The sequence below is a fragment of the Pseudomonas sp. FG6 genome, assembly GCF_057809015.1.
Genome location: NZ_JBMDJD010000040.1, coordinates 1 through 43,963 on the forward strand (window position 1 = coordinate 1; position 43,963 = coordinate 43,963).

Sequence of the window (43,963 nt, forward strand, 5' to 3'; positions counted from 1 at the left end):
CTTCGTGCTCGACGAACAACTTGCCACGGCTGACGGTGTTCAAGCCGTTGATGCAACGCAGCAGGCTGGATTTGCCGGAGCCGGAAAGGCCCATCAGTACGCAGATCTCGCCTTTCTCGATGGACAGGCTGGCTTTTTCCACACCGACGATCAGGCCGGTCTTCTGCAGGATTTCCGGGCGCGAAAAGCCCTTGTCCAACAGTTCCAACGCGGCTTTGGGGCGGTTGGAGAAAATAACATCGACGTCTTCGAAACGAATGATGCTCATGCGTCACCCCCTACTTTTGCGTCGGGTTGTTTGCAGATCCGGTCGAGCATGATCGCCAGCAAGACGATCGCCAGGCCAGCTTCGAAGCCCAGGGCGATATCGGCGGTGTTCAGTGCGTTGACCACGGGTTTGCCCAGGCCGTCGGCACCCACCAGGGCGGCGATGACCACCATCGACAGCGACAGCATGATGCATTGGGTAATACCGGCCGCGATGCTGGGCATCGCATGGGGCAGTTCGATGCGCGACAACAACTGGCTACGGGAGCAGCCGAAGGCTTTGCCGGCGTCCATCAGTTCGTCGGGGACGTCGCGGATGCCCAGGTAAGTCAGGCGGATGGGTGCGGCAATCGCGAACACCACCGTGGAGATCAGGCCTGGGACAACACCCAGACCGAAGAGGGTCAGGGTAGGAATGAGGTACACGAAGGTCGGAATGGTTTGCATCAGGTCGAGTACCGGACGCATCACGGTGTAGAACACCGGCTTGTGCGCGGCGATGATGCCCAGCGGCACGCCGATGACGACACAGACCAGGGTGGCGAACATCACCTGGGCCAGGGTTTCCATGGTTTCCTGCCAGTAACCCAGGTTCAGGATCAACAGGAACGAGGCAATGACGAACAGCGTCAGGCCCACTTTGCGCTGGATGAAATGTGCGAGTGCTGCAATCAGGCCGATCAAGGCCAGGGGGTTGAACCAGACCAGCGCAAACGTCACGCCGTGAATCATTGTTTCGAGAGACAGGGCGATCAAGTCGAAGAGGCTGGCGCCGTGTTGCGTCAACCATTCCACGAAAGCCGCCATGTACTGGCCTAAGGGTATTTTCTGATCAATGAGCATGGTAGTGAACGTCCGCATGCAAGGAATAAACAGCCCGGGCGAGCGAACTCGCCCGGCATAAGCAAGTTACTGGGCGAGCTTGGCTTTCACGGCCTCCAGGCCTGGTTTACCGTCAATGGTGGTCACGCCAGCGAGCCAGGTATCGAGCACCTGTGGGTTCTTTTTCAGCCAGGCCTTGGCGGCGGCCTCGGGCTTCATCTTGTCGTCGAGCACGTTGCCCATCAGCGAGCTTTCCATGTCGACGGTGAATTCAAGGTTCTTCAGCAGTTGGCCAACGTTGCTGCATTCCTGGCTGTAGCCTTTGCGGGTGTTGGTCGCCACGGTGGCCGCGCCAAAATCCGCGCCGAAGAAGTCGTCGCCGCCGGTCAGGTACTGGATCTTGAAACGGGTGTTCATCGGGTGCGGCGCCCAGCCGAGGAACACCACGTCGGTGCCACGCTTGGAGGCGCGGTCAACCTGGGAAAGCATCCCCGCTTCACTCGATTCGACGACCTTGAAGCCGGCGTCTTTCAGGCCGAAGGCGTTCTTCTCGATCATGCTCTGGATCAGGCGGTTGCCGTCGTTGCCAGGCTCGATCCCGTAGATCTTGCCATCGAGTTCTTTCTTGAATTTGGCGATGTCGGCGAAGTCATGCAGGCCTTTGTCATACAGGGCCTGGGGGACGGCGAGGGTGTACTTGGCGCCCGTAAGGTTGGTGCGCACGGTTTCCACGGTGCCGGCATCGCGGTAGGCCTTGATGTCGTTCTCCATGGTCGGCATCCAGTTGCCGAGGAATACGTCCATGTTCTTGCCGTCGGCCAGGGACTTGTAGGTCACCGGCACGGAAATCATGGTGGTCTTGGTCTTGTAGCCCAACGCATCGAGTACCACGCTGGTGGTGGCCGTGGTCACGGTGATGTCGGTCCAGCCGACGTCGGAAAAGTTAACGGTGCTGCACTGTGCGGGGTCTGCGGCGTTGGCCAGCATCGGAAGACTCAGCATGGCGGCCAACAACAACGGCTTGGTACCTTTCATGGGTGCACTCCTGGTGTTTTATCGGCGGTGTCCGCTTGGGACAACCGCACGCTTATGGGATGTTGCGGTTGGTGGCGCGTGGGCAATCTCTTGACAACGCGGCCTTGCAAACGAGCCGTAACTGATCATGTACCAGTGCAAATCCGACGCCTACAGGGATAGTCGTATCCAGTACAGGGAGGGTCGCATCCAGTGTCGGTGACGTCGTTTACAGATTTTTTCAGCCCTTTGCAGGCCTCTGAAACGCGAAAAAGCGGCGCAAAACCGGGCTAAAGGGCGGGCGGCGTTACTGGGCATGATTGCGTCGGTGTCAGACGTCGAACCCCTAGGCAAAAGCCGGATGATGCGGCCATCCCGGCGTTGAGCGTAGCAGCTCCGTCACCGGCCGCTCCTGCGTCCGGAAGTGCCTGTTCTGGAGATTTTCGACAATGGCAATCAGCGTGTTCGACCTGTTCAAGATCGGTATCGGCCCGTCCAGTTCCCATACCGTTGGCCCCATGCGCGCGGCAGCATTGTTTGTCCAGTCGCTTCGGGAAAAGGCCCTGTTGCAGGAGGTGCGTCGGGTCGAGGTGCAGTTGTTCGGTTCGCTGTCGGCCACTGGCATCGGTCACGGCAGCGACACGGCGGTGATCATGGGCCTGATGAACGAGTGGCCGGATGCAATCGATCCGTCGCAGATCGCCCCGCGCATTGCGCAGTTGCGTGAAACCGACACGCTGCTGTTGGACGGTCACCTGCCGGTGCCTTTCGTCTGGTCGCGGGACATGCGACTGCTCGACGAGAACCTGCCGTTCCACCCCAACGCGATGACATTAATAGTCGAAGGCGACAACGGTGAGTTGCATCGCGACACCTACTATTCAGTCGGCGGTGGTTTCGTCGTCGACCAGGCCCAGGCGTCCAGCGGCGTGGTGGATCTGGACGACACCGTGCTGCCTTACGATTTTTCCAGCGCCGAAGAACTGCTTCAGTTGTGCCGCACCCACAACCTGCGGGTTGCCGAATTGATGATGGCCAACGAGAAGGTCTGGCGCTCGGAAGAGGAAATCCGCAGCGGCCTGATGAAACTCTGGCGAGCCATGCAAGATTGCGTCGAGCACGGCCTCAAGCACGAGGGCATTCTGCCCGGCGGCTTGAATGTGCGCCGGCGTGCGGCGAAGTTGCATCGCAGCCTGCAAGAGTTGAACAAGCCGAACGTCATCGGTTCGACCTTGAGCGCCATGGAGTGGGTCAACCTGTATGCGCTGGCGGTCAACGAAGAGAACGCGGCCGGCGGGCGCATGGTGACCGCGCCGACCAATGGCGCGGCGGGGATTATTCCGGCGGTGCTGCATTACTTCATGAGGTTCAGCGAGGCGGTGACCGACGCCAACGTGGTGGATTATTTCCTCGGTGCGGCAGCGGTGGGCATCCTGTGCAAGAAGAACGCTTCGATCTCCGGTGCCGAAGTCGGTTGCCAGGGGGAAGTCGGTTCGGCCTGCGCCATGGCGGCGGCGGGATTGGCGGAGGTGCTCGGTGCCACGCCGGAGCAACTGTGCAACGCGGCGGAAATCGGCCTGGAGCACAACCTCGGCCTGACCTGCGATCCTGTCGGCGGCCTGGTGCAAGTGCCGTGCATCGAGCGCAACGCGATTGCCGCCGTGAAAGCGATCAACGCCGCACAAATGGCGCTGCGCGGTGACGGCCAGCATTTCATCTCCCTGGACCGGGTGATCCGCACCATGCGCGATACCGGTGCCGACATGCATGACAAATATAAAGAGACATCGCGCGGCGGCCTGGCGGTCAGTGCGGTGGAGTGCTGATCGAACCCTGGGATTCTCTGGGAGCAAACGCTTGCCCGCGAAACCGGCGCCAAACACTGTGGGAGCAAAGCTTGCTCGCGATTGGGCAGGTACATTCAGCATCGCAGTGACAGGCCTGCCGCTATCGCGAGCAAGCTTTGCTCCCACATTGGCTTCCAAAGATTTACCTTTTTTCGCCCGATCGAAACCGCTCGGTAAATGAACACCGAGCGGAAAACACGCCACCTTTTAGCGCGTCGCAAACAGACAAGTTGGCTGTGGCGGGGCGCGCTTGCGTCTGCGCTTGATCGTCCATCCTTCGCCACAGTGGTGATACCCGTAGCGCAAGCGCCGCAACCCAGTTCCCACAAGTGCTACCGAACTGCTCACAGTCCGCTGTGACAGGTGCCGGCCGGCGTTGAATCGCGCTTATAACCCCACTCGACGCACGCCTTATATAGACGGGCCGGGATGTCGTTTTCAGGATTTATCGAACGCGTATTCAACTTTAGGCATGGCATTTGCTGTATCGCTGTATAGCCCGACGCTTGTAAAAAAGCCCAGGGCAACAATCAATAAAAAGAGCCTGAGCCTGAGGCCATTACCCGCTTTGTGTGAGGAGATACCGCGATGACGACGTCCAACTCCGGGGCCCAACCCCAGAACCGTGCGCCTCAATCCATCGGCTTTTTGCTGCTGGACAATTTCACGCTGATTTCCCTGGCGTCCGCGGTAGAACCGCTGCGCATGGCCAACCAGCTGTCCGGCCGCGAGCTGTATCGTTGGACCACCCTGACCGTCGACGGTGGGCAGGTCTGGGCCAGTGACGGATTGCAGATCACCCCCGACGCCGCCATGCACAAAGCGCCATCCCTGGACACCGTCATCGTTTGTGGCGGCATCGGCATCCAGCGCACGGTCACCCGCGAGCACGTGTCATGGCTGCAAGGCCAGGCCCGCCAGTCGCGTCGTCTCGGCGCTGTGTGCACCGGCAGTTGGGCCCTGGCCTGCGCCGGCCTGTTGGACGGTTTCGATTGCAGCGTGCACTGGGAATGCCTGGCCGCGATGCAGGAAGCTTTCCCACGGGTCTCGATGAGCACGCGCCTGTTCACCCTCGACCGTAATCGTTTCACCAGCTCCGGCGGCACCGCGCCGCTGGACATGATGCTGCACCTGATCAGCCGCGATCATGGCCGTGAACTGTCGGCGGCGATTTCCGAGATGTTTGTCTACGAGCGTATCCGCAACGAGCAGGATCACCAGCGCGTGCCGCTCAAGCACATGCTCGGCACCAACCAGCCGAAGTTGCAGGAAATCGTCGCACTGATGGAAGCCAATCTCGAAGAGCCGATCGACCTGGACGAACTGGCGGTGTATGTCGCCGTGTCCCGGCGTCAGCTGGAGCGGCTGTTCCAGAAATACCTGCACTGCTCGCCGTCGCGCTACTACCTCAAGCTGCGGTTGATTCGCGCGCGGCAGTTGCTCAAGCAGACGCCGATGTCGATCATCGAAGTGGCGTCGGTGTGTGGCTTCGTCTCCACGCCGCACTTCTCCAAGTGCTACCGCGAGTACTTTGGCATCCCGCCGCGCGATGAGCGCGTAGGTTCCAATACCACGCAACAGGTGGCGATGATGCCACTGCCGCAGGCGATCGTGATGTCGCCGTTGTCCGGCCCGTTGTCGGCATTGAGCCAGGCGCGCAATGAGTCGACGTTTGCCAGTGTAAGGCTCTAGACCGAGGCGCCTTCGTCGCGAGCAAGCTTTGCTCCCACAGGGGATCTTCTGGGTGAAGTACGCAACGTACATCCCCGGAGATCCGTGGGAGCAAAGCTTGCTCGCGATGGGTTTTTCAGGCGCTGTGGTTTTGCTGATATTCAGCCAACGCGGGCAACAGCTGCTTGTCGATCGCCTGGCGCACGGCCGGCAGGATGGTCGCGCTGCTGGTGTACATCTCCTTGACCATCCTGCGCAGTTCATTGGCGCGAGCCCTGTCCAGACCCCGTACCGCGCATTCGCAGGCCTGCTCGGCCGTGGCGCCGCTGGGTATCTGCAGCCCGAGGGCCTTGAGCTGGCCCAACAGGTCTTCCTGGTCGATCAAATCGGCGTGCATCATGACGCTTTTCCTTGTTCCGGGATTGGGGTCGTGAACCGATTCTGGTAGCCACCCGAAGCGGCGGCAAGGGCAAATTGTCTCAATGGCCCGGATACCTATGAACAGGTCGTTTTCGGTTAACTCGAACGAACGCGCAGGGGGCACACTGGCCTCAAGCTGAATCACGATGGTTTGGTCACCCTCGCGCTGCAGCTCCTCCAGTAACGCCAACTGCCCCGATCCTGTCACGGCTGGATCGGGGATTTTTTTGCCTGTGAGAATTAGCGGGAAATTTGCTTATCGGGCGGTAGGCAGGGCGATGACCCGACCGATGTAGGTCGGCGGCGGCAGGTCGGATTGTTCATCGAGCAAAACGTCGAACCGGCCCAGGGTCTGTTCCGTGAAGGGCGCCGAACGGGGACCGGCCAGGTCGACGTGCAGCAGCATTTGTTCATTGCCAGCCAGTTCTTTATCGCCGCCCACCAGATGCAGGCTGTGGTAGAGGTGCAGGCGTTTGGCGTCGTGACCGATGATCTGTGTGTGCACCTCGACGTCGGCGTCGAGCTTCACTTCGTGCAGGTAATTGAGGTGCAGTTCCAGGGTGAACAGCGAATGGCCGCTGGCCTCGCGGCCCTGGCTGTCCAGGCCGAGCCGGTCCATCAGCGCGTCGGTGGCGTAGCTGAAGATCAGTAAGTAGAAGGCATCGCGCAGGTGGCCGTTGTAATCGACCCATTCGGGTTGGATGCGGGTTTGGTAGGTGGTGAGGGTGGGCATCGTGGAACTCCACAGGGGGGCGGTGGTTATTCGGCAAAGGCCATCCCATGCCTGGCCTTGGTGGTTTTCACTGCCTCCAGCACCGCCAGCAGGCAATCGTCGCGGTAGCGCTCCAGGGCCGAGATGCTGTGGTTGCCCAGTTGCGCACTCGTGCCGTCCACCACATCGTCGATCAGTCTTTCGGTCAGTTCCGGCGCCGGCAAGTAGGTCCACGGCAACTGCAAGGCCGGGCCGAACTGGGCCATGAAGTGACGCATTCCGGCGTCGCCGCCGGCCAGGGTGTACGTCAGGAACGTGCCCATGAACGACCAGCGCAAGCCGGCACCAAAACGGATCGCATCATCGATTTCCCCGGTGGTAGCGACTCCGTCGTTGACCAGATGCAGCGCCTCGCGCCACAGCGCTTCGAGCAGGCGATCGGCGATGAAGCCGGGCACTTCCTTGCGCACGTGCAGCGCACGCATGCCGAGGGATTCATACACCTGCATGGCGGCCTGCACGGCTTCGGGCGCGGTGTTTTTGCCGCCGACCACTTCCACCAGCGGCAACAAGTAGACCGGGTTGAACGGATGCCCGACCACGCAGCGTTCCGGGTGAGTGGCGCTTTCGTAGAATTCGCTCGGTAGCAGCCCCGAGGTACTGGAACCGATCAACGCGTTCGGCTTGGCGGCGGCGCTGATCTGGCTGTGCAGTTGGAGTTTCAGCTCCAGGCGCTCGGGAGCGCTTTCCTGGATGAAATCGGCGTCGCACACGCACTCCTCGACGGTCGCGACAAAGCGTAGCCGGTCCTGCGAGGCGCCCGGCGCCAGGCCTTGTTTTTCCAAGGCCGGCCAGGCATTCGCGACGCGCTTGCGCAGGGCCGCCTCGGCGCCCGGTGCCGGATCCCAGGCGACGACGTCCAGGCCATGGGCCAGTGCGCGACTGACCCAGCCGCTGCCGATCACACCGCTGCCCAGGGCGGCGAAGGTCTTGATGTCGGTGATAAAGCTCATGGTGGTTTCCTGAAAAAATAGTTCGGTGATCGCCTCCTGTGGGAGCAGGGTCTGTGGGAGCAAGGCTTGCCCGCGATGGCGGCAGTGGATTCAACAGAGATGTCGACTGACATACCGTTATCGCGGGCAAGCCTTGCTCCCACAGGCCCTGCTCCCACAGGCCCTGCTCTTCAAGCAATGTTCCTAAGTCGCTCAGCCGCGCTGGGTCAGCCCCATCTTCTTGCGACCTTCAGCCGGCGTGAGCACCCGTGCGCCGAGGCGGCTGAGGATCTCGCCCGCGCGCTCCACCAGTTGGCCGTTGGTCGCGAGTACGCCTTTGTCCAGCCACAGGTTGTCTTCCAACCCAACCCGCACGTTGCCCCCCAGCAATACGGCCTGGGCCGCCATCGGCATTTGCATGCGGCCGATGCCGAAGCCGGCCCATACCGCGTCCGCCGGCAGGTTGTCGACCATGGCTTTCATGGTGGTGGTGTCGGCCGGTGCGCCCCATGGGATGCCCAGGCAGAGCTGGAACAGCGGGTTGTCCAGCAGGCCTTCCTTGATCAATTGCTTGGCAAACCACAGGTGGCCGGTGTCGAAGATCTCCAGCTCGGCCTTGACCCCCAGCTCGGTGATGCGCTTGGCGCCGGCCCGCAGTTGTGCAGGCGTTGAGACATAAATGGTGTCGCCGTCGCCGAAGTTGAGGGTGCCGCAATCCAGGGTGCAGATTTCCGGCAACAACTCCTCGACGTGGGCCAGGCGGGTCAGGGGGCCGACCAGGTCGGTGTTGGGACCGAACTCCATTGGCCGTTCGCCTGCCCCGATCTCCAGGTCACCGCCCATGCCGGCGGTGAGGTTGACGATGATGTCCACGTCCGCCTCACGGATGCGCTCCATCACTTCGCGGTACAGCGCCACGTCGCGGCTGAACTTGCCGGTCTGCGGGTCGCGGACGTGGCAGTGGACCACCGTGGCGCCAGCCTTAGCGGCCTCGACGGCGGCCGCGGCGATCTGTTTCGGGGTGACCGGCACGTGGGGGCTCTTGGCGGTCGTGTCGCCAGCACCGGTGAGTGCGCAGGTGATGATGACGTCGTGGTTCATGGTGCGGTTTCCTTCAGGCGAGGTGAGTCACTGCGCAGCGCGTTGTGCTGCGCAGGGGGATAGCGTCGGGTCAGTTGCTGGTCAGTTTCAGGTTGTTGGCGGCCGGCTTGCCATCGAAGGTGGTCACGCCTTCGAGCCAGCGCTGCTTGTCCTGTGGATGGTCCTTGAGCCATTGCCGGGCCGATTCGAGCGGGTCCTTGTGATCGAGCAGCGGCTGCATCATCCGGCTCTCGTCTTCGGCGCTGAAGGTCAGGTTGCTCAGCAGGCGGCTGACGTTCGGGCATTGCGCAGCGTAGTCCGGCGCGGTGACCGTCCAGACGGTAGCCATGCCTTCGTTCGGACCGAGGGCGTCCTCGCTGCCGGTGAGGTAGGTCATCTGCACGTTGACGTTCATCGGGTGCGGTGCCCAACCGAAGAACACCACGGCTTCCTTGCGCCGCACGGCCCGGTCCACGGCGGCGAGCATGCCGGCCTCGCTGGACTCCACCAACTGGAATTTGCTTAGGCCAAACTGGTTCTTGGCGATCATCGCCTTGATCTGGGTGTTGGCGCCGGAGCCGGGTTCGATGCCGTAGATCTTGCCGCCCAGCTCTTTTTCGAACTTGGCGATGTCGGCGAATGTCTTCAGGCCCTTGTCGGCCAGATACGTCGGCACCGCCAGGGTGGCGCGGGCGTCCTGGAGGCTGGGTTGTTCCAGCACCTTGACTTGCCTGGCCTCGACGAACGGGGTGATGGTCTGGGTCATCAGCGGGTTCCAGTAGCCCAGGAACAGGTCGAGGCGTTGGTCACGGATGCCGGCGAAGATGATTTGCTGGGAGGCGCTGGTCTGTTTGGTCTGGTAGCCGAGGCCATCAAGCATCACTTGGGTCAGGGCGCTGGTGGCGATCACGTCAGTCCAGTTGACCACGCCCAGGCGCACGTCTTTGCACGCGGCGGGCTCGGCGGCCATGGCAGCCTGGCTCAGGAATTGGGTGGCGCTGAGTGCAAGAACGCAGTAACTGATCAATCGTTTCATGGCGTGGGTCCTCGGCAGCTTATTGTTATGGGTTCCGGTGTCTGCGCGCCGGTGATGCCAAGTTACGCAGCCCGGCCCCTGGCAAAACGCACTGCGGCGACGTGCTCTTGCACTGCAGCGACTCTTGTACGGTTGTTGCAACTGGCGTATCAAGGTCCGCACGCTGCCCGCCAACCGAGTGTGCTCCATGTCCCAGGATTACTACTTCTTGTTGATGCCGGGTTTTTCGGCCATCGGTTTCATTTCGGCCATCGAGCCCTTGCGGGTCGCCAACCGTTTTCGCGGCGAGCTGTACCGCTGGCATGTGTTGAGCCGCGATGGCGGGGCGGTGCTGGCGAGCAATGGCATGTCGGTCAACGCCGATGCGGCGCTGGAGCCTCTGAAGAAAGGCGCGACCCTCTGGGTGGTGGCCGGGTTCGAGCCGTTGAAGTTCGTGACACCAGCCCTGGAGCGCTGGCTGCATCGCCTGGACAGTGACGGCGTGATCCTGGGCGGGATCGACACCGGCAGCGTGATCCTGGCCGAGGCCGGGTTGCTGGAGGGGCACCGCGTAACCCTGCACTGGGAAGCGATCGAGGCGTTCAAGGAATCTTATCCACAACTGAGCGTGACCCAGGAGTTGTTCGAAATCGACCGTCGACGCATCACCTGCGCCGGCGGTACCGCGTCCATCGACCTGATGCTCGACCTGATCGGCCAGGCCCACGGCGCGGACCTGGCGATCCAGGTCAGTGAACAGTTCGTGCTCGGCCGCATTCGCCCGCGCAAGGATCACCAGCGCATGGAGATCGCCAGCCGCTACGGCATTCGCAACAAGAAGCTGGTGCACGTCATCGGCGAGATGGAAACCCACAGCGAACCGCCGCTGAGCACCCTTGAACTGGCCGAGTCCATCGGCGTCACCCGCCGCCAGCTCGAACGCCTGTTCCGCCTGCACCTGAACGACACCCCGAGCAATTTCTACCTGCGCCTGCGCCTGGAAAAGGCCCGGCAACTGCTGCGCCAGACCGACCTGAGCGTGTTGGAAGTGAGCATCGCCTGCGGTTTCGAATCACCGTCGTACTTCACCCGTAGCTATCGGGCGCGGTTTGCGCGCTGTCCCCGGGAAGATCGGCGACGGCAGGGGGATGGGCGGGAGCTGGTTTGACAGGTTTTCATAGTTAATTCAGCCCGCCACAACTGCCCGAAGGCACGACATTGAGTCAGGCGCTGGAGCTGTTGCGCGGTGCCGCCGATAAAACCGTGGTGTTGGTGATCGACGAAGCCCAGCACGCGTTGGTGTGGAAGTCCAATCGCGGCGGCTACGCGCTGGAGGACAAGGCTTTTGCGGATTGGTTGAAGGGCTATCGCAAGCAACCCTGAGTCAGGAAATACGTCCTGTGGCGAGGGGATAAATCCCCTCGCCACAGGTAGGGTGTTCGGCTCAAAGGTGTCTATTTCTTCACCAACGCCGCACACGCCGCCTTATAAGCCTCATGCTGGTACTTGTTCAGCGTCGCCGGCAGGGCGAAGTCGTGTTTCTTGCTTTGCGCGTTGATGGTTTGCGGCGACAACAACGTCACCTCGCAGCCTTCCAGCAGTTGGAACACCCCTTCGATCTTGAACGTGGTCGGCCCACCGGCGAACTCACCTTTCTTGCTGCGCTTCTTGATGGCGATCCGTTCGATGCCGTTATCCGCCACGAACGCCCGCAGCTGGGCGGCGAAGGCCTTGACGTTGGCCACTTCGTCATCGTCGTCCAGGGCGATCTTCTTGGTGTTCAGGGCGACGTGGCCCAAGGCCTGTTGATCCAGCGAGGCCACGGCGATGATCGCTTCGCTGCCTTTGATTTCGATGCCGCAGATAATCATGTGAGCCCTTGGTTTGGAGGTCTGGCGTTGCAGTGTATCCCGCCCGGACGAGCGCGTGGTTCAGTTCATGCCCTGGCGCAGATCCAGCATGATCTTGTCGAAAGCGTCGACCCGGATCACGCCGAAGCGTGGGTATTCGAAGTCCAGGATCACATACAACACAGAGACCATGACCGCCGCGTAGCCCAGGCTGTGCAGCCAGTTTCGCCGTTTTGTCCCGGCCATGCCGTAGCCGATCAGCAGGGCGCTGATCAGGGTCATGATCACCAGCATCAGGTAGATGGCCAATGGTGGGTGGGTTTCTTGGGCGACGGTGCGGGTGGTGGTGATGTCGATCATTTCGTTTTGCGCCTGCAACACCGGAGTGCCCAAGGTTGGGGTGGGCATCTGTTGGAGGGTGGCGACGGTGCGTTTCCAGATGGCTTGCTGCAGATCATTGGCCCGCTCATAGGCGGCTTCGTCGAATGCGTCTTCTCGCAGGTTGCGGTAGTACTCGATGCGGGCGTCGACGTAATCCCGGAAAGCCTTGCGCAAGGCCGGCTGCTCGCTGGCCGGCAGCAGGTCCAGCCGCAGCCAGGCCGTGCCCATGGCGTTGGTTTCGGCGACGATCAGTGCGCGTCGCTGGTCCAGGCGCGAGGCCGCACCGGAGAAGGTAAAGGCAATCAATAGCGCCAGCAGGCCGAACACCGCCCCTTCGATGGCCCCGATGCCCTGGCGGGCGCCGTCAGGGTCCAGGGCCAGATGATGGTTGCCGACCCGACGCCCGGCCTCGATGCCCAGCACGATGGCGATGAAAATGGCTAACCCGTAGAAAGGCAGGGCGGCAAGCGAGAGCATACGAAAATCTCCTGATCGTCGTGTGTGACTCGTCTGTACGGCCGGGCTCGGACGGGTATGCAGCCAGTGTAGAAGGCGTTGCGGATTATTCCTGTAGCCGCTGATCGAATGACGAACGGCGCTGACTACAGCTCCAACTGATCAGCATGAATGCCGAAAGCCGCGGCAATTTTCTCGCGGGTTGCCCGCCACGGCCCGTAGACAGCCCTCACTCCTGCCCAATCGACTCCAAGAACTCCGACCGGTCGTCGCTCACCTGGGCCATGCAGTCGTTTTCGGCGATTTTGTAGGCTTCGCTGCCGGGTTTGGCCGGGAAGGCCGCGATGGCGCAGTCGGCGTCTCGCTGTTTTTGCCAGAGTTGCTGGGCGGCCTTGATCTTGTTGGTGATGTCGGCGAGTTGGGCCTTGTCGCTGGTGTAGCGGGTTTGCAGGCGCTCAAAGAGGCCTTGCAGGTTTTCGCTCAGCAATTGCTCGGCGGCAGTCTTGCCGTAGACCGAGCAGGCCAGGGTCTGGACGTCGTTTTCCACGGCGTCGCAAGGGTTTTGTTCGGTGTCTTCGGTCGCGTGTGCGACGGTGCTGATCAGTGCCAGAGCCAGGAAAATTGATTTCATCGCGTTGCCGCTCGAGTCCAGGAAAACCAGTGATGCGGCGGATTCTGGCGCAAGCGTCGGGTAAAGAACAGACGGGCAGGGTGGGCCTGTCGTAACCCTTTGTCGCGGATTGACGCTTTCGGCAATTCCCCTGTCGTTTTTGCACCCGGTCGCCACGGCCCTCCGGCATATGCTGGCCCCAAAGCGCCGGCACACGATTCGGCGCATGAATCGCTGACAAAAAGGGGACTGCCTGATGAGCCCAGCCGAGTTGCACGCCGACAGCATCGTTATCGACGGTCTGATCATTGCCAAATGGAACCGCGACCTGTTCGAAGACATGCGCAAGGGTGGCCTGACCGCCGCCAACTGCACCGTGTCGGTATGGGAGGGCTTCCAGGCCACGATCAACAACATCGCCGCCAGCCAGAAGCTGATCCGCGAGAACAGCGACCTGGTGATCCCGGTGAAAACCACCGCCGACATCCGCCTCGCCAAGGAACAGGGCAAGACTGGCATCATCTTTGGCTTCCAGAACGCCCACGCTTTCGAGGACCAGCTCGGCTACGTCGAGATCTTCAAGCAGCTGGGCGTTGGTGTGGTTCAGATGTGCTACAACACCCAGAACCTGGTGGGTACCGGTTGCTACGAGCGTGACGGCGGCCTGTCGGGCTTCGGTCGCGAAATCGTCGCCGAGATGAACCGTGTCGGCATCATGTGCGACCTGTCCCACGTCGGTTCCAAGACCTCCGAAGAAGTCATCCTCGAATCGAAGAAGCCGGTGTGCTACTCCCACTGCCTGCCGTCCGGCCTGAAAGAACACCCGCGCAACAAGTCCGATGAAGAACTGAAGTTCATCGCCGATCACGGTGGTTTCGTCGGCGTGACCATGTTCGCGCCATTCCTGGCCAAGGGCATCGATTCGACCATCGACGACTACGCCGAAGCCATCGAATACACCATGAACATCGTCGGCGAAGACGCCATCGGCATCGGCACCGACTTCACCCAGGGCCATGACCAGGCGTTCTTCGAGATGCTGACCCACGACAAGGGCTACGCCCGTCGTCTGACCAGCTTCGGCAAGATCATCAACCCCCTGGGCATCCGCACCGTGGGCGAGTTCCCGAACCTCACCGAGACGCTGCTCAAGCGCGGCCATTCCGAGCGAGTGGTGCGCAAGATCATGGGCGAAAACTGGGTCAATGTCCTGAAGGACGTCTGGGGCGAATAAACGCCGCCGCGCCGCCAATCCTCTACCTGCGGCCCTCTGCGCCGCAGGCAATACCACGAATTTCCGGAGTCAAGTTTTCATGGCCAAAATCGCCCCCCAACTGCCTATCGAAGTCGACAGCGAAACCGGTGTCTGGACCTCCGACGCCCTGCCGATGCTGTACGTGCCGCGTCACTTCTTCGTCAATAACCACATGGGCATCGAGGAAGTGCTGGGCGCCGACGCCTACGCCGAGATCCTCTACAAGGCCGGCTACAAATCGGCCTGGCACTGGTGTGAAAAAGAAGCCGAATGCCATGGCCTGGAAGGCGTTGCGGTGTTCGAGCACTACATGAAGCGCCTGTCGCAGCGTGGCTGGGGCCTGTTCAAGATCCAGGACATCGACCTGGACAAGGGCACCTGCAGCGTCAAGCTCGAGCATTCGGCATTCGTCTATGTGTACGGCAAGGTCGGGCGCAAGGTCGACTACATGTTCACTGGCTGGTTCGCCGGCGCCATGGACCAGATCCTGGCCGCCCGTGGCAGTTCGATCCGTACCGTGGCCGAGCAGGTCTACGGCGGTTCCGAAGAAGGCCACGACGATGGCCTGTTCATCGTCAAGCCGTTGTAAGTCGAGGATCGCGCCATGGCTTTTGAAGCAATGTTCCAGCCGATCCAGATCGGTAAACTGACCATCCGCAACCGCGTGCTCAGCACCGCGCACGCCGAGGTCTACGCCACCGACGGCGGCATGACCACCGACCGGTATGTGAAGTACTACGAAGAGAAGGCCAAGGGCGGCATCGGCCTGGCGATCTGCGGTGGTTCGTCGGTGGTGGCCATCGACAGCCCGCAGGAATGGTGGAGCTCGGTGAACCTGTCCACCGACCGCATCATCCCGCACTTCCAGAATCTGGCCGATGCCATGCACAAGCATGGCGCCAAGATCATGATCCAGATTACCCACATGGGTCGTCGTTCGCGCTGGGACGGCTTCAACTGGCCGACCCTGATGTCGCCGTCCGGCGTGCGTGAGCCGGTGCACCGCGCCACCTGCAAGACCATCGAGCCGGAAGAGATCTGGCGGGTGATCGGCAACTACGCCCAGGCCGCACGTCGCGCCAAGGCCGGCGGCCTGGACGGCGTCGAGCTGTCGGCCGTGCACCAGCACATGATCGACCAGTTCTGGAGCCCGCGCGTTAACAAGCGGACCGACGAATGGGGCGGCAGCTTCGAAGGCCGCATGAAATTCGGCCTGGAAGTGCTGAAGGCCGTGCGCGCCGAAGTGGGTGACGATTTCTGCGTGGGCATGCGCATCTGCGGTGACGAGTTCCACCCGGACGGCCTGTCCCACGAAGACATGAAGCAGATTGCCAAGTACTACGACGACACCGGTATGCTGGACTTCATCGGCGTGGTGGGTTCGGGTTGCGACACCCACAACACCCTGGCCAACGTCATCCCGAACATGAGTTATCCACCGGAGCCGTTCCTGCACCTGGCCGCCGGTATCAAGGAAGTGGTCAAGGTCCCGGTGCTGCATGCGCAGAACATCAAGGACCCGAACCAGGCCACGCGCATCCTGGAGGGCGGTTACGTCGACATGGTCGGCATGACCCGCGCCCACATCGCCGACCCGCACCTGATCGCCAAGATCAAGATGGGCCAGGTCGACCAGATCAAGCAGTGCGTCGGCGCCAACTACTGCATCGACCGTCAGTACCAGGGCCTGGATGTGTTGTGCATCCAGAACGCCGCGACCTCCCGTGAATACATGGGCGTGCCGCACATCATCGAGAAATCCACCGGGCCGAAACGCAAGGTGGTGGTGGTCGGTGCCGGTCCTGCGGGTATGGAAGCCGCTCGCGTGGCCGCCGAACGTGGCCACGACGTGACCCTGTTCGAGAAGAAGGAATTCATCGGCGGACAGATCACCACGGCGTCGAAAGCGCCGCAGCGTGACCAGATCGCCGGTATCACCCGCTGGTTCCAACTGGAACTGGCACGCCTGAAAGTCGACCTGCGCCTGGGCGTGGCGGCTGACGCGGCCACCATCATGGACCTGCGTCCGGACGTGGTCGTGCTGGCAGTCGGCGGGCATCCGAACCTGGAGCAGAACGAGCACTGGGGCGCCGCCGAAGGGCTGGTGGTCAGCAGCTGGGACGTGCTCGACGGCAAGGTTGCACCGGGCAAGAACGTGCTGGTCTACGACACCATTTGCGAGTTCACCGGCATGTCGGTGGCCGACTTCCTCGCCGACAAGGGCAGCCAGGTCGAGATCGTCACCGACGATATCAAGCCGGGCGTGGCCATTGGCGGGACCTCGTTCCCGACGTACTACCGCAGCATGTACCCGAAAGAAGTGATCATGACCGGGGACATGATGCTGGAGAAGGTCTACCGCGAAGGCGACAAGCTGGTGGCAGTACTGGAGAACGAATACACCGGCGCCAAGGAAGAACGCGTGGTCGACCAGGTGGTGGTGGAAAACGGCGTGCGTCCGGACGAAGAAATCTACTACGCCCTCAAGGACGGTTCGCGCAACAAGGGCCAGATCGACGTCGAAGCCCTGTTCGCGATCAAGCCGCAGCCATGCCTGGAACAGAGCGGCGACGGCTACCTGCTGTTCCGTATCGGCGACTGCGTGGCCCAGCGTAATACCCACGCGGCCATCTATGACGCCCTGCGGTTGTGCAAGGATTTCTAACGGCTTAACACCATCACCTGTGGCGAGGGAGCTTGCTCCCGCTGGGTCGGTCCGACGTTTCGGGCGAAGCGGCCCCAAATCATCAGTCGAGGAGCATCAGGGTTACACCTGGGGCTGTTTTGGGAGCGCTTCGCGCTCCAGCGGGAGCAAGCTCCCTCGCCACAAGTAGGTGCGTCGCTCTCACCGGCGCGCACACGACCCTGAGGTCTTTGGGAGCTTCACCTATGTTGAACACCCTTCTTCCCATCCTGCTGTTCGCAGCCCTGGGCCTGGCGGTCCTCGGTGCCGTGCGGCGGGTGAACATGTGGCGCCGGGGGCGACCGTCCAAGGTCGACCTGATCGGCGGTCTCTTTGCCATGCCCAAGCGCTACATGGTGGATTTGCACCATGTGGTGGCGCGGGACAAATACATCGCCAACACCCACGTCGCCACGGCCGGTGGTGCAGTGGCGTCCATCGTGCTGGCGATCCTGGTGCACGGTTTCGGCCTGCATAACCGCTTCCTCGGCTACGCGCTGCTGCTGATGTCGGCGGTGATGTTCGTCGGTGCGGTCTTCGTCTATCTGCGTCGGCGCAACCCGCCTTCACGGCTGTCGAAAGGCCCGTGGATGCGCCTGCCGAAAAGCCTGCTGGCGTTCTCGGCCTCGTTCTTCCTGGTGACCCTGCCGGTGGCCGGTATCCTGCCGGAGAACTTCGGTGGCTGGCTGGTGGTGGCCGTTCTCGGTGTGGGCGTGCTGTGGGGCGTGTCGGAGTTGTTCTTCGGCATGACCTGGGGCGGGCCGATGAAACACGCCTTCGCCGGGGCCTTGCACCTGGCCTGGCACCGCCGCGCCGAGCGCTTTGGCGGTGGCCGTTCCACCGGCCTCAAGCCGCTGGACCTGAACGACCCGGCGGCACCCTTGGGTGTGGAAAAGCCCAAGGATTTCACCTGGAACCAACTGCTCGGTTTCGACGCCTGCGTGCAGTGCGGCAAGTGTGAAGCCGCTTGCCCGGCCTTCGCCGCCGGCCAGCCGCTGAACCCGAAGAAGCTGATCCAGGACATGGTCGTCGGCCTGGCCGGCGGCACCGATGCGAAATTCGCCGGCAGCCCTTATCCAGGCAAACCGGTGGGCGAACACGGCGGCCATCCGCACCAGCCGATCGTCAACGGCCTGGTGGATGCCGAGACCCTGTGGTCCTGCACCACTTGCCGGGCCTGCGTCGAGGAGTGCCCGATGATGATCGAGCACGTCGATGCCATCGTCGACATGCGTCGTCACCTGACCCTGGAAAAAGGCGCCACGCCGAACAAGGGCGCCGAAGTGCTGGAAAACCTCATCGCCACCGACAACCCGGGCGGCTTTGCCCCGGGCGGGCGGATGAACTGGGCGGCGGACCTGAACCTGAGCCTGCTCAGCGAGAAGAAAGCCACCGACGTGCTGTTCTGGGTCGGCGACGGCGCCTTCGACATGCGCAACCAGCGCACGCTGCGCGCGTTCGTCAAAGTGCTCAAGGCGGCGAAGATCGATTTTGCCGTGCTCGGCCTCGAAGAGCGCGACAGCGGCGACGTGGCCCGGCGCCTGGGCGACGAGGCAACGTTCCAGCTGTTGGCCAAGCGCAACATCCAGACCCTGGCCAAGTACCGCTTCAACCGCATCGTCACCTGCGACCCCCACAGCTTCCATGTGCTGAAGAACGAATACGGCGCCTTCGATGGCAACTACCTGGTGCAGCACCACAGCACCTACCTGGCCGAAATCATCGACGCCGGTGCGTTGAACCTCGGTCAGCACAAGGGCGACAGCGTGACCTATCACGACCCGTGCTACCTGGGCCGCTACAACGGCGAATACGAGGCGCCGCGCCAGGTGCTGCGTGCGCTGGGTATCGAGGTCAAGGAAATGCAGCGTTCCGGTTTCCGTTCGCGTTGCTGCGGCGGTGGCGGCGGTGCGCCGATCACCGACATCCCGGGCAAGCAGCGTATCCCTGACATGCGCATGGAAGACATCCGCGAGACCGGCGCCGAGCTGGTGGCCGTGGGTTGTCCACAGTGCACGGCGATGCTCGAAGGCGTGGTCGAGCCCCGGCCGATGATCAAGGACATTGCCGAACTGGTGGCCGACGCGCTGCTGGAAGACGCGGCCCCGAACAAAGTGGCTCCGGCCAAACGTGAACCCGCGGAGGTGCATTAATGAGCGACATCATCCGCCGCGACCCTCGCGCCGAGTGGATCGCCCGCAACCGCCTGCATCCGCTGCATGCGGCCATGCAACCGGTGCAGCACAGCTGGATGGGCCCTAATGGCGTCATTCGCAAGAATGTCCACGGCGTCGGTTTCATCGGCCCCAACGGCATCAAACGTATCGACCGCAGTGGCGCCCAGCAGGGCGGCACGGCCAAACGCAGCGCCGCCGCTGAGGTCCAGTTGCCGCTGCATCAAGTGGCGCAACCGGCGTTCTACATCAGCGTCGTCCCGGACATGGTCGGTGGCCGCCTGAGCAGCCACGACCGCGATCTGCTTGGCCTGGCACATCAGCTGGCCGGAAAGGACGGTGCGGTGCTGGCGGTGGTCTTTGGCGAGCACAAGGAAAACGCCTTTGCCACGGCGGGCGTCGATCGCCTGCTGGTGCTTGAAGGCGATGAATTCAGTGGTTATGCACCGGAACAACGGGTCCAGGGCCTGCGGGCTGTGGATAACCAGTTCAACCCACGCCATTGGTTGCTGCCTGACAGTCGCAGCGGTGGTGGCGAGCTGGGCCGACGTTTTGCCGCAGCCTTGGGCGAACGCCCGGCCACGCGGGTCTGGCAGGTCAAGGGCGAAGAGTGCATCGGCCGCGCCGGTGCCGGGCTGCAAGACTTGGCCCGACCGTTGGCGCGCTTGATCCTGGCGGCGGCCGAATGCGCCGAGCCGGTCAGCGAAACCCGCCACGAGGCCTTGCCGGTGGAGTTATCCACAGGCGTGGCACGCAGCCTGTCGCGGATCGAGGACCTCGGTGCGGTGGCGGTCGATCCGGGTGCGATCCCGATGGCCGAAGCCGAATTCATTTTCTCCGGCGGCAACGGAGTCAAGGACTGGGAGCTGTTCCACAAGACTGCCGCAGCCCTGGGCGCCACCGAAGGCGCTTCGCGGGTGGCGGTGGACGACGGCTTCATGTCCCGTGATCGCCAGGTCGGTGCATCCGGCACCTGGGTCACGGCGCGGGTCTACGTGGCGGTCGGTATTTCCGGGGCGATCCAGCACCTGCAAGGCATCGGTGCCTGCGACAAGGTGGTGGCGATCAACCTCGATGCGGGCTGCGACATGATCAAGCGGGCGGACCTGTCGGTGATTGGCGACGGCTCGGCGATTCTCCAAGCCTTGATCGCGGCGGTAGAGGCTTACCGCAACGAAGCCAAGCGCGATGCGGCTTAAGCGAAGGATTCAACCATGAGTACTCAAGTGATCAGCCTGGTGTCCATCGGCGCCCACCCGACTTCCGGTCGGCCCCGGCGCGCCGAGCAGGACGCCCGGGCGGTGGAGCTGGGCCTGCAGTTGGCCGGCAAGGACCTGCAAGTGCTGCACGCCGGCGACGTGGCCGAGCCGGCCCTGCGCGCTTACCTGGGCATGGGCCTGGACGAACTCCACGTGCTGGATAACCCCGCAGGTGCCGACGCACTGCCGGCCCTGACCGATTACCTGCGTGACGCGGGTGCCCAAGTGGTGCTCACCGGCAGCCAGGCGGAAACCGGTGAAGGCTCGGGCATGCTGCCGTTCCTGCTGGCGGAAAAACTCGGCTGGCCGCTGGTGGTGGGGCTGGCGGAAGTCGAATCCATCAACGAAGGCGCGGCCCTGGTGCTGCAAGCCTTGCCACGCGGCCAACGGCGTCGCCTGAAGGTGCGCTTGCCGTTCCTGGCCACTGTGGATAACGCCGCGCCCAAGCCTCGGCAAAGCGCTTTCGGTCCGGCCCGGCGCGGCGCCTTGCACGCCGAAGAGGTCGAGGTGGTCGACGATGCCTTGCTGGCAGTGGCCACCCTGCAACCGGCCAAGCCACGGCCCAAGCGCTTGAAAGTGATCAAGGCCAAGAGCGGCGCCGACCGCATGAAAGCCGCCACGGCCAAGGCCAGCGGCGGAGGCGGGCAAGTGCTCAAGGGCCTCAGCCCAGAAGCGGGTGCCGAGGCGATTCTCAAGTTGCTGGTCGAGGAAGGGGTGGTGCGCTAAGCCCAGCGATTCTTCCGCCCCCTGGGCGGGCTCTTGTGGGAGCGGGCTTGCTCGCAAAAGCGGTGGGTCAGGTCGTGAAAATTTGACTGACAGATCGCTTTCGCGAGCAAGCCCGCTCCTACACAAGTTTGCGGCATACCCAGGCAAATCACGCCCTTCAAGTCTTCGCCCAAAAAAAACGACCCACCCAACCTGCCGCAACATCCGGCCATACAAGCGCTGGCCTGATGTGTTGTTACGCCACGAACCTACGCGTTACAAAGGCCGCTCGACAGTCAACGGAGCCCGATCAATGGAAGTGGAATTTCGTCCAGCTAAGCCCTCGGATACGCGCGATATCGCCCGTCTGTTCCAGATTTCCTCGGAAGGCGCGTCGGATTACATCTGGAGCCAACTGGCCGGGCCGGGGCAGGACCTTCTCGACGTGGGCGCTGCGCGTTATGCCCGGGAAACAGTCGATTTTTCCTACCAGAACTGCCTGATCGCCGAGGCTGGCGGGCAGGTCATCGGCATGATGCACAGCTACGTGATGCGCCACGATCCCGAGGCGGCACCCGTGACCGACCCGGTCCTGGCACCGTATGCCGACATGGAAGTGCCTGACACGCTCTACATTTCCAGCCTGGCCCTGCACGAGGGTTGGCGGAACAAGGGGCTGGGCGTTCGCTTCCTCGAACTGGCCCAGCAGCGTGCCGAGCAGTTGGCGCTCAACGGCTTGAGCCTGATCGACTACGCCGCCAACACCGGGGCCCGACGTTTCTATGAGCGTCACGGCTTCGGTATCGTCAAGACCTGCCAGGTCGTCCCGCATCCGATGATCCGGGTGACGGGGGAGGCGTACCTCATGCATCGGCCTTGAGTGCAGGGCACGTCACCTCCAAACACGCCAAGCCCCTGTGGGAGCGAGCCTGCTCGCGATAGCGGAACTCCTGCCACATTGATATTGACTGAACCACCGCCATCGCGAGCAGGCTCGCTCCCACAGGGTTGAGCGTAAAAGCTGATTCCAGGCAGGGCTTTACCCACAATCGCTGTGCGCGCCTCTGTGGATAACCTGTTCGCCCCTCGCCGTACCCCACGTCAATCAAGCCCTCCAAGCCTGCGATCAAAAAACGATCAGCCTAAGCCCCTGTTTTTATGGACTTTTAGAGGTGGATAACCTTCGACCCGGCTCGCCACTTGCCCCCAATCTCTGTTGGCGCCTTTGTGGATAAGATGTTCGCTTTCCGCTGTAGCCCTTACACCGCGTGCTTTTCAGGGGTTTGATCATTAATTGAACAATTCAGGCTTTTCCGCCGAAAAAGCGCAGCAAACGCGGGTTTATCCAGGCCTTGCGCTGGTTTTCCACAGAGCCGTCACAATTACCCCCAAACGCTGTTGGCGCTTCTGTGGATAAGATGTTCGCTTTCCTTTGCACGCCATGTCCGGCGGGGCTTTGCGGTGATTGTTCGAAAAATAGCCAATCGGCCTGGCTGGCCACCCGTGTTGGTAAGCCGCGGTTTTTCCTGGCTTTGCTGGCGCAACGAGACGGTCAACAGATGCAGTTGTCCCCATTTGCTGTGGGCGGTCATGTGGATAACTTGTTCGCCAAACGCTGCAAGTCACGCCGGGTATAGTCCCAAACGTAATTGGTCAAATTTCATACAGTTCTAAGGAGCTGCCTTGACGTGGGACTGTCGCGTGTCTTCACTCATGGCACAAGGACACCGCGAATGTATCCACATCTGGTTCAGGGAGAACGCATGATGGATAGCCAGGGCCGCAGCGCCTACCCGAACTTTCTTGTGCCAGGCCCTGTGATGGGCGCCCCGACGCCCCCGACCTCGTTGCCCCGGCGAACTCACCGTCGTGCGGTCAATCAGCGTGCGCGCCTATAGCCCGCTCTAAAACTCCCCCCAGTAAACCGCTGACTGCCGCTCGCCGCTGTACCGGAGAGTGGCCAGGCGTCCGTGCGCCTGATTTGCAGGCAACCGCAGAGTTGCCCCATCTGCCCCCATCTGCCATGAGAGGACTTGGACATGACTCGGATCTCGACCCCCATCAGTGACATCAAGGAACACTACGACGTGATCGTCATCGGTTCCGGCTACGGCGGTGGCATTGCCGCTTCGCGCCTGTCCCGGGCCGGGCGCAAGGTGTGCCTGCTGGAACGTGGCCGCGAGATGCAGCCCGGCGAATACCCCAACACCATGCTGGCCGCCACCGAGGAGTTGCAGGTGCATGACCCGGACGGCCACATCGGTTCGCGCACCGGGCTGTTCGACCTGCACGTCAATGCCCAGCAGAACGTGGTGGTGGGTTGTGGCTTGGGCGGCACGTCGTTGATCAACGCCAACGTTTCACTGGAGCCGGAGCCGGGTGTGTTCGAGGATCCGCGCTGGCCACAAGCGGTGCGCGAACACCGCGACACGCTGCTCAAGGACGGCTACGCGCGGGCCCGGGAGATGCTCAAGCCCAATTCGTATCCGGCCTCGCAGCCGAACCTGCCCAAGCTCGATGCCCACAAAAAATCCGCCGATTACCTCAAGCAAGGCGCGCATTTCTACAAGCCGCCGATCAACGTGACCTTCGACAAGTTGCCCAACAACCTCAATCACGTCGGCGTCGAGCAGTTGCCTTGCAACGGCTGTGGCGATTGCGTCTCGGGCTGTAACAACAAGGCCAAGAACACCACGCTGATGAATTACCTGCCCGATGCCTGGAACCACGGCGCGGAGATTTTCTGCCAGGCCGAGGTGCGCCACCTCGAGCGTGACGGCAATGGCTGGATCGTGCACTTCCAGTACCTGGACAGCGGTCGCGAGCTGTTCTCGGCGCCCACGCTCTTCGTGCGGGCCGACATCGTGGTGGTCTCCGCCGGCACCCTGGGCACCACCGAGATCATGTTGCGCTCGCGGGACAAGGGCCTGTCGATGTCCAGCCAGCTGGGCGAGAACATGAGCGGTAACGGCGACATCCTCGGGTTCGGCCACAACTGCGACCAGGTCATCAACGGCATCGGCTTCGGCGCCCATTCGGCCAAGGAACTGGAGCCGGTAGGGCCGTGCATCACCTCGATCATCGACATGCGCACCGAGGGCGACTGGCGCAGCCGCATGGTCATCGAGGAAGGCTCCATCCCCGGCGCCCTCGGTCGTCCCATGGTGGCGAGCATGGCGGCGTTCGCCGGGATGATCGGCGTGCCCACCGACACCGGCTTCGGCGCCGGGGTCAAATACAAGGCCCGCGAAGCCGAGAGCTTCCTGCGCGGCCCGTACTACGGCGCGCTGCATAACATGCAGACCTACCTGATCATGAGCCACGACAACGCCAAGGGGCGCATGGTGCTCGACAACAAAGACCAGTTGCGCATCGACTGGCCCGGCGTCGGCGAGCAAGAGAACGTCACCCTCGGCAACGAGCGCCTGCACCAGAGCACCAAGGCCCTGGGTGGGATCTGGGTCGAGAACCCGATCTGGACCAAGCTGCTCAAGCACAGCATCGTGTCGGTCCATCCGCTGGGCGGTTGCGTGATGGGCGAAGACGCGACCCAAGGCGTGGTCAACCATAAGGGCCAGGTGTTCAGTGGCACCAGCGGCACCGATGTCCACCCAGGTTTGTATGTGGCGGACGGCGCGGTGATCCCGACGTCGCTGGCGGTCAACCCGCTGTTGACCATCTCGGCGGTGAGTGAGCGCAACATGGGCCTGCTGGCGGCCGACCGGGGCTGGATCATCGACTACACGCTGCCTTCCGCGCCGCGCAAACCGGTGGCGGCGCCGACCCTTGGCGTGCAGTTCACTGAAACCATGAAGGGCTACTTTTCCACCGCCTTCGCCCAGCCTCAAGGCACCGACCTGACGGTCTACGAAGCGGCGGCCAAGCGCGGCAAGGCGGACAATTCGTCCATCGACTTCACCCTGACCATCACCGCCGCCGACCTCAATCGCCTGATCAAGGAACCGGAACACGCCGCGACCCTGGTGGGTACCCTCGACGCACCGATGCTCTCGCCCAAGCCCCTGGTGGCCAGCAATGGCGTGTTCAACCTGTTCGAGCAGTATCAGGAACAGGTCGATGTTCGGCACATGAACTACGACATGAAGCTGACCGCCGAAGACGGCAGCGACTATTACTTCAGCGCCTTCAAGACCGTGCCCGAGGACAACGGCGTGCTCAATGTCTGGCACGACACGAGCACCTTGTACGTCACGCTCTATCACGGGCCGGACAAGAGCGGCGCGGTGCTCGGTTCAGGGGTGATGCACATCCAGCCGGCCGACTTCGCCAAGCAGATGACCACCATGAAGGTGCTCAACGCGCGCAACGAACGCGAACGGGTGGAGGCCCTGGCGCGGTTCGGCAAGTTCTTTGCCGGGATCTTGTGGGAAAGCTACGGCGGGGTGTTCGCCGGCGATGTGTATTTCAATCCCGACGCCCCGCCGCGGTTGAAACGGCCATTGGATGCGCCGGCACCGGTCGTGCATTTCTTCCAGACCGAGGACAGCGTCGAGTTGCGCCTGACCCGCTACCAGGCGGGCAACAAAGGCCCGGTGATGCTGGTGCATGGCCTGGGCGTGGGTTCGAATATCTTCTCCACCGACACCGTCCACACCAATCTGCTGGAGTACCTGTGCAAACACGAATATGACGTCTGGCTGCTGGATTTGCGGGTAAGCATCCTGTTGCCGGCCAGCAAGCGCGAGTGGAACGGCGACCAGGTGGCCCAGTACGACTTCAAGGCCGCCATCGAGCAGATCCAGCAGGCGACCCTGGCCCGTGACGTGCAATGCGTGGTGCATTGCTATGGCGCGACGACTTTCTTCATGTCGATGCTGGCGGGGTTGCAAGGGGTGCGCTCGGTGGTCTGCTCGCAAATCGCCGCCGACACGGTGGTTGCCACCGCGACGGGCCTCAAGGCCGGCCTGCACCTGCCGGGGATGCTCGACGCCATCGGCATCAAGTCCCTCACGGCCTATGCCGACACCAAGGAAAGCTGGTTCAACAAGCTTTACGACAAGGCGCTTAACGGCTATGCCCGGATCGAGGCCCAGGGCTATTGCACCAACCCGGTCTGCCATCGCATCACGTTCATGTATGCGTCGCTGTACCGCCACGACACCCTCAACGAAACCCTGCACGACAACCTGCATGAATTGTTCGGCGAATCGAACATTCAGACCTTCGAGCACCTGGCGCTGATCGTGCGCAAGGGGCACCTGGTGGACTTCAAGGGCAACGACGTCTACATGCCGCATTTCGACCGGCTGAAATTGCCGATCTGCTTCATCAGCGGCGCGGACAACCAGTGCTACCTGCCGCAAAGCACACTCAAGACCTACGAGCGGTTGTGCGATATGCACGGTCCGCAGCTGTTCAGCCGCCACGAGATCCCGGGCTACGGCCACATCGACTGCATGTTCGGCAAGGATGCGGTGGTGGATGTGTATCCGATCATCCTTGAGCACCTGGAGAAGACGGCGCTTGGATAGCTGTTCGCCATCCGTGGCGAGGGAGCTTGCTCCCGCTCGGCCGGTCCGACGCCTCGGGCGAAGCAGTCGTCGCTTTTGAAGTCCTGGGGGCCGCTACGCGGCCCTGCGGGAGCGAGCTCCCTCGCCACATGGGTTTTGTGGGAAGTCAGAATAAGGAAAAGGCTGCTCATGAACACATTCATCCGCTGGTTCCAACGCATCATCTGGGTCGGAATTGTCATGAACATGGTCTTCGCGATCCCGGCGCTGTTTGCGCCGGCGTTGCTCACGTCCATGCTGGGCCTGCCGCCCGTGTTGTCCGATCCCTGGCTGGAGAACACCGGCATGTTGCTGGTGGGCATCAGCCTGTTCTACATGCCCTCGGGGTTCAACGCGCCGCGCTTCGTGGTCAATTCCTGGTTGTGCGTGCTGTCGCGGCTGGTGGCGGTGGTGTTCTGGGTCTACCTGATCAACACCAGTAACCAGGGCCAGTTGTTCGAGCCGATGCTGCTGGGCGACCTGACCATGTTCGTGCTGCTCGGCCTCCTGCTGTACCTGGGCAGCCCGCCAGAGAACCGCCCGTTGGCCTTGCTCTGCGCCGGTTGGCGGGCGTGGCGCGAAGCGTGGGCGCGGCATTGGCAGAGCCGCGGCTTCCGGCTCGGTGCGCTGGTGGTGGTATTGCTTTTGGGTTTCATCGGCTACCAGACCTGGTACCAGATGATCAGGGAGGTACCGCAGCCGGACTTCGCTTCCGATGAAGACCATTACAAATACGCCGCCATTGGCCTGGGCATCGAGGCGCGGATTCCGTATTACCTGTTCTCGGTGCTGCCACAGATGTGTCCGGAAAAGCTGCCCAAGCCTGGCGGCTACGAGGTGTTCGGCTTCCTTTATGAAAATGGCAACGACTTGCCCATCGGCATGGCCAAGCGGCAACTCGGCTACCCGACCGTAGAACCCAACTGTGCCCTGTGCCACACCGGTTCCTATCGGACCAACGCCACGGATGTCGCGACGCCGGTGCCCTCGGCCCCGGCCAACACCCTGCAACTGCAAGCCTTCCAATGGTTCGCCTACGATTGCGCCAGCGACCCGAAATTCACCCCCGACGCGGTCATGGCCGCCATCAACGCCAAGTTCCAGCTCGGTTTTTTCGAAAAGCTCTACAACCGTTACCTGATCATCCCGATGGCCAAGAGTGCGCTGCTCAAGCAGAAGCAGGCCTACGCCTGGCAGAAACTGCGGCCAGCCCAGGGGCCCGGGCGGACCGACACCTTCAACCCGACCAAAATGGTGGTGTTCGGCTTCCCGGATGATTCCACCATCGGCACCGTGGACCTGCCGCAGGTCTGGAACCAGAAGCCCCGCGAGTCCCTGTACCTGCACTGGGACGGCAATAACAACAACATTCACGAGCGCAATTACGCGGCGGCCATGGCTGTGGGCGCGACGCCGCAGTCGGTGTTGCCGCCGAGCTTCAACCGGGTGACCAACTGGTTGCTGGGCCATAAGGCGCCGGCCTGGCCGTTTGCGCTGGACCCGGTGAAAGTCGCCCAGGGCAAGCCGATCTGGGAAAAAAACTGCGCCGGCTGCCACGACTTCGGGCGCACCGACACCGGCCAGGTCACCACCAACATCGACCAGTTGGGCACCGATCCCCATCGCCTGAACTCCTTCACCACGGGCTTGGTGACGGCGTTCCACGGCTTCAAGAAACCGCCGTTCGACTTTGGCGCCTACCGCAAGACCCAGAGCTACAGCAACACGCCCACCGACGGCATCTGGCTGCGTGCGCCTTACCTGCACAACGGTTCGGTGCCTACCCTGTGGGATTTGTTGCAACCGCCGGAGCAGCGTCCGCAAGTGTTCTATACCGGTTCGGATATCTACGACCAGGAGAAAGTCGGCTTCGTCACCCGTGGCGCGCAGATGAAGGCGTCGGCGGATTTCAAATACGACACGCGCCTGGAAGGCAACCACAACGGCGGCCACCTGTATGGCACGCAGCTGTCGGATGTCGATAAACGGGCCCTGATCGAGTTCATGAAAACCCTGTAGCCAGGGCATAGCGAAGGAGCGTTCACATGTCATTACTGCACCATTGGGAACATGAGTTCGACAAGGTCAAGGTCCGCATCCACGGGTTGGTCACGCGCCTGGAGATGTCCTGGAAAAAACTGGTCAACGACCTGGAGCCCGAGGAGTTCGAGGCCATCGTCAAGCTGTTGCAGCGCGGGCACGACCAGGCGCGGCACGTGATCGAGCACGGCGACCTGCCAGACGACGAACCGGCCGTGCCGTGGGAGCTGGCCCATGGCCTGTCGATCCTGAAGATCGGCAACGCCAGCCCGCTGCCGCAATCCGAGGAGGAACTGTCGACCCGGGTGCTCAAGGACGGCACCTTGCTGGGTTGTCGCAAATGGGAGCTGCTGGACCTGCTATGGAGCGAGGCGCTGCTCAAGTGGATCGAGAACCTGCGCCACCATGCGAAATTCGCCACCAACCCCGCGCTGGTGAAAATGGACAGCGACGTGGTGCTGGCGATCGCTGGCGACTGGGGCACCGGCCCCTTCGACAGCCACGCGCCGGCGGTGGCCGTGGCCAACCAGATGCAACTGGCCCAGGCCGATTTCACCATTCACCTGGGCGACGTGTATTACGCCGGCACCCACTCCCAGGAAGACGTCGACATGGCCGGCTGGCCCCAAGGCAAGCATGGCGCCTTCACCCTCAACTCCAACCACGAGATGTACAGCGGCGCCCATGGCTATTTCAAGGAGTTGGCGCAGCGTTTCCCGGTGCAGCAAGGCACCAGCTATTTCGCCTTGTACAACGACGACTGGCTGGTGGTGGGCCTTGACACCGCCTACGCCTCCGATGTGATGAACCTGTACATGGACGGTGCCCTCAATGCGCCGCAGATCGAGTGGATGAAAAGCCTGCCCAAGCGCAAGAAGCTGATGGTGCTCAGTCATCACCAGGGTTTCGACATCACCGGGCACACCAAGACCGCGATCTACCAACCGGTCTGCGATGCCTTGGGGCGTGAACCGGACTACTGGTATTGGGGCCATTTGCACAACGGCATCTGCTACGCGCCACAAGGTGGCTTGCATGCACGCTGTGCCGGGCACGGGGCGATTCCTTACGGCACCACCAGCGAGTTGAACGGGCATGCGCGGGTGCTGTGGTCGGAGACCAAGCTGGCGGGTGACGAGGCGTATCCGGAGCGGGTGTTGAACGGGTATGTGAAGGTGCAGCTGAGAGGGGAGGAGATTATCGAGACGTTTTATGGCGAGGATGGGTCGGTGCGGTGGTCTTCCCAGTAATCGGGTGACTGGGGAACCGCTATCGCGAGCAGGCTCGCTCCCACACTGGATCTTCGGTTCATCAAAGATCCCTTGTGGGAGCGGGCTTGCTCGCGAAGCTTTTTGTGGTTAGCTCTGCGCTGGAATGCCCTGCAGGTAGGAAGCCGGTTCAGCCCCCAGGTTGTTGAGCATGCGCTGGCTGTACCAGTCGATGAAGTTCACCACGCCGAACTCGTAGGTCTTGGAGTACGGGCCAGGCTGGTAGGCGGTGGAGTTGATGCCGCGCTGGTTTTCTTCGGCCAGGCGACGGTCCTGGTCGTTGGTGGCGTCCCACACCTTGCGCATGCGCTCGACGTCGTAGTCCACGCCTTCGACCGCGTCCTTATGCACGATCCACTTGGTGGTGACCATGGTTTCCTGGGCGCTGATCGGCCACACGGTGAACACGATGATGTGGTCGCCCATGCAGTGGTTCCACGAGTGTGGCAGGTGCAGGATGCGCATCGAGCCCAGGTCCGGGTTCTTGATACGGCCCATCAGCTTGGCGCAGCCTTGCTTGCCGTCCATGGTCATCGACACGGTGCCCTTGAGCAGCGGCATGCGCACGATACGGTTACGCAGGCCGAAGCTGGCGTGGGCGTAAGGGATCTTCTCGGCTTCCCAGGCAGCGGCGGAGGCAGCGACGTGGTCCTTGAACGCCTGGTCGGCCCGTGGGTCGGTGACGTCGTCCCATTCCAGCAGGGTCTTGAGCAGCTCAGGGTGCGAACCGTTGCAGTGGTAGCACTCGCGGTTGTTTTCCAGCACCAGCTTCCAGTTGGCCTTTTCCATCAAGGTGGTTTGCACCGCCACCTTGGTGTTCTCCATGTCGTAGGGTTCCATGTAGTGGCTCAGGGTCGACAGGAAGTTGTCGATGGCCGGCGGGTTCTCGGCCAGGCTGACAAAAATGTAGCCGCCAGCGGTCTTCACGTTCACCGGTTTGAGGCCGTACTGGTTCATGTCGAAATCGGCGCCCATTTCGGTGCCGGCGAACAGCAGGCGGCCGTCCAGTTCGTAGGTCCACTGGTGGTAGTGGCAAACCAGCTTGGCGACCTTGCCCTTGTCGCTGGTGCACAGGCGCGAACCGCGGTGGCGGCAGACGTTGTGGAAGGCATGCACCACACCCTCGGCGCCGCGAATCACGATGATCGGGTTCTTGCCGATCTGCAGCGTCAGGTAGTTGCCCTTGGCCGGGATCTCGCAGGTCATGCCGGCGATCAGCCATTCTTTCTGGAAGATCTCCTGCATGTCGATGTCGAACAGGCGCTCATCGCTGTAGAAAGGTTGTGGCAACGAAAAGGTACGCTCGCGCTCTTGCAGCATCTGTGCAGTGGCCTTGCGTGCGGGTTCCAGCGGATCGCCCAGGCTCAGGGTAGTGGTGACGTCCATCGTTTTTATCCTCAATGGCTCTCTTGGTGGAGCCGGTAAAAGTGGCTGATCGGTTGTGCTACGCAAGGCAGAAAACTTTGTTTGTCTGTTGGGGCGAGTGTGGGGCCGCGAAGGGGCGCAACCTTATCCATGGGCGACATGGCCCAATCTGTTCCCGACGCGCAAGCCCCGGTGGTTGGGGGCTGGTCGCGATAAGTATGTGAATGTCGCGAATAGGTAAACGACGCTTTCGGCGCCTGAGCACAATCGGCATCATGAAGGCCGACAGTCGGCCGTGGAGAACAACATGTCCAATAATTTCCTGAACCCGGTCACCACCCAGACCTGGGCCAATGGCCGACATATCGTGCGTTGCGTCAAAGTCATCCAGGAAACCTGGGATGTGCGCACCTTCTGCTTCATGGCAGACCAGCCGATCATGTTCTTTTTCAAGCCCGGGCAGTTTGTCACCCTGGAGCTGGAAATCGAAGGCCAGCAGGTCATGCGCTCCTACACCATTTCCAGCTCGCCGTCGGTGCCCTACAGTTTTTCGGTGACCATCAAGCGTGTGCCGGGGGGCAAGGTCTCCAACTGGCTGCACGACACCCTGCACGAAGGCCAGGAGCTGGCGGTGCACGGGCCGGTTGGGCTGTTCAATGCCATCGACTTCTCTGCCCCGAAGGTGCTCTACCTCAGCGGTGGCGTCGGCATTACCCCGGTAATGTCCATGGCGCGCTGGTACTACGACACCAACGGCAACGTCGACATGGTGTTCATCCACAGCGCTCGTTCGCCCAAGGACATCATCTATCACCGCGAGTTGGAGCACATGGCGTCGCGGATCGATAACTTCAGCCTGCACCTGATCTGCGAAAAACATGGCCTGGGCGAGCCCTGGGCCGGTTATCGCGGTTACCTGAACCACAAGATGCTGGAACTGATGGCGCCGGACTTCATGGAGCGCGAGGTGTTCTGCTGCGGCCCGACGCCGTACATGACCGCCGTCAAGCGCCTGCTGGAAGCCGCCGGCTTCGACATGAAGCGCTACCACGAAGAATCGTTCGGTGCCACGCCGCCGGAAGCCAAGGCCGACGCCGTGGAACACGCCGGCCAGGCCGCCGAGGCTGCCGAGGTCGATGCGGCGGACCTGCACCTGGTGGAGTTCACCGCCACCGGCAAGAGCATTCGCGTCGCGCCGGGAGAAACCGTCCACGCTGCCGCCGCCAAAGTCGGCCTGATGATCCCCAAGGCCTGCGGCATGGGTATCTGCGGTACCTGCAAGGTGTTGAAGCTGGGCGGGGAAGTGGACATGGAGCACAACGGTGGCATCACCGAGGACGACGAGGCCGAGGGCTACATCCTGTCGTGCTGCAGCGTGCCGAAGGGGGATGTGCGGATCGAGTATTGATCCGCTCATCCAAGCAGCGGTGGGCAGGCTCTTGTGGGAGCAAGGCTTGCCCGCGATGAAGGTTACGCGGTTTCTCGGAAACCGAGTCGTCTGCATCGCGAGCAAGCTTTGCTCCCACAGTGCTTTTTGCTATCGATGGCGCGTGAGCGTCCTTTCCTAGCCTGCCATCACCTCCCGAATATCCGCCGCCAATTCCCGCACCCGTGCCTCTTCGGTGTCCCACGAGCACATGAAGCGGGCCCCGCCCTTGCCGATGAAGGTGTAGAAGCGCCAGCCCTTGGCCGTCAGGGCGGCGATGGCCGGTTCCGAGAGTTGCAGGAACACACCGTTGGCCTGTACCGGGAACATCAGTTCCACGCCGGGGATGTCGCTGACCAGTTGCGCCAGCAGCTGGGCGCAGCGGTTGGCGTGGCGGGCGTGCTTGAGCCAGGCATCGTCTTGCAGCAGGCCGACCCACGGCGCCGAGAGAAAGCGCATCTTCGAGGCCAGTTGCCCAGCCTGTTTGCAGCGGTAGTCGAAGTCTTCGGCCAGGTCGTGGTTGAAGAACAGGATCGCTTCACCCACCGCCATGCCGTTTTTCGTACCGCCAAAGCACAGCACGTCCACGCCGGCCTTCCAGGTCAGGTCGGCCGGGGTGCAGCCGAGGAAGGCGCAGGCGTTGGAAAACCGCGCGCCGTCCATGTGCAGGTTCAGCCCCAGCTCCTTGCAGGTGACGCTGATGGCGCGGATTTCTTCCGGGGTGTAGACGCTGCCGACTTCCGTGGCCTGGGTCAACGTGACGACCCGGGGCTTGGGGTAGTGGATGTCCTGGCGCTTGAGGGCGATCTCGCGGATCGACTCGGGGGTCAGCTTGCCGTTTTCAGTGCGGGCGGTGAGCAGTTTGGAGCCGTTGGAGAAAAATTCCGGTGCGCCGCATTCGTCGGTTTCGACGTGGGCGGTTTCCGAGCAGATCACGCTGTGATAGCTCTGGCACAGCGACGAGAGGGCCAGGGAGTTGGCCGCCGTGCCGTTGAAGGCGAAGAACACTTCGCAGTCGGTTTCGAACAAGGCCCGGAAATCATCCGCCGCGCGGTGGGTCCATTCGTCGTCGCCGTAAGCGCGTTGATGACCCTGGTTGGCTTCTTCCATGGCCGCCCAGGCTTCGGGGCAAATGCCGGAATAGTTGTCGCTGGCAAACTGTTGACTCTTGTCGGTCATGGCCTTGCTCCTTGAATAGAGAATCCTGGGTAAAGAGATCCCTGGCGGAATTCCCGGGTGGGGAATCCCCTGGTTCGGCGTGCTTGGGTCCACAGCGCCGTGGTCGATGCTGGTGCGCACTTTACCCAAGATTTGGGGAGGAGCGCACTGGATGTTTCTGTCAGAAAAAAACAAAGCCACCGAGCGGCTTCACACGGACCGGCTCAAGTGTGGGAGCAAGGCTTGCCCGCGATGAATGCGGCGCGGTCGTCCATGGATCGAGGCGCCTGGATCGCGAGCAAGCTTTGCTCCCACGGTTCTTTGTTGGTGTCGTCGCTCAAGCCTCACTTGCAGTGCTATCGCGCCCCAGGTCTTGCTCCCGAGTCTTTGTGCGCATGTCGTAAACGCACCTTTGCGTGGCGTCCATAGGCATTTGACCTGCCTGCGCCCGCCATACCATCGCTTCCAAAGGACACTGTCGAAAGGGCAGTGCCTCACCAAGACAAAAGGCGCACCAACGCCGCTGGGAGAGACGCGATGTTCAGCAAGCAAGACCAGATCCAAGGTTACGACGATGCACTGCTGGCGGCGATGAATGCCGAAGAGCAACGCCAGGAAGATCACATCGAACTGATCGCGTCGGAAAACTACACCAGCAAGCGCGTCATGCAGGCCCAGGGCAGCGGCCTGACCAACAAATACGCCGAAGGCTATCCGGGCAAGCGCTACTACGGTGGCTGCGAGCACGTCGACAAGGTCGAGGCCCTGGCTATCGAGCGCGCCAAGCAGTTGTTCGGCGCCGACTACGCCAACGTCCAGCCACATTCCGGTTCTTCGGCCAACGCCGCGGTCTACCTCGCGCTGTTGTCGGCCGGCGACACCATCCTGGGCATGAGCCTGGCCCACGGCGGTCACCTGACTCACGGCGCCAAGGTGTCGTCCTCGGGCAAACTGTACAACGCGGTGCAATACGGCATCGACACCACCACCGGCCTGATCGACTATGACGAAGTCGAGCGCCTGGCGGTCGAGCACAAGCCGAAAATGATCGTGGCCGGTTTCTCGGCCTACTCCAAGACCCTCGACTTCCCACGTTTCCGCCAGATCGCCGACAAGGTCGGTGCGCTGCTGTTCGTCGACATGGCCCACGTCGCTGGCCTGGTGGCCGCCGGCCTGTACCCGAACCCGCTGCCCTACGCCGACGTGGTCACCACCACCACCCACAAGACCCTGCGCGGTCCACGTGGTGGCCTGATCCTGGCCAAGTCCAACGAAGAAATCGAAAAGAAACTCAACGCCGCGGTATTCCCGGGCGCCCAGGGCGGCCCGCTGATGCACGTGATCGCCGGCAAGGCCGTGTGCTTCAAGGAAGCGCTGGAACCAGGTTTCAAGGCCTACCAGCAGCAAGTGATCGACAACGCCCAGGCCATGGCTGGCGTGTTCGTCAAGCGCGGCTACGATGTAGTGTCCGGCGGCACCGATAACCACCTGTTCCTGGTCAGCCTGATCCGTCAGGGCCTGACCGGCAAGGACGCCGATGCTGCCCTGGGCCGTGCCCACATCACCGTCAACAAGAACGCCGTGCCGAACGACCCGCAATCGCCGTTCGTGACCTCCGGCCTGCGCATCGGCACCCCGGCGGTGACCACGCGCGGCTTCAAGGTCACCCAATGCGTCACGCTGGCCGGCTGGATCTGCGACATCCTCGACAACCTCGGCGATGCCGATGTCGAGGCCAATGTCGCCCAGCAAGTGGCGGCCCTGTGCGCGGACTTCCCGGTTTATCGCTGAGTCGGTTTTGGAGTAATGACTATGCAACGCTATTCGGGCTTCGGCCTCTTCAAACACTCTCTCAGCCATCATGAAAACTGGCAGCGGATGTGGCGCACGCCGACCCCGAAAAAGGTCTACGACGTGGTCATCGTCGGCGGTGGCGGGCACGGTCTGGCGACCGCCTACTACCTGGCCAAGGAACACGGCATCACCAACGTGGCCGTGGTCGAGAAAGGCTACCTGGGCGGTGGCAACACCGCCCGTAACACCACCATCGTGCGCTCCAACTACCTGTGGGACGAGTCGGCCCACCTGTACGAACACGCGATGAAACTGTGGGAAGGCCTGTCCCAGGACCTGAACTACAACGTGATGTTCTCCCAGCGTGGCGTCTACAACCTGTGCCACACCCTGCAGGACATCCGTGACTCCGAGCGTCGGGTCAATGCCAACCGCCTCAACGGCGTGGACGGCGAACTGCTCAACGCCAAGCAAGTGGCCGACGAGATTCCATACCTGGACTGCTCGAAGAACACCCGCTACCCAGTGCTGGGCGCGACCGTCCAGCGTCGCGGCGGCGTGGCCCGTCACGACGCCGTGGCCTGGGGCTTTGCCCGTGCTGCCGATGCCTTGGGCGTGGACCTGATCCAGCAGACCGAAGTGATCGGTTTCCGCAAGGAAAACGGCGTGTGCATCGGCGTCGAAACCAACAAGGGCTTCATCGGCGCCAAGCGCGTCGGTGTGGTGACCGCCGGTAACTCCGGGCACATGGCCAAGCTGGCGGGCTTTCGCCTGCCGCTCGAATCCCACCCGCTGCAAGCGTTGGTGTCCGAGCCGATCAAGCCGATCATCGACAGCGTGATCATGTCCAACGCCGTGCACGGCTACATCAGCCAGTCCGACAAGGGCGACCTGGTGATCGGCGCCGGCATCGACGGCTACAACGGCTACGGCCAGCGTGGTTCGTACCCGGTGATCGAACACACCGTCCAGGCCATCGTCGAGATGTTCCCGATCCTCTCGCGGGTCCGCATGAACCGCCAGTGGGGCGGCATCGTCGACACCTCGCCGGACGCCTGCCCGATCATCTCCAAGACCCCGGTGCCGAACATGTTCTTCAACTGCGGCTGGGGTACCGGCGGCTTCAAGGCCACCCCAGGTTCGGGCAACGTGTTTGCCGCAAGCCTGGCCAAGGGTGAAATGCACCCACTGGCTGCACCGTTTTCCATGGACCGTTTCCACAGCGGTGCATTGATCGACGAACACGGCGCTGCTGCCGTCGCCCACTAACAGGAGAAAAATCCTATGTTGCACATCTTCTGTCCTCATTGCGGCGAACTGCGCTCCGAAGAGGAATTCCACGCCGGCGGCCAGGCCCACATCCCGCGTCCGCTGGATCCGAACGGCTGCACCGACGAGCAGTGGGGCGACTACATGTTCTTCCGCGACAACCCACGCGGGCTGCATCACGAGTTGTGGATCCACGCTGCCGGTTGCCGCCAGTACTTCAACGCGACCCGTGACACCGTGACCTACGAGATTCTCGAAACCTACAAGATCGGCCAGAAGCCGCAATTCACGGACAAGGCTGAGAGTCCGAAAGCGGCCGCACAGGCTCTGGGAGAGAAGGTATGAGCCAGATCAATCGCCTGTCCAACGGCGGACGGATCGACCGCAGCAAAGTGTTGAGCTTCACCTTCAACGGTCAGAGCTATAAAGGTTTCGAAGGCGATTCCCTGGCCGCCGCACTGCTGGCCAACGGCGTCGACATCATCGGCCGCAGCTTCAAGTATTCCCGTCCACGGGGCATTTTCGCCGCGGGCGCCGAAGAGCCGAACGCGGTGTTGCAGATCGGTGCCACCGAAGCCACGCAAATCCCTAACGTGCGTGCCACGCAACAGGCGCTGTACCAAGGCCTGGTCGCCACCAGCACCAACGGCTGGCCGAACGTGAACAACGACATGATGGGGATTCTCGGTAAAGTCGGCGGCAAGCTGATGCCACCGGGCTTCTACTACAAAACCTTCATGTACCCGCAATCGTTCTGGATGACCTACGAGAAGTACATCCGCAAGGCCGCGGGCCTGGGTCGCTCGCCGACCGAGAACGATCCGGACACCTACGACGCCATCAACCGTCACTGCGACGTGCTGATTGTCGGCGCCGGCCCTGCTGGCCTGGCTGCGGCACTGGCTGCAGCGCGCAGCGGTGCGCGTGTGATCCTGGCCGACGAGCAGGAAGAGTTCGGCGGTAGCCTGCTCGACACCCGTGAAAGCCTGGACGGCAAGCCGGCGACCGAATGGGTGGCCGCTGCGGTGGCTGAACTGCGCTCGATGCCTGAAGTGGTGTTGCTGCCGCGCGCCACGGTGAACGGTTACCACGACCACAACTTCCTGACCATCCACGAACGCCTGACCGACCACCTCGGCGACCGCGCGCCGATTGGCCAGGTCCGCCAGCGCATCAACCGCGTGCGCGCCAAGCGTGTCGTGTTGGCCACCGGCGCCTGCGAACGCCCGCTGGTCTACGGCAACAACGACGTGCCGGGCAACATGCTGGCCGGTGCGGTGTCCACCTACGTGCGCCGCTACGGCGTGGCACCGGGCAAGAAGCTGGTGCTGAGCACCAACAACGACTACGCCTACCGCGTGGCGCTGGACTGGTATGACGCCGGCCTGCAAGTGGTCGCCATCGCCGACGCCCGCAGCAACCCGCGTGGTGCGCTGGTGGAAGAAGCACGCGCCAAAGGCATCCGCATCCTCACCGGTAGCGCCGTGATCGAGTCCCGTGGCAGCAAGCGTGTCACCGCTGCCCGTGTCGCCGCCATCGACGTGCGCGCCCACAAAGTCACCAGCCCTGGCGAATGGCTCGAATGCGACCTGGTCGCCAGCTCCGGCGGCTACAGCCCGGTGGTCCACCTGGCTTCGCACCTGGGCAGCCGGCCGGTCTGGCGTGAAGACATCCTCGGTTTCGTACCGGGCGAAGCACCGCAGAAACGTGTCTGCGTCGGCGGTGTGAATGGTGTCTACAGCCTGGGCGATGTCCTGGCCGACGGTTTCGAAGGCGGCGTGCGCGCGGCCAGCGAAGCCGGCTTCAAAGCCGTGAAGGGCGTGTTGCCCAAGGCGCTGAGCCGTCACGAAGAAGCGACCCTGGCGTTGTTCCAGGTGCCCCATGAAAAAACCACTGCACGGGCACCGAAGCAATTCGTCGACCTGCAGAACGACGTCACCGCCGCCGCCATCGAACTCGCCACCCGCGAAGGCTTCGAGTCGGTGGAACACGTCAAGCGCTACACCGCACTGGGCTTCGGTACCGACCAGGGCAAGCTGGGCAACATCAACGGCCTGGCCATCGCGGCACGTTCGATGAACGTGAGCATTCCGCAGGTGGGCACCACCATGTTCCGGCCGAACTACACGCCGGTCACCTTCGGTGCGATCGCCGGCCGTAACTGCGGGCACATCTTCGAGCCTGTGCGCTTCACCGCGCTGCATGCCTGGCACGTGAAGAACGGCGCCGAGTTCGAAGACGTCGGCCAGTGGAAGCGTCCTTGGTACTTCCCGAAGAACGGCGAAGACATGCACGCCGCGGTCAAGCGCGAATGCAAGGCTGTGCGCGACAGCGTCGGTTTGCTGGACGCCTCGACCCTGGGCAAGATCGACATCCAGGGCCCGGATGCCCGTGAGTTCCTCAACCGCATCTATACCAACGCCTGGACCAAGCTCGACGTGGGCAAGGCCCGCTACGGCCTGATGTGCAAGGAAGACGGCATGGTGTTCGACGACGGCGTGACCGCCTGCGTCGGCGAGAACCACTTCATCATGACCACCACCACTGGCGGTGCGGCCCGTGTGCTGCAATGGCTGGAGATCTACCAACAGACCGAATGGCCGGAACTGAAGGTGTACTTCACCTCGGTCACCGACCACTGGGCGACCATGACCCTGTCGGGCCCCAACAGCCGCAAGCTGTTGAGCGAAATCACCGACATCGACATGGACAAGGACAACTTCCCGTTCATGACCTGGAAGGAAGGCTTGGTGGGCGGCGTGCCGGCCCGGGTGTTCCGGATCTCGTTCACCGGTGAGCTGTCGTACGAAGTCAACGTGCAGGCCGACTACGCCATGGGCGTGCTCGAACAGATCGTCGAGGCGGGCAAGAAGTACAACTTGACCCCGTACGGCACCGAGACCATGCACGTACTGCGGGCGGAGAAGGGCTTCATCATCGTCGGCCAGGACACCGACGGCTCGATGACCCCGGACGACCTGAACATGGGCTGGTGCGTAGGCCGCACCAAACCGTTCTCGTGGATCGGCTGGCGTGGCATGAACCGCGAAGACTGCCGGCGCGAAGACCGCAAGCAGCTGGTGGGCCTCAAGCCGATCGACCCGAATGTCTGGCTGCCGGAAGGCGCGCAACTGGTGTTCAACCCCAAGCAGTCCATCCCGATGACGATGGTCGGCCACGTGACCTCCAGCTACGCGCACAACTCCCTGGGCTACTCGTTTGCCATGGGCGTGGTCAAGGGCGGGCTCAAGCGGATGGGCGAGCGTGTGTTCGCACCGCTGGCCGATGGCCGGGTGATCGAGGCAGAGATCGTTTCTTCGGTGTTCTTCGATCCGAAGGGGGATCGGCAGAATATCTAATTGACCTGGACCCTGTGGGGCGGGGCATGTGGGAGCAAAGCTCGCTCGCGATGCGGGCAACACGGTTAGACCGCGTTATCGTTCATCGCGGGCAAGCCATGCTCCCACAGTGCCACGCATCGGCAGGTCTAAAGCAGAATTCAAGACAGGTGCTATATGACCGCAGTCAACGTGTACCAACAACGTCCAACCACCGGGGCCAAGGCCGAGTCGTCGCTGCACCATGCCGACCTCGCCAGCCTGGTGGGCAAGGGTCGCAAGAACGCCGGCGTGACCGTGCGCGAGAAAAAACTCCTGGGTCACCTGACCCTGCGTGGCGATGGCCATAACCCGGCGTTCGCCGCCGGCGTGCACAAGGCCTTGGGCCTGGAGTTGCCGGGTGCGCTGGCCATCATCGTCAAGGGTGAAACCAGCCTGCAATGGCTCGGCCCGGACGAGTGGTTGCTGGTGGTGCCAAGCGGCGAAGAATTCGCGGCCGAGAAAAAACTGCGTGAAGCGCTGGGCGACCTGCACATCCAGATCGTCAACGTCAGCGGCGGCCAGCAGATCCTCGAACTGTCCGGCCCGAACGTGCGCGACGTGCTGATGAAATCCACCAGCTACGATGTACACCCAAGCAGCTTCCCGGTCGGCAAGGCCGTGGGCACGGTGTTCGCCAAGTCGCAACTGGTGATTCGCCACACCGCTGAAGACACCTGGGAACTGCTGATCCGCCGCAGCTTCTCCGATTACTGGTGGTTGTGGTTGCAGGATGCAGCGGCTGAGTACGGTTTGAACGTGCAGGCCTGAAACACCAAGGTCTTGTGGGAGCAAAGCTTGCTCGCGACTTCAGGCGCCTCGGTCCTCAACGAGACCGTGTTGTCTTCATCGCGAGCAAGCTTTGCTCCCACAGATCAGCTCCTCTGCCACAGGGTTCTGTGCTGGGCAGGGGGGTTATCCATAACGAACAGGAGTCACCCCAATGAGCCGCGCCCCGGATACCTGGATTCTCACCGCCGACTGCCCCAGCGTGCTCGGCACCGTGGATGCCGTGACGCGCTTTCTGTTCGAGCAGGGCTGCTACGTCACCGAGCACCATTCCTTCGATGACCGGCTCTCGGGGCGCTTCTTCATTCGCGTGGAGTTCCGTCAACCGGACGGTTTTGACGAACAGCAGTTTCGCGCCGGTCTCGCCGAGCGGGCTCAAGCGTTCAGCATGGTCTTCGAACTGACTGCGCCCAACTACCGGCCCAAAGTGGTGATCATGGTCTCCAAGGCCGATCACTGCCTCAACGATTTGCTCTACCGCCAGCGCATCGGCCAGTTGTCCATGGACGTGGTGGCTGTGGTGTCCAACCACCCCGACCTCAAGCCGCTGGCCGACTGGCACCAGATCCCCTACTACCATTTTCCCCTGGACCCGAACGACAAACCGTCCCAGGAGCGGCAAGTGTGGCAGGTGATCGAAGACACCGGCGCCGAACTGGTGATCCTCGCCCGCTACATGCAGGTGCTGTCGCCCGAGCTGTGCCGCAAACTCGACGGCAAGGCGATCAACATCCACCACTCGCTGCTGCCGGGTTTCAAGGGGGCCAAGCCGTATCACCAGGCCTACAACAAAGGCGTGAAACTGGTGGGCGCCACGGCGCACTACATCAACAACGACCTGGACGAAGGCCCGATCATCGCCCAGGGCGTGGAGGTGGTGGACCACAGCCACTACCCCGAGGACCTGATCGCCAAGGGCCGCGACATCGAAGGCCTGACCCTGGCCCGGGCCGTTGGGTATCACATTGAAAGAAGGGTGTTCTTGAACGCCAATCGCACGGTCGTTCTTTGAGATGCGTCGTTCTTTAGATGCTTGGCGGCGCTTTGAGGCCCGTTGGCGAGCAGTTCTTCTCTAATAATCCCAGTACTAATCCGAGCACTAACGCGCTGCCTGCCTGGGCAACGCCGTTCCACAAAAACAACAGCGAGGTGAAAGCATGTCTGGTAATCGTGGTGTCGTGTATCTCGGCAACGGCAAGGTCGAAGTACAGAAAATCGACTATCCAAAAATGCAGGACCCGCGCGGCAGGAAGATTGAGCACGGTGTGATCCTGCGCGTGGTCTCCACCAACATCTGCGGCTCCGACCAACACATGGTGCGCGGCCGTACCACTGCCCAGACCGGCCTGGTCCTGGGTCACGAGATCACCGGTGAAGTGATCGAAAAGGGCAGCGACGTCGAGAACCTGAAAATCGGTGACCTGGTGTCGGTGCCGTTCAACGTGGCTTGCGGGCGCTGCCGTTCCTGCAAAGAGCAACACACCGGCGTCTGCCTGACCGTCAACCCGGCGCGTGCCGGCGGTGCCTACGGTTACGTCGACATGGGCGACTGGACCGGTGGCCAGGCCGAATACGTGCTGGTGCCATATGCCGACTTCAACCTGCTGAAGCTGCCGGACCGCGACAAGGCCATGGAGAAAATCCGTGACCTGACCTGCTTGTCCGACATCCTGCCAACCGGTTATCACGGCGCCGTCACCGCTGGCGTTGGCCCTGGCAGCACCGTGTACATCGCCGGTGCCGGCCCGGTTGGCCTGGCCGCCGCCGCTTCCGCCCGCCTGCTGGGCGCCGCCGTGGTGATCATCGGCGACGTCAACTCGATCCGCCTGGCCCACGCCAAGGCGCAAGGTTTCGAAGTGGTCGACCTGTCCACCGACACCCCACTGCACGAGCAAATCGCCGCGCTGTTGGGCGAGCCTGAAGTGGACTGCGCCGTTGACTGCGTAGGCTTCGAAGCCCGCGGCCACGGCCACGACGGCGTCAAGCACGAAGCCCCGGCCACCGTGCTCAACTCGCTGATGCAAGTGACCCGCGTCGCCGGCAAAATCGGTATCCCTGGCCTGTACGTGACCGAAGACCCGGGCGCGGTCGATGCCGCTGCCAAGATCGGTGCCCTGAGCATCCGCTTCGGCCTGGGCTGGGCCAAATCCCACAGCTTCCACACTGGCCAGACTCCGGTGATGAAGTACAACCGCGCGCTGATGCAGGCGATCATGTGGGACCGTATCAACATCGCCGAAATCGTCGGCGTACAGGTGATCAGCCTGGACGACGCGCCGAAAGGCTACGGCGAATTCGATGCGGGCGTACCGAAGAAGTTTGTGATTGACCCGCACAAGTTGTTCAGTGCGGCGTAAGCGGTAAAGGGCAAGACGGAAAAAAGGGCGACAGAGATGTCGCCCTTTTTTATTGAAAAATGCCGGAGCCTGTGAGGGCTCGGTTCTTTCCATACCGCTCGATTCAACTTATGAACTCACGGCTCTTCGTTGATGAATTCCAGATTGACTGCGTAATACTGTCCATCGCTACCCAACATGAGTTCGTACGTCACCTTTTGCCCAGGTTTAATAGCGAGCCCGCCGGCTTCCGTCGGGGGCGAGCAAAAATAGATGTCCCGGTCGTATTCGGTGGCGACCCTCGACTCGGGACTATTCGCCGCTGGGGTGTTGCGTCTTGCGGGCTGCTTCTGCATGGCCATCTTGTAGTGGTCAACTAATCCCGGACACGACGTTAAGTTTTTCCTCGGCCCGCGCT

36 protein-coding genes and 1 pseudogene are annotated in these 43,963 nt (G+C 62.3%); 22 read left to right on the plus strand and 15 right to left on the minus strand.

Annotated elements, in window-relative coordinates; all coding sequences use genetic code 11:
• The 3 genes from ACODSJ_RS21335 to ACODSJ_RS21345 all read right to left on the minus strand — a co-directional run.
• The coding region (locus ACODSJ_RS21335; protein ID WP_489103626.1) for an ATP-binding cassette domain-containing protein at nt 1–268 on the minus strand (268 nt) is incomplete at its 3' end.
• On the minus strand, nt 265–1,110 hold the full coding sequence (gene choW, locus ACODSJ_RS21340; RefSeq protein ID WP_489103627.1) for a choline ABC transporter permease subunit: 846 nt from the start codon (nt 1,108–1,110) through the stop codon (nt 265–267). The genes ACODSJ_RS21335 and choW, both read right to left, overlap by 4 nt.
• 66 nt (nt 1,111–1,176) lie before the next feature.
• Nucleotides 1,177–2,124: a choline ABC transporter substrate-binding protein gene (locus ACODSJ_RS21345; protein ID WP_489103628.1), complete on the minus strand. Its 948-nt coding sequence runs from the start codon at nt 2,122–2,124 to the stop codon at nt 1,177–1,179.
• Nucleotides 2,125–2,552: 428 nt separating this feature from the next.
• On the opposite strand from ACODSJ_RS21345, the gene ACODSJ_RS21350 reads away from it, so the two are divergent.
• Together ACODSJ_RS21350 and gbdR are read left to right on the plus strand one after the other, a co-directional pair.
• Nucleotides 2,553–3,929: an L-serine ammonia-lyase gene (locus ACODSJ_RS21350; RefSeq protein ID WP_489103629.1), complete on the plus strand. Its 1,377-nt coding sequence runs from the start codon at nt 2,553–2,555 to the stop codon at nt 3,927–3,929.
• A 609-nt stretch (nt 3,930–4,538) separates the two neighbouring features.
• Nucleotides 4,539–5,642 carry a choline metabolism transcriptional regulator GbdR gene (gene gbdR / locus ACODSJ_RS21355; RefSeq protein ID WP_489103630.1) on the plus strand — a complete coding sequence of 368 codons (1,104 nt, stop codon included), beginning with the start codon at nt 4,539–4,541 and terminating at the stop codon, nt 5,640–5,642.
• 115 nt (nt 5,643–5,757) lie between these two features.
• On the opposite strand, the gene ACODSJ_RS21360 is transcribed toward gbdR, so the two are convergent.
• The 5 genes from ACODSJ_RS21360 to choX all read right to left on the minus strand — a co-directional run bounded on the left by ACODSJ_RS21360 (nt 5,758) and on the right by choX (nt 9,861).
• Entirely contained in the window at nt 5,758–6,021 is a 264-nt protein-coding gene (locus tag ACODSJ_RS21360; RefSeq protein ID WP_489103631.1) for a hypothetical protein, read from the minus strand.
• Between the two features lie 276 nt (nt 6,022–6,297).
• Nucleotides 6,298–6,774, minus strand: a complete 477-nt coding sequence (locus ACODSJ_RS21365) for a thioesterase family protein (protein ID WP_489103632.1) — start codon at nt 6,772–6,774, stop codon at nt 6,298–6,300.
• Between the two features lie 26 nt (nt 6,775–6,800).
• Nucleotides 6,801–7,766 carry an L-carnitine dehydrogenase gene (locus tag ACODSJ_RS21370; protein WP_489103633.1) on the minus strand — a complete coding sequence of 322 codons (966 nt, stop codon included), beginning with the start codon at nt 7,764–7,766 and terminating at the stop codon, nt 6,801–6,803.
• A gap of 192 nt (nt 7,767–7,958) precedes the next feature.
• Entirely contained in the window at nt 7,959–8,846 is an 888-nt protein-coding gene (gene cdhC / locus ACODSJ_RS21375) for a 3-dehydrocarnitine:acetyl-CoA trimethylamine transferase CdhC (protein ID WP_014340599.1), read from the minus strand.
• Nucleotides 8,847–8,916: 70 nt separating this feature from the next.
• The gene (gene choX / locus ACODSJ_RS21380; RefSeq protein WP_489103634.1) at nt 8,917–9,861 is read right to left on the minus strand and encodes a choline ABC transporter substrate-binding protein; all 945 of its coding nucleotides are present in this window, start codon (nt 9,859–9,861) and stop codon (nt 8,917–8,919) included.
• A gap of 187 nt (nt 9,862–10,048) precedes the next feature.
• On the opposite strand from choX, the gene ACODSJ_RS21385 reads away from it, so the two are divergent.
• Both ACODSJ_RS21385 and ACODSJ_RS21390 read left to right on the plus strand, forming a co-directional pair.
• The gene (locus ACODSJ_RS21385; RefSeq protein WP_489103635.1) at nt 10,049–11,008 is read left to right on the plus strand and encodes a GlxA family transcriptional regulator; all 960 of its coding nucleotides are present in this window, start codon (nt 10,049–10,051) and stop codon (nt 11,006–11,008) included.
• Between the two features lie 50 nt (nt 11,009–11,058).
• On the plus strand, nt 11,059–11,223 hold the full coding sequence (locus ACODSJ_RS21390) for a hypothetical protein (protein WP_489103636.1): 165 nt from the start codon (nt 11,059–11,061) through the stop codon (nt 11,221–11,223).
• A gap of 71 nt (nt 11,224–11,294) precedes the next feature.
• On the opposite strand, the gene ACODSJ_RS21395 is transcribed toward ACODSJ_RS21390, so the two are convergent.
• From ACODSJ_RS21395 to ACODSJ_RS21410, 4 genes and pseudogenes are all read right to left on the minus strand, one after another.
• Nucleotides 11,295–11,711 carry a DUF3010 family protein gene (locus ACODSJ_RS21395; RefSeq protein WP_489103637.1) on the minus strand — a complete coding sequence of 139 codons (417 nt, stop codon included), beginning with the start codon at nt 11,709–11,711 and terminating at the stop codon, nt 11,295–11,297.
• A gap of 60 nt (nt 11,712–11,771) precedes the next feature.
• Complete coding sequence (locus ACODSJ_RS21400) at nt 11,772–12,548, minus strand: bestrophin-like domain (protein ID WP_489103638.1); 777 nt, start codon at nt 12,546–12,548, stop codon at nt 11,772–11,774.
• A gap of 125 nt (nt 12,549–12,673) precedes the next feature.
• A pseudogene (locus tag ACODSJ_RS21405) lies at nt 12,674–12,745 on the minus strand (helix-turn-helix domain-containing protein); the annotation flags it as partial.
• 11 nt (nt 12,746–12,756) lie between these two features.
• Nucleotides 12,757–13,158: a lysozyme inhibitor LprI family protein gene (locus ACODSJ_RS21410; RefSeq protein WP_489103639.1), complete on the minus strand. Its 402-nt coding sequence runs from the start codon at nt 13,156–13,158 to the stop codon at nt 12,757–12,759.
• A 235-nt stretch (nt 13,159–13,393) separates the two neighbouring features.
• Between ACODSJ_RS21410 and ACODSJ_RS21415 the strand changes: the two genes are divergently transcribed.
• The 10 genes from ACODSJ_RS21415 to ACODSJ_RS21460 all read left to right on the plus strand — a co-directional run bounded on the left by ACODSJ_RS21415 (nt 13,394) and on the right by ACODSJ_RS21460 (nt 30,013).
• The gene (locus tag ACODSJ_RS21415) at nt 13,394–14,371 is read left to right on the plus strand and encodes a dipeptidase (protein ID WP_024776566.1); all 978 of its coding nucleotides are present in this window, start codon (nt 13,394–13,396) and stop codon (nt 14,369–14,371) included.
• 79 nt (nt 14,372–14,450) lie between these two features.
• Nucleotides 14,451–14,981: a DUF5943 domain-containing protein gene (locus ACODSJ_RS21420; RefSeq protein WP_024776567.1), complete on the plus strand. Its 531-nt coding sequence runs from the start codon at nt 14,451–14,453 to the stop codon at nt 14,979–14,981.
• A gap of 15 nt (nt 14,982–14,996) precedes the next feature.
• A complete protein-coding gene (gene dgcA / locus ACODSJ_RS21425; RefSeq protein ID WP_489103640.1) occupies nt 14,997–17,057 on the plus strand; it encodes a dimethylglycine demethylation protein DgcA in 2,061 nt (686 codons plus the stop codon).
• Between the two features lie 224 nt (nt 17,058–17,281).
• Nucleotides 17,282–19,228, plus strand: coding sequence for a dimethylglycine demethylation protein DgcB (gene dgcB, locus ACODSJ_RS21430; RefSeq protein WP_489103641.1), 1,947 nt, complete (start codon nt 17,282–17,284; stop codon nt 19,226–19,228).
• Nucleotides 19,228–20,448, plus strand: coding sequence for an electron transfer flavoprotein subunit alpha (gene etfA / locus ACODSJ_RS21435; protein ID WP_489103642.1), 1,221 nt, complete (start codon nt 19,228–19,230; stop codon nt 20,446–20,448). The genes dgcB and etfA overlap by 1 nt, the downstream gene beginning before the upstream one ends.
• 15 nt (nt 20,449–20,463) lie before the next feature.
• Nucleotides 20,464–21,234 (plus strand): electron transfer flavoprotein subunit beta, encoded by a 771-nt coding sequence (gene etfB / locus ACODSJ_RS21440; protein ID WP_489103643.1) that lies wholly within the window; start codon nt 20,464–20,466, stop codon nt 21,232–21,234.
• A gap of 292 nt (nt 21,235–21,526) precedes the next feature.
• A complete protein-coding gene (locus ACODSJ_RS21445) occupies nt 21,527–22,093 on the plus strand; it encodes a GNAT family N-acetyltransferase (RefSeq protein ID WP_489103644.1) in 567 nt (188 codons plus the stop codon).
• A gap of 1,159 nt (nt 22,094–23,252) precedes the next feature.
• Nucleotides 23,253–26,705: a GMC oxidoreductase gene (locus ACODSJ_RS21450; RefSeq protein ID WP_489103645.1), complete on the plus strand. Its 3,453-nt coding sequence runs from the start codon at nt 23,253–23,255 to the stop codon at nt 26,703–26,705.
• A 168-nt stretch (nt 26,706–26,873) separates the two neighbouring features.
• Nucleotides 26,874–28,742, plus strand: a complete 1,869-nt coding sequence (locus ACODSJ_RS21455) for a c-type cytochrome (protein WP_489103646.1) — start codon at nt 26,874–26,876, stop codon at nt 28,740–28,742.
• Between the two features lie 26 nt (nt 28,743–28,768).
• Nucleotides 28,769–30,013 (plus strand): metallophosphoesterase, encoded by a 1,245-nt coding sequence (locus tag ACODSJ_RS21460; protein WP_489103647.1) that lies wholly within the window; start codon nt 28,769–28,771, stop codon nt 30,011–30,013.
• Between the two features lie 108 nt (nt 30,014–30,121).
• On the opposite strand, the gene gbcA is transcribed toward ACODSJ_RS21460, so the two are convergent.
• Nucleotides 30,122–31,417, minus strand: coding sequence for a glycine-betaine demethylase subunit GbcA (gene gbcA / locus ACODSJ_RS21465; RefSeq protein ID WP_489103648.1), 1,296 nt, complete (start codon nt 31,415–31,417; stop codon nt 30,122–30,124).
• A gap of 286 nt (nt 31,418–31,703) precedes the next feature.
• On the opposite strand from gbcA, the gene gbcB reads away from it, so the two are divergent.
• A complete protein-coding gene (gene gbcB, locus ACODSJ_RS21470; protein ID WP_489103649.1) occupies nt 31,704–32,804 on the plus strand; it encodes a glycine-betaine demethylase subunit GbcB in 1,101 nt (366 codons plus the stop codon).
• A gap of 156 nt (nt 32,805–32,960) precedes the next feature.
• Here the strand turns inward: gbcB and ACODSJ_RS21475 are convergent, their stop codons facing one another.
• Entirely contained in the window at nt 32,961–34,001 is a 1,041-nt protein-coding gene (locus tag ACODSJ_RS21475; RefSeq protein WP_489103650.1) for a threonine aldolase family protein, read from the minus strand.
• A 516-nt stretch (nt 34,002–34,517) separates the two neighbouring features.
• Here ACODSJ_RS21475 and glyA point away from each other — a divergent pair.
• The 7 genes from glyA (at nt 34,518) to fdhA (ending at nt 43,566) form a co-directional block, all read left to right on the plus strand.
• Complete coding sequence (glyA, locus tag ACODSJ_RS21480; RefSeq protein ID WP_489103651.1) at nt 34,518–35,771, plus strand: serine hydroxymethyltransferase; 1,254 nt, start codon at nt 34,518–34,520, stop codon at nt 35,769–35,771.
• Between the two features lie 21 nt (nt 35,772–35,792).
• Nucleotides 35,793–37,043 (plus strand): sarcosine oxidase subunit beta, encoded by a 1,251-nt coding sequence (locus tag ACODSJ_RS21485; protein WP_260957637.1) that lies wholly within the window; start codon nt 35,793–35,795, stop codon nt 37,041–37,043.
• Nucleotides 37,044–37,058: 15 nt separating this feature from the next.
• Nucleotides 37,059–37,388, plus strand: a complete 330-nt coding sequence (locus ACODSJ_RS21490) for a sarcosine oxidase subunit delta (RefSeq protein ID WP_489103652.1) — start codon at nt 37,059–37,061, stop codon at nt 37,386–37,388.
• Nucleotides 37,385–40,402 (plus strand): sarcosine oxidase subunit alpha, encoded by a 3,018-nt coding sequence (locus ACODSJ_RS21495; protein ID WP_489103653.1) that lies wholly within the window; start codon nt 37,385–37,387, stop codon nt 40,400–40,402. Before ACODSJ_RS21490 ends, ACODSJ_RS21495 begins: the two co-directional genes overlap by 4 nt.
• A 156-nt stretch (nt 40,403–40,558) precedes the next feature.
• The gene (locus ACODSJ_RS21500) at nt 40,559–41,191 is read left to right on the plus strand and encodes a sarcosine oxidase subunit gamma (protein ID WP_489103654.1); all 633 of its coding nucleotides are present in this window, start codon (nt 40,559–40,561) and stop codon (nt 41,189–41,191) included.
• Nucleotides 41,192–41,363: 172 nt separating this feature from the next.
• Complete coding sequence (gene purU / locus ACODSJ_RS21505) at nt 41,364–42,221, plus strand: formyltetrahydrofolate deformylase (RefSeq protein WP_489103655.1); 858 nt, start codon at nt 41,364–41,366, stop codon at nt 42,219–42,221.
• A 145-nt stretch (nt 42,222–42,366) separates the two neighbouring features.
• Nucleotides 42,367–43,566, plus strand: coding sequence for a formaldehyde dehydrogenase, glutathione-independent (gene fdhA, locus ACODSJ_RS21510; protein ID WP_489103656.1), 1,200 nt, complete (start codon nt 42,367–42,369; stop codon nt 43,564–43,566).
• Nucleotides 43,567–43,682: 116 nt separating this feature from the next.
• On the opposite strand, the gene ACODSJ_RS21515 is transcribed toward fdhA, so the two are convergent.
• Nucleotides 43,683–43,963: hypothetical protein (locus ACODSJ_RS21515; protein ID WP_489103657.1), on the minus strand; the 281-nt coding region annotated here is incomplete at its 5' end.

What these genes read in the sequence shown, in the direction of transcription:
- choW (WP_489103627.1), bottom strand. Translation starts at nt 1,110, where the DNA reads ATGCTCATTGATCAGAAAATACCCTTAGGCCAGTACATGGCGGCTTTC.
- ACODSJ_RS21345 (WP_489103628.1), bottom strand. Translation starts at nt 2,124, where the DNA reads ATGAAAGGTACCAAGCCGTTGTTGTTGGCCGCCATGCTGAGTCTTCCG.
- ACODSJ_RS21350 (WP_489103629.1), top strand. Translation starts at nt 2,553, where the DNA reads ATGGCAATCAGCGTGTTCGACCTGTTCAAGATCGGTATCGGCCCGTCC.
- gbdR (WP_489103630.1), top strand. Translation starts at nt 4,539, where the DNA reads ATGACGACGTCCAACTCCGGGGCCCAACCCCAGAACCGTGCGCCTCAA.
- ACODSJ_RS21360 (WP_489103631.1), bottom strand. Translation starts at nt 6,021, where the DNA reads ATGATGCACGCCGATTTGATCGACCAGGAAGACCTGTTGGGCCAGCTC.
- ACODSJ_RS21365 (WP_489103632.1), bottom strand. Translation starts at nt 6,774, where the DNA reads ATGCCCACCCTCACCACCTACCAAACCCGCATCCAACCCGAATGGGTC.
- ACODSJ_RS21370 (WP_489103633.1), bottom strand. Translation starts at nt 7,766, where the DNA reads ATGAGCTTTATCACCGACATCAAGACCTTCGCCGCCCTGGGCAGCGGT.
- cdhC (WP_014340599.1), bottom strand. Translation starts at nt 8,846, where the DNA reads ATGAACCACGACGTCATCATCACCTGCGCACTCACCGGTGCTGGCGAC.
- choX (WP_489103634.1), bottom strand. Translation starts at nt 9,861, where the DNA reads ATGAAACGATTGATCAGTTACTGCGTTCTTGCACTCAGCGCCACCCAA.
- ACODSJ_RS21385 (WP_489103635.1), top strand. Translation starts at nt 10,049, where the DNA reads ATGTCCCAGGATTACTACTTCTTGTTGATGCCGGGTTTTTCGGCCATC.
- ACODSJ_RS21395 (WP_489103637.1), bottom strand. Translation starts at nt 11,711, where the DNA reads ATGATTATCTGCGGCATCGAAATCAAAGGCAGCGAAGCGATCATCGCC.
- ACODSJ_RS21400 (WP_489103638.1), bottom strand. Translation starts at nt 12,548, where the DNA reads ATGCTCTCGCTTGCCGCCCTGCCTTTCTACGGGTTAGCCATTTTCATC.
- ACODSJ_RS21410 (WP_489103639.1), bottom strand. Translation starts at nt 13,158, where the DNA reads ATGAAATCAATTTTCCTGGCTCTGGCACTGATCAGCACCGTCGCACAC.
- ACODSJ_RS21415 (WP_024776566.1), top strand. Translation starts at nt 13,394, where the DNA reads ATGAGCCCAGCCGAGTTGCACGCCGACAGCATCGTTATCGACGGTCTG.
- ACODSJ_RS21420 (WP_024776567.1), top strand. Translation starts at nt 14,451, where the DNA reads ATGGCCAAAATCGCCCCCCAACTGCCTATCGAAGTCGACAGCGAAACC.
- dgcA (WP_489103640.1), top strand. Translation starts at nt 14,997, where the DNA reads ATGGCTTTTGAAGCAATGTTCCAGCCGATCCAGATCGGTAAACTGACC.
- dgcB (WP_489103641.1), top strand. Translation starts at nt 17,282, where the DNA reads ATGTTGAACACCCTTCTTCCCATCCTGCTGTTCGCAGCCCTGGGCCTG.
- etfA (WP_489103642.1), top strand. Translation starts at nt 19,228, where the DNA reads ATGAGCGACATCATCCGCCGCGACCCTCGCGCCGAGTGGATCGCCCGC.
- etfB (WP_489103643.1), top strand. Translation starts at nt 20,464, where the DNA reads ATGAGTACTCAAGTGATCAGCCTGGTGTCCATCGGCGCCCACCCGACT.
- ACODSJ_RS21445 (WP_489103644.1), top strand. Translation starts at nt 21,527, where the DNA reads ATGGAAGTGGAATTTCGTCCAGCTAAGCCCTCGGATACGCGCGATATC.
- ACODSJ_RS21450 (WP_489103645.1), top strand. Translation starts at nt 23,253, where the DNA reads ATGACTCGGATCTCGACCCCCATCAGTGACATCAAGGAACACTACGAC.
- ACODSJ_RS21455 (WP_489103646.1), top strand. Translation starts at nt 26,874, where the DNA reads ATGAACACATTCATCCGCTGGTTCCAACGCATCATCTGGGTCGGAATT.
- ACODSJ_RS21460 (WP_489103647.1), top strand. Translation starts at nt 28,769, where the DNA reads ATGTCATTACTGCACCATTGGGAACATGAGTTCGACAAGGTCAAGGTC.
- gbcA (WP_489103648.1), bottom strand. Translation starts at nt 31,417, where the DNA reads ATGGACGTCACCACTACCCTGAGCCTGGGCGATCCGCTGGAACCCGCA.
- gbcB (WP_489103649.1), top strand. Translation starts at nt 31,704, where the DNA reads ATGTCCAATAATTTCCTGAACCCGGTCACCACCCAGACCTGGGCCAAT.
- ACODSJ_RS21475 (WP_489103650.1), bottom strand. Translation starts at nt 34,001, where the DNA reads ATGACCGACAAGAGTCAACAGTTTGCCAGCGACAACTATTCCGGCATT.
- glyA (WP_489103651.1), top strand. Translation starts at nt 34,518, where the DNA reads ATGTTCAGCAAGCAAGACCAGATCCAAGGTTACGACGATGCACTGCTG.
- ACODSJ_RS21485 (WP_260957637.1), top strand. Translation starts at nt 35,793, where the DNA reads ATGCAACGCTATTCGGGCTTCGGCCTCTTCAAACACTCTCTCAGCCAT.
- ACODSJ_RS21490 (WP_489103652.1), top strand. Translation starts at nt 37,059, where the DNA reads ATGTTGCACATCTTCTGTCCTCATTGCGGCGAACTGCGCTCCGAAGAG.
- ACODSJ_RS21495 (WP_489103653.1), top strand. Translation starts at nt 37,385, where the DNA reads ATGAGCCAGATCAATCGCCTGTCCAACGGCGGACGGATCGACCGCAGC.
- ACODSJ_RS21500 (WP_489103654.1), top strand. Translation starts at nt 40,559, where the DNA reads ATGACCGCAGTCAACGTGTACCAACAACGTCCAACCACCGGGGCCAAG.
- purU (WP_489103655.1), top strand. Translation starts at nt 41,364, where the DNA reads ATGAGCCGCGCCCCGGATACCTGGATTCTCACCGCCGACTGCCCCAGC.
- fdhA (WP_489103656.1), top strand. Translation starts at nt 42,367, where the DNA reads ATGTCTGGTAATCGTGGTGTCGTGTATCTCGGCAACGGCAAGGTCGAA.